The sequence below is a fragment of the Aliikangiella maris genome, assembly GCF_040719265.1.
GTDB classification, from domain to species: Bacteria; Pseudomonadota; Gammaproteobacteria; order Enterobacterales; family Kangiellaceae; genus Aliikangiella; species Aliikangiella maris.
In genome coordinates this window covers 1-57,671 of record NZ_JBFDAH010000008.1, presented here as the reverse complement: position 1 = coordinate 57,671, position 57,671 = coordinate 1, and the positions used below count along the sequence as shown (strand labels likewise).

41 protein-coding genes (1 of these 41 running past the window's edge) are annotated in these 57,671 nt (G+C 37.6%); 24 read left to right on the top strand and 17 right to left on the bottom strand.

All coding sequences use genetic code 11. The features are described 5' to 3' along the window. The 4 genes from ABVT42_RS09330 to ABVT42_RS09315 form a co-directional block, all read left to right on the top strand. Positions 1-247 carry the 3' portion of a phage tail protein gene (locus ABVT42_RS09330; protein ID WP_353874586.1) on the top strand. 287 nt of this gene lie to the left of the window's left edge, so 247 of the gene's 534 nt are visible here — the last part of the coding sequence; its start codon lies beyond the left edge, outside the window; its stop codon occupies positions 245-247. Positions 248-257: 10 nt separating this feature from the next. After that, complete coding sequence (locus ABVT42_RS09325) at positions 258-794, top strand: phage tail protein (RefSeq protein WP_353874587.1); 537 nt, start codon at positions 258-260, stop codon at positions 792-794. Positions 795-961: 167 nt separating this feature from the next. Next, entirely contained in the window at positions 962-1,948 is a 987-nt protein-coding gene (locus tag ABVT42_RS09320) for a hypothetical protein (RefSeq protein WP_353874588.1), read from the top strand. Between the two features lie 94 nt (positions 1,949-2,042). Further along, positions 2,043-3,221, top strand: a complete 1,179-nt coding sequence (locus ABVT42_RS09315; RefSeq protein WP_353874589.1) for a nucleotidyltransferase family protein — start codon at positions 2,043-2,045, stop codon at positions 3,219-3,221. A gap of 16 nt (positions 3,222-3,237) precedes the next feature. On the opposite strand, the gene ABVT42_RS09310 is transcribed toward ABVT42_RS09315, so the two are convergent. From ABVT42_RS09310 to ABVT42_RS09280, 7 genes are all read right to left on the bottom strand, one after another. Next, positions 3,238-4,476, bottom strand: a complete 1,239-nt coding sequence (locus tag ABVT42_RS09310) for a sugar-transfer associated ATP-grasp domain-containing protein (RefSeq protein ID WP_353874590.1) — start codon at positions 4,474-4,476, stop codon at positions 3,238-3,240. A 32-nt stretch (positions 4,477-4,508) separates the two neighbouring features. Further along, a complete protein-coding gene (locus tag ABVT42_RS09305) occupies positions 4,509-6,284 on the bottom strand; it encodes an ABC transporter ATP-binding protein (protein WP_353874591.1) in 1,776 nt (591 codons plus the stop codon). Positions 6,285-6,305: 21 nt separating this feature from the next. Continuing rightward, positions 6,306-6,785: a lasso peptide biosynthesis B2 protein gene (locus tag ABVT42_RS09300; protein ID WP_353874592.1), complete on the bottom strand. Its 480-nt coding sequence runs from the start codon at positions 6,783-6,785 to the stop codon at positions 6,306-6,308. 81 nt (positions 6,786-6,866) lie between these two features. After that, positions 6,867-7,157, bottom strand: coding sequence for a PqqD family peptide modification chaperone (locus tag ABVT42_RS09295; protein WP_353874593.1), 291 nt, complete (start codon positions 7,155-7,157; stop codon positions 6,867-6,869). A 101-nt stretch (positions 7,158-7,258) separates the two neighbouring features. Continuing rightward, a complete protein-coding gene (locus tag ABVT42_RS09290) occupies positions 7,259-7,795 on the bottom strand; it encodes a transglutaminase-like domain-containing protein (RefSeq protein ID WP_353874594.1) in 537 nt (178 codons plus the stop codon). Between the two features lie 95 nt (positions 7,796-7,890). Further along, positions 7,891-9,852 carry a phytase gene (locus ABVT42_RS09285; RefSeq protein ID WP_353874595.1) on the bottom strand — a complete coding sequence of 654 codons (1,962 nt, stop codon included), beginning with the start codon at positions 9,850-9,852 and terminating at the stop codon, positions 7,891-7,893. Between the two features lie 69 nt (positions 9,853-9,921). Then, the gene (locus ABVT42_RS09280) at positions 9,922-12,711 is read right to left on the bottom strand and encodes a TonB-dependent receptor (protein ID WP_353874596.1); all 2,790 of its coding nucleotides are present in this window, start codon (positions 12,709-12,711) and stop codon (positions 9,922-9,924) included. Between the two features lie 578 nt (positions 12,712-13,289). On the opposite strand from ABVT42_RS09280, the gene ABVT42_RS09275 reads away from it, so the two are divergent. The 7 genes from ABVT42_RS09275 to ABVT42_RS09245 all read left to right on the top strand — a co-directional run bounded on the left by ABVT42_RS09275 (position 13,290) and on the right by ABVT42_RS09245 (position 30,101). After that, positions 13,290-14,213, top strand: a complete 924-nt coding sequence (locus tag ABVT42_RS09275) for a GGDEF domain-containing protein (protein WP_353874597.1) — start codon at positions 13,290-13,292, stop codon at positions 14,211-14,213. Further along, entirely contained in the window at positions 14,210-15,226 is a 1,017-nt protein-coding gene (locus ABVT42_RS09270; protein WP_353874598.1) for a helix-turn-helix domain-containing protein, read from the top strand. Before ABVT42_RS09275 ends, ABVT42_RS09270 begins: the two co-directional genes overlap by 4 nt. 340 nt (positions 15,227-15,566) lie before the next feature. Next, positions 15,567-15,899 (top strand): hypothetical protein, encoded by a 333-nt coding sequence (locus ABVT42_RS09265; protein ID WP_353874599.1) that lies wholly within the window; start codon positions 15,567-15,569, stop codon positions 15,897-15,899. A gap of 127 nt (positions 15,900-16,026) precedes the next feature. Continuing rightward, positions 16,027-16,407, top strand: coding sequence for a hypothetical protein (locus ABVT42_RS09260; protein WP_353874600.1), 381 nt, complete (start codon positions 16,027-16,029; stop codon positions 16,405-16,407). 107 nt (positions 16,408-16,514) lie between these two features. Continuing rightward, positions 16,515-19,946, top strand: a complete 3,432-nt coding sequence (locus tag ABVT42_RS09255; protein ID WP_353874601.1) for a hypothetical protein — start codon at positions 16,515-16,517, stop codon at positions 19,944-19,946. Between the two features lie 11 nt (positions 19,947-19,957). Further along, the gene (locus ABVT42_RS09250; protein WP_353874602.1) at positions 19,958-21,586 is read left to right on the top strand and encodes a hypothetical protein; all 1,629 of its coding nucleotides are present in this window, start codon (positions 19,958-19,960) and stop codon (positions 21,584-21,586) included. Further along, entirely contained in the window at positions 21,576-30,101 is an 8,526-nt protein-coding gene (locus ABVT42_RS09245; protein WP_353874603.1) for a hypothetical protein, read from the top strand. The genes ABVT42_RS09250 and ABVT42_RS09245 overlap by 11 nt, the downstream gene beginning before the upstream one ends. A gap of 101 nt (positions 30,102-30,202) precedes the next feature. Here the strand turns inward: ABVT42_RS09245 and ABVT42_RS09240 are convergent, their stop codons facing one another. Further along, positions 30,203-30,655: a GFA family protein gene (locus tag ABVT42_RS09240; protein WP_353874604.1), complete on the bottom strand. Its 453-nt coding sequence runs from the start codon at positions 30,653-30,655 to the stop codon at positions 30,203-30,205. A 266-nt stretch (positions 30,656-30,921) separates the two neighbouring features. On the opposite strand from ABVT42_RS09240, the gene ABVT42_RS09235 reads away from it, so the two are divergent. The 3 genes from ABVT42_RS09235 (at position 30,922) to ABVT42_RS09225 (ending at position 34,835) form a co-directional block, all read left to right on the top strand. Beyond that, positions 30,922-31,821: a uroporphyrinogen-III synthase gene (locus ABVT42_RS09235; protein ID WP_353874605.1), complete on the top strand. Its 900-nt coding sequence runs from the start codon at positions 30,922-30,924 to the stop codon at positions 31,819-31,821. Positions 31,822-31,974: 153 nt separating this feature from the next. After that, on the top strand, positions 31,975-33,528 hold the full coding sequence (locus ABVT42_RS09230) for a uroporphyrinogen-III C-methyltransferase (protein ID WP_353874606.1): 1,554 nt from the start codon (positions 31,975-31,977) through the stop codon (positions 33,526-33,528). Next, positions 33,528-34,835, top strand: a complete 1,308-nt coding sequence (locus ABVT42_RS09225) for a heme biosynthesis HemY N-terminal domain-containing protein (protein WP_353895576.1) — start codon at positions 33,528-33,530, stop codon at positions 34,833-34,835. The genes ABVT42_RS09230 and ABVT42_RS09225 overlap by 1 nt, the downstream gene beginning before the upstream one ends. Here ABVT42_RS09225 and ABVT42_RS09220 read toward each other — a convergent pair. After that, on the bottom strand, positions 34,810-35,535 hold the full coding sequence (locus ABVT42_RS09220) for a LytR/AlgR family response regulator transcription factor (protein WP_353895577.1): 726 nt from the start codon (positions 35,533-35,535) through the stop codon (positions 34,810-34,812). The genes ABVT42_RS09225 and ABVT42_RS09220 overlap by 26 nt on opposite strands. A gap of 35 nt (positions 35,536-35,570) precedes the next feature. After that, positions 35,571-36,647 carry a sensor histidine kinase gene (locus tag ABVT42_RS09215; protein WP_353895578.1) on the bottom strand — a complete coding sequence of 359 codons (1,077 nt, stop codon included), beginning with the start codon at positions 36,645-36,647 and terminating at the stop codon, positions 35,571-35,573. Between the two features lie 246 nt (positions 36,648-36,893). Between ABVT42_RS09215 and ABVT42_RS09210 the strand changes: the two genes are divergently transcribed. From ABVT42_RS09210 to ABVT42_RS09200, 3 genes are all read left to right on the top strand, one after another. After that, positions 36,894-40,067: an amidohydrolase family protein gene (locus tag ABVT42_RS09210; RefSeq protein WP_353895579.1), complete on the top strand. Its 3,174-nt coding sequence runs from the start codon at positions 36,894-36,896 to the stop codon at positions 40,065-40,067. Between the two features lie 261 nt (positions 40,068-40,328). After that, positions 40,329-40,727, top strand: coding sequence for a hypothetical protein (locus ABVT42_RS09205; protein WP_353895580.1), 399 nt, complete (start codon positions 40,329-40,331; stop codon positions 40,725-40,727). 149 nt (positions 40,728-40,876) lie between these two features. Further along, positions 40,877-41,404, top strand: coding sequence for a GNAT family N-acetyltransferase (locus ABVT42_RS09200; protein WP_353895581.1), 528 nt, complete (start codon positions 40,877-40,879; stop codon positions 41,402-41,404). A 146-nt stretch (positions 41,405-41,550) separates the two neighbouring features. On the opposite strand, the gene ABVT42_RS09195 is transcribed toward ABVT42_RS09200, so the two are convergent. Then, positions 41,551-41,910: a VOC family protein gene (locus ABVT42_RS09195; protein WP_353895582.1), complete on the bottom strand. Its 360-nt coding sequence runs from the start codon at positions 41,908-41,910 to the stop codon at positions 41,551-41,553. 439 nt (positions 41,911-42,349) lie between these two features. On the opposite strand from ABVT42_RS09195, the gene sbcB reads away from it, so the two are divergent. From sbcB to ABVT42_RS09180, 3 genes are all read left to right on the top strand, one after another. Next, positions 42,350-43,798 carry an exodeoxyribonuclease I gene (sbcB, locus tag ABVT42_RS09190; RefSeq protein WP_353895583.1) on the top strand — a complete coding sequence of 483 codons (1,449 nt, stop codon included), beginning with the start codon at positions 42,350-42,352 and terminating at the stop codon, positions 43,796-43,798. 13 nt (positions 43,799-43,811) lie between these two features. Continuing rightward, positions 43,812-44,378: a 2-thiouracil desulfurase family protein gene (locus ABVT42_RS09185; protein WP_353895584.1), complete on the top strand. Its 567-nt coding sequence runs from the start codon at positions 43,812-43,814 to the stop codon at positions 44,376-44,378. Positions 44,379-44,490: 112 nt separating this feature from the next. After that, positions 44,491-45,417, top strand: a complete 927-nt coding sequence (locus ABVT42_RS09180; RefSeq protein ID WP_353895585.1) for a GGDEF domain-containing protein — start codon at positions 44,491-44,493, stop codon at positions 45,415-45,417. A gap of 48 nt (positions 45,418-45,465) precedes the next feature. Here ABVT42_RS09180 and ABVT42_RS09175 read toward each other — a convergent pair whose 3' ends face one another. After that, complete coding sequence (locus tag ABVT42_RS09175) at positions 45,466-47,151, bottom strand: TIGR03545 family protein (protein ID WP_353895586.1); 1,686 nt, start codon at positions 47,149-47,151, stop codon at positions 45,466-45,468. A 69-nt stretch (positions 47,152-47,220) separates the two neighbouring features. After that, positions 47,221-47,727 carry a TIGR03546 family protein gene (locus tag ABVT42_RS09170; protein WP_353895587.1) on the bottom strand — a complete coding sequence of 169 codons (507 nt, stop codon included), beginning with the start codon at positions 47,725-47,727 and terminating at the stop codon, positions 47,221-47,223. A 408-nt stretch (positions 47,728-48,135) separates the two neighbouring features. Here ABVT42_RS09170 and ABVT42_RS09165 point away from each other — a divergent pair, with 408 nt between their 5' ends. After that, positions 48,136-48,849, top strand: coding sequence for a 2OG-Fe(II) oxygenase (locus tag ABVT42_RS09165; protein ID WP_353895588.1), 714 nt, complete (start codon positions 48,136-48,138; stop codon positions 48,847-48,849). 354 nt (positions 48,850-49,203) lie between these two features. Here ABVT42_RS09165 and uvrD read toward each other — a convergent pair whose 3' ends face one another. After that, positions 49,204-51,357 (bottom strand): DNA helicase II, encoded by a 2,154-nt coding sequence (uvrD, locus tag ABVT42_RS09160; protein WP_353895589.1) that lies wholly within the window; start codon positions 51,355-51,357, stop codon positions 49,204-49,206. A gap of 68 nt (positions 51,358-51,425) precedes the next feature. Here uvrD and ABVT42_RS09155 point away from each other — a divergent pair, with 68 nt between their 5' ends. From ABVT42_RS09155 to ABVT42_RS09145, 3 genes are all read left to right on the top strand, one after another. After that, complete coding sequence (locus tag ABVT42_RS09155; protein ID WP_353895590.1) at positions 51,426-52,250, top strand: 2-keto-4-pentenoate hydratase; 825 nt, start codon at positions 51,426-51,428, stop codon at positions 52,248-52,250. Between the two features lie 34 nt (positions 52,251-52,284). Then, positions 52,285-53,790 carry a coniferyl aldehyde dehydrogenase gene (locus ABVT42_RS09150; RefSeq protein ID WP_353895591.1) on the top strand — a complete coding sequence of 502 codons (1,506 nt, stop codon included), beginning with the start codon at positions 52,285-52,287 and terminating at the stop codon, positions 53,788-53,790. 188 nt (positions 53,791-53,978) lie between these two features. Beyond that, positions 53,979-55,685 (top strand): putative bifunctional diguanylate cyclase/phosphodiesterase, encoded by a 1,707-nt coding sequence (locus ABVT42_RS09145; protein ID WP_353895592.1) that lies wholly within the window; start codon positions 53,979-53,981, stop codon positions 55,683-55,685. On the opposite strand, the gene ABVT42_RS09140 is transcribed toward ABVT42_RS09145, so the two are convergent. The 3 genes from ABVT42_RS09140 to ABVT42_RS09130 all read right to left on the bottom strand — a co-directional run bounded on the left by ABVT42_RS09140 (position 55,682) and on the right by ABVT42_RS09130 (position 57,374). Continuing rightward, a complete protein-coding gene (locus ABVT42_RS09140) occupies positions 55,682-56,200 on the bottom strand; it encodes a hypothetical protein (RefSeq protein ID WP_353895593.1) in 519 nt (172 codons plus the stop codon). The two genes, ABVT42_RS09145 and ABVT42_RS09140, sit on opposite strands and share 4 nt — an antisense overlap. Before the next feature lie 146 nt (positions 56,201-56,346). Continuing rightward, complete coding sequence (locus ABVT42_RS09135; protein ID WP_353895594.1) at positions 56,347-56,988, bottom strand: penicillin-insensitive murein endopeptidase; 642 nt, start codon at positions 56,986-56,988, stop codon at positions 56,347-56,349. 185 nt (positions 56,989-57,173) lie between these two features. Continuing rightward, complete coding sequence (locus ABVT42_RS09130) at positions 57,174-57,374, bottom strand: hypothetical protein (RefSeq protein ID WP_353895595.1); 201 nt, start codon at positions 57,372-57,374, stop codon at positions 57,174-57,176. Between the last annotated feature and the right edge of the window lie 297 nt (positions 57,375-57,671).

The following is a 57,671-nucleotide window of genomic DNA, read 5'->3' as shown; positions in this document are numbered from 1 at the left end:
TAACCATTCCATTCAGGCCAGTAAGTCATCCGCACAATCCAGCAATCCCGGGCAAGATTTACCCGCTTCGCAAATTGACGGCGATCAGCCCTATACATCTGTTCCAACTGATCCAGCACGTTTTCAAACAATGAGCAGTGAAACCGTTTCTTCATCAGGAGGTAGTCAACAACATTATAATATGATGCCCTACCAATCCATCAGCTTTATCATCTGTATAAACGGTCTTTACCCACCACGCAACTAGGAGAAAAACCATGTCCGAACCATTTATTGGCGAAATCAGAATATGGGGTTGTAATTATGCTCCAAGAAACTGGGCAATCTGCAATGGTGGCTATTTACAAATTAGCGAGTTTAGTGCGTTATTCGCAATTATTGGTACGCTATATGGCGGTGATGGTCGAACTAATTTTAGGCTACCAGATTTACGGGGTCGATCACCGATGCATTGGGGAAATGGCCCAGGTTTGACATATCGTCCCATCGCAGAGAAGGCTGGAGTCGCGACTGTGCCCTTAACCGAAAACGAAATTCCGATGCATGATCATGTTGTCCATGGTGCAGTACAATTAGGCTCATCTCCCGAGCCTTCTCCATCTTATATGCTTGGCGTTGATCCCAACGAAACGGAAATTATCAGTTTTATGTCGAAAAACGTATCAGCCAATACGACCATGTCTAATTCGATGTTTTCAACAACCGGTGAAAGTCAACCCCATGAAAATAGACAACCTTTACTGAGTTTAAACTTTTGTATTGCACTCGATGGTATTTTTCCACCAAGAAACTAATTGAAAACTTTAAATAATACTCTGATATCTTGTTTGCTCTACCATGCCTATACAGGAGAAAAATATCAATATGAGCAAATAAGATATCGTATCATAATTCTGAGAGAAAGATTTTATAAAAAATCTTTTACAAAATGAGATAAATCCGTATTAGATCTAAGAATTGAATGAAACTAGATAAACAGAAAATTTCATTTACTATAAAAGAGAAGCTAACTATTTTTCTGGCACCATCAATGTTTTGTATTTTAATTATAATATTAGTCAATATTCGTGAAAATTATCAGATAACGGCATTGCTAACATTACCTGGCACGCCACTCATTGATTCAAAAAACATATCGCTTAAAAAATTTGATCCAGCACTACGCAAATCAATTGCCAGACAATATCTTTCATCACAAAAACAGGTCACGTTCAGCCAACAACAAAAAATTGCAATGATACAAACAGATCAATTTATACTTCAATTCATCGAAAAATTTCAATTAAAACCCCTTTTATTTGCTGAGCAATGGGATTCAGAGCATCAAACTTGGCAAAAAAAACAAAGCTATGGTTTTCGCTCTTTACTACGTCGGATATTTAATCCAAACGAAGACTTGCAAATTGCAAATGAATATATACCTAAAGACTACTTAGTAGTTAAAAAATTCAAAAAATCATTATTTGTTCAATACAACAATCAAAATAATTTAATGAAAGTCACCTTGAGATGGCCGGATGCCAAACAAGGTAGTATGGTGTTATCTAATTGGATTACATTTACTAATGATTATTTTTATCAACAAAAAAAGCAAGATTTAATACTTAGAAAATCTCGACTAATTGAGCAAAAAGACATTAAAAAAAATATCAAAATCACTAAATTAATTGATATACTATTGGCTGACATTATCCAACAAGAACAATTAAACAATCCAATATTATACCCTGAATTTAAAACGTTTATTTCACCCAGAACGCCAGAAGAACAATATTTTCATTTTCCCAAAAGTGGTGTTTTAGTAGCCTATATAATTGGACTGACATTATCATTTTTGCTAGTTATTATTAGAAAGCTTAGACAAAAAAATAAAGAGAAAAATCTGTCAACACTCGAACCAAACAAGTTTGATAAAAGTGTCGCATGCTGCTCTCATCAATCACAATAATCTTCTCTCATTTTTTCCAAAAGCAATGTGACTGAACTATAATTAACTAAGTTGAAGTGCCTAATTGAAGGTTTCAATCTACATTATGATAAAAATGAATGCAAATAATATAGAAACAAATCAATATCCTCATTTATCAGAGATTACTTTACTGGCACTTCTTAACTTGCCAAAACTAAATGCCTCACAAATAGAGCAGTGCAATCAATTAATCCAACATGTCGACGACTTCGACAATTTATTAGCAAAAATTAATTATCATCGCACCTGGCCTTGTACCTACCTTAATATCAAGCAATATTTTACTCACTTATTTCCATCCTCATTCTTAGAGAGGCTGGCAGAAATCAATCGAAAAATAAACTATAAAATTCTCGACCAGACACATATCAATAGCCAAATACTCTCGGCATTAGAAAAAAACAAAATATCAGCAGTCACCTTAAAAGGCTATCCACTAGCTAAAAAACTCTTTGGAAACATCACAAAGCGTTATGCAAAAGATTTAGATTTATTGATCGATGAAAAGGACATTTTAAAGGCTTATAAAACAGTCAAAGCCTTAGGGTTTAGAGCATTACCTTATGATGATTTTGACAAATATCAAAGAGAAAAATATTTGAAGTTTATAAAAGACATCGTGCTATACAAGGGCAATCAAGTCGTCGAATTACATGTTAGGTTAAACAATGACTCTTCGTTACTTTCACAACAACTTACACCTAAACTACTCAACCAGACTAATGATGAATACGATGAATTAATCTATATCTGTGCTCATGCCAGTCATTCTATTTTCCACCGAATAAAATGGTTAACCGATATCGTTCTCTTAATTCAACTAAACACAAAAAGTCAATCATTTTGCTTACAGAAATTAATTAGTAAAGCCACTGCTTACGGTGAGCTTAATGCTTTGATCTGTAGCTGGGTGCTTGTATCAATTATTTATAGAATAGCATTACCGATAGAGATATCATCAATATTTAACCATAACAAAAAACTTCAATTAGTCATAAATCAATATTTTAGTTACTTTAATAATTTGACGAAAGAAACTGATTTGAATTCTATATTAAATCAATTAAAAATGAAATTAATCCTCACCTCAAATTTAACAGAAAAAATAAAGTACCTATCTTTTTACTTAAAGCCGACTACCGCAGACTTTATATCTTTTAGACTTCGCTCTAATAAGTTATTCTTTTTATATTACCTATTTCGTCCTTTCAGATTAATCAATCGGCATTTATTAAATAACAAAAAGCTATAGATTGTGCTAGCTATCATTAGTAGCAAAACTCATTGTTAATATCAATTGTCACCATATGCGGAACCACAGACCAATTAAAGTTTCCTTCCAATAGTTTTACGCCATCTGTGGCAACGGCAAAATCCCATCCAATATAACGAATATCTATAAACGCAGTGTGCGCTTTTCTAGCTAGTTCGACAATTGTGTTCCAGCCGGGTAGCCGCTGGCCATCAATAGAACAATCATTATCCGTTAAACAATTTGAAATGTTTTTTAACAGACCAGTCTGACAATCGATATCGTATACGGAGAAATGAGAATTTTTGGTTAGTAGTGGCACTTCAAAAACAGCAAATAGTACAACAACTTGCTCATCTAAACACTTAGTTACCACTCTTACAGTTGCAATTTCTTTGTTATTTACCAACTCAAAAATAGCTTGATGGTTATAGAGTAACGGTTGAATAAGCATTTCTTGTTGACAAGCGCTCTGATAGATTTCTTTTCCTATGAGTTCTTTTCCAATAAACTCTTTTCCTGTTAAATGAATTGCATTCGAAATTTTTCCAGTTTCGACAGTTTGGTTAGCTAACTTTGTTAGCATATATTTATCATGTGAATTTATATATTTTAATCGATAGCAATTCTCCATTCGACTTCCTATTTTAGGCTTAATGAAGAGATCGCGTTTTGAAAATAATATTTTTTCGTCAAACTGATAAGGTGCCAGTATGCTATAAGTTTTAACAGTTGGTAATTTAAGCTTGGATAAAAGCTGAGAAAATGCCGCCTTGTTGGCCAATACCGATAAAGACTGCGCTTTTCTATTCGGTGATAATAATTCATGCCAATAGGGTAGTTCATGGGTATACACAAAGCTAAGCCATTTTACCTCAGGTATTTGATAAAGTCGGTACAAATAATAAAATTTTGCAGGAATAGTATGTCCATAAACTAAGACGAATAATTGAATACATTGTCGAGTTCTGGATACTTGATGCTTCTTTGAAAGTTTTTTACCACATTTGTTTAAAAGACGAAAAATATCTAGCCATCCCGAGAACAAATACCACCGACCAAAATTAAGAAAAATAATAAGATACCAGAGAACTCCAGAACGACTTTTCCAAATAGACATAAAACACGCTTGGTGTTGTTTTACCATTTTATTCTTTTCAGTTAAGAAATAACGCCAACTTAAAATACCGTAAGGTACACGCCTAAAAGCAACTCGTTTAATTTTTTTTATTAATATTTTAGTTTTATTGCTCATTAAAGTTTGATAAGTTAGCTATGTTTAAACATTCATAAATTTATCTTAATAGATGCAACATTTACCATACTTCGCATGACTTTTTGTTCATGACTAATGAGTACGATGGTAAATTTACCGACCAGTTGCTTAATTGTACTAATGACTTGTTCCGTATTTTTATTATCAAGATGACTGGTTATCTCATCTAAAATTAATAATTCTGGTTCATGCAATAAGGCTCTTGCTAATGCCAATCGTTGGCGTTCGCCACCAGATAATAATCCGCCATTATCTCCAATGACGGTATCAAGTCCCTGCGGTAAATGTTCAACAAAAGTTGCCGCAGCAAGATGAAGTACCGAACTAATCTTGTTTTCTGATATAGTCGTATTGCATCCCCATAGCAGGTTTTCTCGAATTGTTGCATGAAACAACAAAACATCTTGAGTGACATAGGCAATTTTTTTTCGCCATAATGCCAACTGAGAAACGAGCAAAGGACAACCATCAATTTTGATTTTTCCCTGCAATGGGTATAAAAGCCCCGAGAATATATCGGCCAACGTAGATTTACCAGAGCCAGATAATCCATTAATCAACAACATTTCACCCTTGTTTAAAGTTAAACTTAAATCCTTTATCACACTTTGATTTTCGTTATATTGCCAACTGATTTGACACAGTTCAATAGAATGATTAAATTCAAGCGCTTTAATATCAACATCATCATTTTGTTGAAGTCCCACTTCTTCACCTTCATAGCAGCGATGATTAACAATAGTACTTTCTTTTTCATTGATAAACTGTGCTTCGAGAATTCGTATGTTTTGCAAGGTGGGTACATGATGAATGAGTTTTTGATAGGTTTTATAGATTGCCGTCATATGGGGAATGAGACGAGAAAAAATAATAATCAAGACAATACTGCTCGCCACAGATATTTCTAGTAAAACTAACGATATATATAAAATTAAACTAAATAAAACTACCGCAAAAACCATATATATCCATTGTGTTAAAGCATTTATTTTAGCCAGAATAATTTGCTGTTTTTCTAGTTCAACACTGGCTTGGTAAACTTGATTTGCATGAAAATTTTCATTACAAAATATCTTGATTATCTTCAAGTTTTTCAGTTGCTCACTAAGAAGTTGAAAAATTCTTTTAAAAGCATTAAGTTGTTTTTTTCCCGAATGATAAACTCGTGCATTCAATGGTCTGGATGTCAATCCAAGTAACATCATTATTAGCAAAGCAATGAAACTTAGCTGCCAGGAAAAAATCATCATGATAATCCCCATTAAAACAAACAAACAGAGTTGACTCATCAAATTTAATAGTAAATTAGCAACATTACCAATGGTTTGAATTTGTCCAATTAAAGCGCTATTAAAATCAGATAGCTTTTGTCTAACAATAAATTGCCAACGCGTTTTTAATAGTTTTTGATAGAAATCATTTCGTAAATAACTAATATAAGAATGTTGCAATTTAGCAATAGAAACTAATAACTGATAACGAATCGTTGCAATTAAGCTAATAATAACAACATATAATATCAATATATTTATTAAACTTAAGGGTATGTTTAAATTTTCAAAAATAGAACCGACTAGTTGATTTATATTTCCCGGTGTTCCGTTATGAGTAATACCAATCACATCAAGTAAGGGAACAAGCAACATTAATCCTATTCCCGCAGTTGCTGCTTGCAGAATCATGTAAGAGAGTACTTGAAAAAAATTAAGTGGTGAAAACAGATAAACCGCTTTTAATGTAAGGTATAACTCATTAAAAGAAGATAAGTGTTTAACATTAATAGACATCAAGTATAAAATTCCATCCCCTCAAGCAGCCACAATTAATGGGCTCAGATAACATCCCACAATTCGATAGGCTTTATAACCTTGCTTACCGGTAATTATCTGATTTTTTATCATTAACCAGGCATGTGCTTTTAATTTATCCTGACCACGATTTAATTTAGCGCCAAGATACAAAACATAAGGAATTTCATAATGCTTAAAAAAATATGCCGCTATAATTGCCTGTACCAGACAGTGACAATGCCAAGGTGTATAACGACATACGAGCTGTATAATTTTTTTAAATTGATTGGCGGTAACAAGCTGTTCTTCTGACACCAATGTTGAGACTTGAAAATTACGATGATAATTTCCCAAATATCTTGAAACTCGTTGAAAAGGAAAAATAACTGTTATTAAACGGATCAATCCGCTCATAAAGTATAATTTAACAAACCAGCCTTTTTCCCAACCACTCAAGTGTCTGGCGGTATTTAGCTTCTGCCGAAATTGCTTAAGCATATATTCTATTAACAAACCAAATAGTTAAAATACTATAAGTGACTATATATCATCATCTAAAGCAACGATATTTAAATTTGACTACTTAGTTGCAACAATACAAACCTTATCGATATCTAACATGTCATTTAAAAATCTAATAACATCTGACTGACATTGTTGTTCAGCAACGTCATATTCTGCCTGTAATTTGTCACAAATATGTCTGACTGATTGGGGTTGTTCAATTATTTGCCAAATGTGAGTTGCGATAGCATCCAAACCATAATAATGGCCACTTTCAACATCGAGCATGACTGTACCGTCGTCAATTTGAGCGTCAACGACATCTTCATTTTTTTGAATAATAGAATTAATAGTTAACTGGTTCATTTTTTTGTTATCTTAACGTCAGTATTAATAGGAAAGGTTATTATTAATACTAGTTGAAAAGATAAAAAATTGTTATTTTTTTCAATCCAAAAACTCTTTAACTAATCATCAATAACGGAGCTCAATGCTGTCTCTCCAACATAAGAATCGATAGCATCCAGCTTATCGATCAGATGTAGTCCGGTAATGTGGGTTTGCCTAACTTCTATCCAGGCGCACGTGATTTTTCTTTTTAAGTACAATCCTTGTGTACTCAAACTACCGCTAATCGAGCAATTAGGGTTTGATTCATCAGTTTTCAATCCCAGATAGGTTACATGCGGTATTTGATAATAACTTAGCAATATTCGTGCTAAAAGCACGCGAACAACACTATCCGTTTTCCATGGCGTGTATTTTGCCATAATATCAATAATTTGCCCGATGCGTCTGGCAAATCCAAGCTGTATAAAATTAACTACCAGCTCAGGAATTTGACACTGCTTTCTCCCAAGCATTATCGTCAAGTAGCCCAGCGGAATGATTAATGAAATTAACCGAATCAATCCACTGAGTGGAAACAAAATAAAGATCCAGACCTTCTCACAGCGCTTTAACTGCCAAAAATATTGTAATTTTTCCGCAAGGTTTGCCGTCACGATTTTTAATCGCTCATACTGACATTAAATTAATGTCTATTATATTAGGCTAACCCTTTAATAAATAAAGTGGTGATTACAGAATTCATGAGATGTTAATATTTTTTTTTGAGATTATTTAAAATAACTTTAAAGGAAACCAATTTAAAGTTTTGGCGCTCCATCGGCATAACATTCCTTCCATCCTGAACAACAAGTAGCCCATCTGGATATTTTTCTCCCAATGAAAAGCTGACGGTTTCCAAACCATCAGTTTCTGACGCACCATCTATTTCTTGTTTTAAATTTGCAACAATTTTAAACGAACCTAGATATTTCATCGTTTCATTAACATCAAAAATCGCATAACTGTCATTTCCCTGACTAGAAACAATCAACCAATTATGATTTGCAGTTTGATAGAGTGCCAGTCCCTCAATATCAGCTTTAACTAATTCATTCACGGCAAATAGTTTTTGCGGTATAACATTTGGATTCAGTTGATTTTTTGTATCTTGTTGTAGCTGATTCTGTTGTTCTAGGAAACTCTGTTGCAAACTTTCATTTTCTCTCAAATAAGCGTTAATATCTAATGACCAGATACCATGATCTTCAATTCCGATGTATAAAATTCCACGTCGATCATCAGCCACACACCCTTCTGGTTGATCAATCACACTAAATTGCCCTGCTAATCGAGCTTCTACAGATGTGGGATAAACCGCAATATGATAAATATTAAATTTTCCTTGTTTATCATTAATGATGGCGTACAGCTGTTCATCTTGGCTCTGTCGATACAGACAGATTCCATAAACATCATCAAGTCCGGTCACCACAGTATTTATCAAGGTAGTCTGACGAGTTTGTTCATCAATCAAGAAAAAAGCCATCGCGTTTTGATTACGCTCACTAGCAACAGCTACCGCGTAAGATTTATTCCCCAATTCTAGCCCCTGACGAATATCAACATTATTTAATCTTCCTGCAGCAATATATTGCTGTTCGCTGCCATCCAAATTATAGATTGATAATCCCGACTTTTTATTAGTCCCAAGAATCAAGCTTTTCTGTGGATTTTTATGATTGACCCATACCGCAGGATCATCAGCAGCATCTCCCCAGTTTACAACGGGTGTTGTTTCAGCCGTTGGTTCTACAGTAAAAAAATTACTCTCTAAATTATTGACTGTTGATTCGTTAGCTAATTGTTTTTTACTAACGGTTTTACTAAAAACTAGTCGTTCTTCATCATATGAATGAATAGTCAATCGATTATTATAACTAAAACGTGCGGTAAAATTTTCATCTATTGGCTGCTCAAATGGAATGAATATCGAAATAGGTTTACTTGCTTTATCTTGTAATAAAGTTAATACATTTCTATTTTCTTGAAAAATGACAAGTCCAATAGAATCAACAAACTCTATTTTTTTTATGGGATATTTTTCTAATTGAGCTTCACTACTATACCAAACCAAACTTTTTTTAAGTGGTGTTTCAGCGTTTGCATTAAATTGCCAGACCCCTATATTTTCTTCTGCAATATAAAGTACTTGTCCGTTAGAATTGACACTACATCGAGAATCTTTTCCGACAAATGGAATCGTTCTAACGCTTTGATTGACTACTGATTTTAAATAGCTTCGATACACTGTTTTTTGCTCGACAGGTTCTTGATCTTTCAGCAAGAAAACATCCAAGGTTGCCAACGATTGATTATAGTAAAAACAAAAGCCTTCAAGAGCGCTATTTAATTCAGATATTGTGATAAGGCGAATCAGTTGATTATTTTTCACTTCGAAAAAATCTATCCCATTGGTCAGTGAATTTAGTGCGCCTATAAATAAATTTTCATTCGCATCATCATTAATAATATAGGCATCAACCTGTTTGTAACTTCCGGGATAGTATGAAATAACTTGATTCGCTTGATCTGTTAATTTTAATCCTTCCTTGTCACTTATGATTAACCATTTCTTTTGTTTTACAGCAACCATATCTTCTATTGCCAAACAATAAGAAGGAAGTAATATAAAACAAAGTAGAAAATTTAAAAACCAGTACTTTCTTTCCATTAAAAACGCTCGCTTGATTATAGCCTAGGGGCTCAACCATCAATTGTTGAGCCTTATTTCTCAAGTTAATTAAAAGGATCGCCAAGTAAAACCAACTTCATACGAACGGCCATATTCTTCATACTGATAATTATAGAGACGCTCAGTATGATACAAATAGAAAGGTTCATCGGTTAGATTAATTGCATTCAAATAGATGTGTGATTTGTCATTCAGAAAATATTTAACACTCAGATCTACCTGATTGTGTTTATCTTCATAAACCGATAAATCATTATCATCAAATTGATATGCTTTATTTTTATGTGTTAGGGTAATTCTAGAGCTAAACTGATTCGTTTCATAACCAACAACTAAATTAGCAACCGTATCAGCCTGGTTAGGAATTTCATTATCGGCATCCGTCAAGGTTGCATTTGCACTGATCAATAAACCTGATTGAAAATTTTTCACCCAGCTAAACTCAAAACCTTGAATGTCAACTTTTCCACCATTAATAGGTTGTACGACTTCTTCATAGCCACTCCAGGGATTATTGGGTTCATCACTTTGAACTTCTGCTAATATGATATAATTATCAATTGATTTATAGAAAACACCCGCGGATAATAATCCGATTTGACCTGGGTAATATTCTACAGCCCAGTCAAAATTAGTTGACTCATATGGCTTCAGTTGTGGATTACCAGCCTCAGCTTTACGTTCAGTTACCACACTTCCCTCTTCTGCTACCGTTTCAGATTCTATTAACTGATATGCCGCTGAATCAGCAAACGTCGATCTGGCAATAGTCTGACTATAAGCGAATCGAGTGAGCCATTTGTCATTAAATTGGTAAGTTGCATTTATACTGGGTAAAAGGTAGTCATAATCTTTATTGACCTGCCATGGATTAACCGATACTGTTTCTTCATCAGTAACCTCATTGATCGCTAATTCAACTTTGTTGCCAGTAGTTGAAAACTGTGTTTTTTCATAACGTAGTCCAGAGACCAAATTCCACTGACCAATATCCATAGTCAACATAACATAAGCAGCATTAATATCTTCTTCACTAATGAATGAACTTCCCTGACTATCAATTTGACTATCCAAAGTGTTAACGTCTAAACCATCCTGTACGTCAATAAACCATTGTTTAAGTTTGCGTCTATCTAATCCTGGACCAAATTTTCCAAGATTCCAGACTGGTGTATTAGCACTAAAATCAGCAGCGTTTACATTGCCGAACCCACCGTCGTAAATGGTGATGTCAGCATGATTAAATTTCTCGCGTCGACGTAATTTCGTACCAAATTTAAATTGGCTATTAAAGTTATTCCAAACGAAGTCATGAGAAAAATCAATCTTAAAACTGGTTTCTTTATCTTCAGTTAAATTATTAACCCATTCAATTTCATCCATTTCAAAAACAGATAAATCATGCGCGTTATCAGATTGTGCGAGTTTAGGTATCGCACCATCAGCTTGATAAACAAGGCTTAATGATTCGCCAGCAAAAGCCACATCGAGTCGGTCAGGCTCTTTTTCACTCGATTTGGAATAGCCAAAGCTGTACTCAATTAACCAGTTGTGCCAACTATTCAAACCGCCAGCGACAATCGAGGTAATGGTTTGTTCTTCAAAACGATCTTTAGTATCCCGATCCATTTCTGCATCAAAGAAATTCGCTGTAACCGCATTCCAGGTTTCAGGCTCAATCAGTCCTTTATCAAATTTATATTCATTTCTTAATCGATACTCATCATCAGAAAATTCACTCTGTAAAATTCGAAGATAGTAACTGTTATCATCAATTCGATAATCCAGATTAAGAGCCAGCCCAAGTCGTTCTCTTACAATCTGATAATTTCGTTGTTCGATTTCTTCGGTAGCAAAACCACTTACATCATCACCACTATTAACATCTTCAAACTCAAATTCTCCCCAGCCGCCATCTGTTTCTATATTAAATGAACCAAACTTTCTCTCAAAATAGCTAATTGCCGTTGCAATACCAATACGATGACCATTAGATAAATCTACTATGTCAGAGTAGCTCGCCGATATTTTAGGACTGTTTTCGTCTACCAACTCATTGTAACTATTTTGTACAGTAATACTGTATCCGCCTTCTTGACGATCGAAGGCACTTAAGCTTTTTACTTCAATCGAACCACCGACAGCATCAGCATCCATATCTGGCGACACAGTTTTACTGACTTCAAGACTACCAATTAATTCACTTGGAATAACATCCATCGCCACACTACGTACTCCACTTTCTGGAGAAGGAATATGACTGCCATTAATCGTTAAATTATTCAAATTTGGATCAATTCCCCGAATGCCAACAAAGCGACCTTCACCCTGATCTCGTTGAATAAACATTCCGGGCAGTCGTTGTAAAGATTCTGCAATATTTTGATCGGGAAATTCACCAACGGCATCTGACGAAACGATAGTTTTAATTTGATGTGCATTTTTTTGTCGATTTAAAGCGCTTGCTTGACTGGCACTTTGCCCCAAGACAATAACTTCTTCTAATCCATTATCAACCGGTTCAATTGAATATATATCTCGAATAACACTATCTTTGCCGAGATTAATTTGGTATTCAGCTTCTTTGGCGCCAAGATAGTGAATAACTAATGTATATAGACCAGACGGTATGTTTTTAAAACGAAAACTTCCATCGCGTTGACTTACCTGAGTTAAATCCAACTCTTTAATTTTGATTAAAGCACCTTGAAAGTATATTCTTTCACTTTTATCAGACACTTTACCAACTATTTCACTTTCTGCCAAAACAGATGTCGATAAGGCTAATGCCAAGGCTGCGACAACTGCGTTAACCCGTATACTTTTACCACCTAACATTAAATTCTCCAGCGCGCTTATATTGGTACTACTTTTATTAACTTTAAAATGTACGAAATCATATTTTCGCTACAAATTAAGGGCCAAAGATGACACACATATTTCAGTTAGTGGTAGGCGAGGTAAAATTACTGAGCAATTAGATTATTCCGATATCAAAATCATTTAAATTGAGCTAATTAGACTCTGCTAAATTGATTAATTAATCGATTGTTGCGGTATTTTTAATAATATCTTCAGCTATTTTTAAAATTCTTGTCAATCTCTTGAGCTAATATAACCCTGTTAAAAAATGTACGGCTCATATACACTCAGTTATCATTTTATTAAAGACTGTCGAAACCTTTTTTAATCTATGATTAACAACAACCAAACTACGCAATGTCATCATGCAATGGTTAGTTTAAGGTATCGCTTTTATTGTGATTAGATTAGAACTAAATAAAGTCACAGTAACTATGTTGTTATTAGATTAAGAAGGCTTGATGTTATTAATTAGCTCAATAATCATTTTTATCTAAATTAACTGACATTTTGTAAATTACATAATAATACAAAACTCACCAAGGCTTACCAATATGAGTTTTCAATTAATCAAACTACATCGCCAATTATTGATTAATACTTGTGGTTTTATATTGCTGACCCTCATTCTTACATTTTCAATTGGCTCGTTTAAGTCGACATCACAGATAGAAATTTCGGATATTCTTGGCGAAGGTGGTATTGCCTTAATTAGTCTCATATGGATCATAGCTATTTTAATCAGTCGACCGGCTGGGCGAGTTACTCGCCTATTGGTTTACGGACTACTGTTTTTACATATTTCGTTACTGCTTGATTTACTCGATGAATTTTTAATTTATCCTGCTAACCACACTTGGCTTACAGCGTATGAATCAATTCCAGCACCTATCGGTATGATTTTAATGAGTATTGCACTTTATCATTGGCATAATGAACAAATCATGCTCAATCAACAGTTACAAAATCGCGAACGATATTATCGTGAACATGCATTAAGCGATTATGTAACCGGACTTTATAGTGCACAGTACATGCATACTCAAATTCAAATGGAGCTGGCTCGGTCAAATAATAGCAGTCGATTTTGTTTGCTCATGGTTGATGTAGATAATTTTGATTATTTTGTACGTCAATTTGGTGATACTAAAGCAGATAGATTACTACGAGAAATTGCTAACTTGATTTTAATGAATTTGAGAACAACCGATCTAGCCTGTCGCTACTCGGGAGACCGATTTATTATCTTACTACCAGACACTCATTATGGCGAGGCCATACAAATCAGTTATCAATTAGAAACCGCCATAAACGCTTTGGCATTTAAACCTGAGAAAAATGCTCAAGCCTTTTATCATCGAGCAAGCATAAGTCTGGCAGACAGTAAAAACGTTGAAAATTTAAATGATTTATATCATGTACTAAATTCACAGATGGCCATCATAAAGCAAGACAAATCACAAGGTCGAGTAGCATGAATAAACACTGGTTTGATATTAACGAAAAAATAATTGATAGCCACCACATGGCTATCATCATGACTGATCTGGCAAAAAATCGTGGCGTTGAACCGAATAAGTTACTTAAAGGTAGTCAAATTTTTTATGAGGATTTAAATCAAAAAAATATTAAAATCAGTAGCAAGCAAATTTTTCAAATTATTACAAATGCACAAAAAATGGTACCAGGAAACGATTTGAGCTTTTTAATTGGTCGTCGGCTTTTTCCTGGAAATCGACATCACTTAAATCAATTACTTATGAACACTTGTCATTTTGCAGAGATGATTCGATTACTTCGTTATTTTCAACTTAGTCTTTTCCCTTATTTATACTTCAATATCGAACATCATCTACAAAAAACTTACTTTATTATATCACCTGCTATTTCACAAAATATCCATATTCAATTTTTTCAAGAGGTTTTATCTACAGCAATTCATAACAGTTGCAAATGGCGTATGAATAAAACGTTGCCTTTCCATTTCTATTTTCCCTTTGAGCGACCAACCAATATATTTGATTATGAAGAAAATCTTGGACAACAGCTTCATTTTAATCAACCTCTTATGATGATAGTTATCGACAGTCATTGGCTCAGCCGACCACTGGACGATAGCAGTCGTCTGCTTAAAATGCAAAATCTAAAAGTCTGTCGAGATTTGTTTCACCAATCATCCTCAGTAGGGCTTTTGCAGTTCATTGCTTATCAGCTTTGCCAAAACTATCAACTGAAACAAGACCAAGTTGCTGAAATTTTAGAGCTCAGTGAAGCGACGTTGAAAAGAAAACTCAAACAACATGGTACAACCTATCAAAAGTTAATCGATCAAGTTCATTCACACCAGGCTATTTTTCAAGTTTTCGTTAAAGGTGATATTAATGAATCCATTGCCAGAAAGTTACAGTTTAGTGATCTGACCAATTTTAGAAGAGCATTTAAGCGCTGGACCGGAACGACGCCCAGTCAACTGAAACGAATAGCTGGCTAGCTTAATCCGGTTTTCTTCTTAACATTAGATTAAACAGATGAGTTTAATCGTTAGTTAATCCCACTCTGCCTCTACATCCACTTATTCTCATTTAAATCTATTGTCAAAAATGATCAGAATTAAAAATCGAGTCAATTTTAAAATATTCAAAACTAGAATACTTTTTAAAATACTCATTGACAATATTCTATTACAAACTATACCTAAAGACTCGGATCCGCAGTTTCAAGAGAAATGTTCTGTTTTGAAAATCAGATTAGCAAATGCCATAGTTACCATTTTGCTGTGCTGTTTTTCAAAGCTTTTAATGTCCACTAACTTACCAATTAAGGATAGCACCATGTCTTACCCAGTCAATTGTGATAATGTTCTATTAGTAAACAGTGTTACTGCAAGTACTACAGTGAATCTGGTCGATAATATGCAAGTCGCAACGGTAAAAATAAATACAGCAGCGGGTTTATTAGGCACAATAACATTAAGTCCAGTACAACCAACGGCAACCAATATTGAATATAAAGCTGGCGAACAAGTTGTACAAATTTCTTCAATTACTTTTCACGCCGCTTTTGGCTTAACTGAAGGACAGGTTTCTATTGTGGGTAATGCCACTAATCAACAAGGTGCTGATACTGCACCATATAGCAAACAGATCTGTTCTTGGAGTAATTAAAAAAAATTAAGCTGAATCCATTTTAATTGGCAGTTTACTTTTAGGTAAACTGCTGTGCTTTTAACTGCTAACTCGAATTCTGCCTCTGAAAGCTTTTCTTTTATCATTGCTGGTCGTTGGACAACTGTTGATCAGCGTCAACAGCATAGCAGACCAGGCTGCCAATGAGCCTCAGGCACTGGTTTATTTAAAGCCTGGTGAAAGCAGTGAAAGATATTTTGGTGATTTAAAAGTAACGTACAAAATTGATGCTAATGGAAAACTGGTAACTTGCACTTTATACCTGGCAACCCAATTAGTCGGCGTTCACACTTTAGTAAAGGATGATACAGTATATAATTTTGATGTTCAGTTAGCTAATACCAATGCAAAAGGAAAACTCACCTTAAATCTGGCTGTTTATCCAGAAGTCTCTACATTATCAGGCAATTTTCATTACTCGGTATCAGCTAATAACGAATCATTTACTTTTATTGGAGACTTGGTAGGCTGGTATGTTTCACCCTAACTACAAATTAAAATGCCATAAAACATAAAAGTAGAATTCTTTTTTAACTCAAAATTAAGCTGTATTACATCATAACCAAATCAATAACTTGAGAAAATGGTGTTATTATGGCTGAATTAATATTTACCCAAAGTTCAGATTCAAACCAAATCTATTTGGCTCCAGAAGGTCAATTCTGGTGTGCATTTCTATTACCCGAAACACTACCCGATAAGACACCGAAACCTGGTAGCACGATAAAATTTTCGGAAACTGTACAATATCAGGGTTATTATCTATTTGCAGCATCAATACCCAATAATATTAGTCAATTTATTACTAATGCCTATCAATACTTAAACTCAATCAAAAAGAATTATCAAGCTGGGGCAATAGTGTGGTTTCAGCAACCAGATAATCCATTTTCAAATCAAAATATTCAATTGATCTATTTACAGGCCAAAAGCAGCTCTTCATTTACTTTATTAACCAGCTATAACTTTAACTTTGGCAATAACTTTATAACTTTATCACTTGCATCAGGAACGGGCGTTGAAGTCGATCTAGATACGGTGAATAATCGATTTATTATTTCAGGCCCCCCAATGCCTGAATTTATTAATCTTAGTGCCAATAATATTGCTTCTAATACCGAACCTCAAAGCAATGTAGAAATTCCTTTAACGGGCTGTGTGATGGGTGCAATTCGCTTTATAGTGGGTCTGAATCATGGCACAGATTTAGAAGCTTTCGATGTTTCGCAAAAATATTTTTTCTCTAATAACAATAGCCTTAATGAAATAAATTATCTTTGTTTTCAAGATGGAAGCCAAAATGATTTGATACTAACTCAAGCCAGTATTAACCCATTAGATTTATTAAATCAATCAGCGATCAATACTTATCTGGCATTAATCGGTTTAAATCAAAATAAAAACACGAATCAAACTTATCCAACCAATTTGGCAACAAACTTTCGTTCTGATTATGGTATACCAATTAGCTTTATCCCGAATATTGATCTCAGCTCAGCCAATGGTAGTGCAAATATTCCATCGGTATCGAGTGCGATATTAACATTCTCTGAGCGTTCACCAGATGACCATCAGGATAATTGGTACACTATTCCAACCGGCTATTTTATACCTGCGGTAAGTAATGACGATGAAAAACATCTAGACAAAAAAAATCAATTTAGATTGATTTGTGGGCTGTCTGGCACTGAGTCTATTTCAATTACAGCACAAACAAGCAATTCTAACGGAGATTTCATCTGCTTTTCGGGGAATCGCGCCGCTTATATTAATCAGTATCCAATTAGCAACAATACATTTAATATTGGTGCGAATAAGCAGCAAACACCGCTATCAAAAAATTACTTAACCGCTTGGATTGGAGTATTATCAGCCAATAGCAACGTGCCCATAATTTATCATTCCCAACCACAAGGCAGCTCACTATATACCAATAGTAGCAGCGATAACTTTTTAAGTTATTTTATTGCAAATTCAGGAACACTTAGCGGACATAAAAATATTATTTATTTTCCGATGGTTAGTTATGGAAAGAATACACAGTTTCCCACCAAGTTTAACGCGGCCCAATTTGAACAACAAATATTATCCCCCAATCGAAAAATTACCATTGCTGATGCTCTGATTAACGCACAAAATAGCCATCAGTCACAACCTTCTTCAACTAATCAAGACACAACACCACCAATACAATCTACCAGCCCGCAAGGATTTTATCTTGAAGTTAATCCAGCAACAGCACAATGGGAGAAAATGCAGTTAGCCAGTAATCAGTTTTTACAAAGTCAAGGGACACTATCGCCAATTTATAACTTATATTTCAGTATGCTGACTCCCGAACTGCAATCTGCATTTCAAACCAATCAACTATTTTTAGTTGTCACTTATAATAATGATGGAATTCTCGGTGATTTTTACAACTTAATGGAAATAGAAGAGTGGCCATTTGAATTTAAAGTGCCGCAAAGTAACACCTATGGACAATACAACAATATTTTAATTTTTAAATTTTGTGATCAATCACTTCAAGAAAGAGTGAACAACATTCAATACTGGACACAACCAGATAAGTTTAACAATACCACAGAAAATGGACTACCCAACATTTCTTCCTGGCTAAATGAGTATATTCAGCAAGGTATTAATAAATATGAACAGCAACATGATAATGACTATTATAAATTTTCTCAAATAGTCACCGATCCAAACTGGCAAGGTATGCTGGCATTAAAAGTTAATATTTCTCTCACCAACTTTCCTAAAGAACTACAAGGGCTATTAGCAGGTATCGACTTATCACGCTTTAATGCACACCATTTTGGTATTGATATGAGTGTTGTCAAAAGTGACAGTAAGTCACTGACCATGCAACCTACCAGTTCACTGTTTGGTCTAATTAATTATGAAGATACAACATTTCAATCCTATAACAGCGACATAGAGCGCTATCAAAGCAGTGCTCCCATCAATACATCAGCCAATTATATTTATCGCGTACTACAACTCAAAGTGGCTTTTGAAAATTCGAGAATTATTAACTTTAACAGCTATATTGCTTTAACAATTAATCAACTGTTTGGCGAAAGTGTCGACACTAGCAACCGTGCGAATCTACAGATTTTAAAAGGGACTTATGAAAATCATAATGGTATACCCGCTTATACATTTGATGCTACCAGCGATAATGTTATTAAGCTAAATAGTCATATTATTCAAGACGTTGAAATTTTAAAATCGAACTTTGTAACATTAGTTTCACAAGATACACAAAAAGCTGGCCAAGTAGAATCACGCTTTTCTTTTTTTGGTTATATTAATTTTTATGCACTAAGTGGAATGGACTTGCTATCATTTGGCAATGAAGATAATACACCGCTTAATAATAAAGGCGTTGCTTTTTCTAATCTTTATATAGATTTATCATTTCCACTCGACACACCAACTAACCAAGTGTTCACTTTTGATATTGAAAGTATTTCATTTGATTTGGGCAGTAGTTATTCCCGTTCGTCAAGTTTATATCGACATTTTCCATTACAACTAAATGGTCTAATTTCGGGAACAAAAGATAATTCACCTGATGCACAAGGTTACTTGAATTTATCACTTCCATCACTTGAACAGCAACAGGCAGTCAACGGCAATTGGTATGCGCTAACCTTTAAACTCAATATGGGTACACTCGGTTCATTGGCCAGCTCAGCAGGATTCAATACAACCTTTATGATTGCCTGGAATGTTGGAGGTAATGGTGTTTCGGCGGGATTAAAACTACCCGGCGTAAATCCACAAGCACCCGCACTTAGTCTACAAGGTGTATTAAAACTTGATATCGGTTCTTTAAGTCTCAGTGTCGCTGATGATAATAAATCTTATCTGATGAAACTCAATAATATCGCACTTAAGGTACTAGGATTAAGCTTTCCTCCTGGAGGCAATATTGGTTTCTTTTTGTTTGGCAATCCCGCAACAACTGCACCACCAGAAAGTCTAGGCTGGTATGGCGCCTATGTGAAAAATGGTTAGGAGATTTTGTGATGTCAAATTTTGTTCAGCTCTTTGTAAAAAATTTAGTCGATAGCGCTATCGAGCGAGCAACGACAAACTTTTATGACAATGTTGATTTATTCTGTAATAAGCTTTATGCATTTGGTGAATTTCGCGTATTTGTTTCGGCTTCACCAGGGCGAGGTCATCAGGCAAGCACCGTTAATTTCATGATGCGCTTAATGGAGAAAATATTAGTTGTCACTAAAAAGCCTATTGCAAATGTTATCGTTACCTATGATCCTGGCACACAAGGTAATTTAACGGTTGATAAACTCGCCGTTCTTATACCGGGCTTTAATCCAAGTAAGCCAACTGATCCGGTGACAATTAATGGAACAAAAATCAGCTTTATTGCATTAAAACCAGCAACTAATGGATTTCAGAAAATTTCTTTGGCAAAAACTTCCTTTGGTATCAGTGGTGGAACGGATCAAGGTTCAATTAATTATGCTTATCCCTTAAATGTTTCACAATTTTTAATGGTACAACCTTTCCAGTGGCCAACCACAAATGGTATATGGAGTTTTCCTGCTGACGAATCAAAACCGAATGATTTAGTAAATCTGGAAAGCTTTTTAGAATCGACTAATCCACTAGTTGATGGCTTAACTTTTTGTGCACTACGTGGACTGTATACTAATTTTCCCCAGGTAAATGACGCTTTTTGGGAAAGTTTTAGTCAGTCTCCACAAAAGGCAAGTCTTGATACCTACCGCAATATTCTAACATTAATTAGTGCCAACAAATGTAACTTTTCACCATTTTACGGTATTAGCACTAACGATATCGCCGCGTTTAGTTTAAATATTTTGTTTAACTATATTACCAGTCTTTTTATTGCCAAAGAACTCAACCCAGAAAACAGCCGTTTAAAATTGCCAGTAGTCATTGCGGTAATGGATAATCCAACCAATGTTAGTTACCAAAAATTAGAAAGCTATTTTTCTGGTGAAGATACAACAACCTTTAATGAAACTCAAAATGCATTTATCAAAAAACATTTAACCGGCAAAGTTGTAATTGCAGACATTACCAACTTTACCACTGAATATGCAAAAATTAGTGCACAAGGCGGCTGTCTTATTTTAAAAATGGGATCATTGCCGGTCGATGCTTTTAATTATTTTTACTCTATCGCTTCAATTCCGTCAATTCTAGAGGGAAAAGGAACATTAAATTATGCAATTAATGTTGGTACACCCTATTTACAAATGAATACAGCATCAGGCGCCAAAAAACCTATTAACTTTCGAGGTAAAGGAAAGGAAAAAAAGCTTTTCAGTACACCGATTTATCCCAACTTTCCTTTAACTACAGATAAAATACTTGTCGAACAGTCTTCCTTTATGTGGTCATGCACCAATAGTTTAAAAACCGATATAAAAACTATGATTGATGGTCAGGCAAAAGTTCTGGGAGATATGATTGAACTCATGGTACAAACTATCAATGGCAATACACCATTGACCGATTACTTTACCCAACTAAGTTTATTTTTTCATGACGAAGTGAATGACAAAGCATTTCGTGCTATGGCTTACACCTTCATTAAACACTTTCCGGCTTCTATGGATATCGATTCTCATTTATTGGAGAAAGCATCCCATGACAACTAAATCTGTAAAACCCATAGCACCTTCTAAAAAGGGAACAACCACTATTGGTGGTGATGGTTTAATCAAGCAACTTTATGACAAACTGCTGGCCAATGTTACCGGAACGACTCTGAATTTAATTCCAGGTGCGATCAGCAATGGCAATATTGTTACTTACCTAAATATGTTGGTGGCTAATAGTTTAAAAATCGATAATGTTGTCATTGTACTGGCTAAAGATGAGTCAAAAATTTCCATCGCGGGTACCAGCAGTGCATTTGGATTTGAAAGCAAGATCAATTCATTATGCTTTACTCTGCAAAACAATCAATATTTAATGGATCTTGATGCCTCAATTTCGAGTGGAACCTGGGAGCTGGACGGTGTCAATTGGTTTGCCATTTCGCAGCCCGGCTTTACAATTCAAGCCAGTGATGATGGTACTGTGAATAGTGCATCCATGAATGGAATTATTGACGCAGGAAAAACGCTGGCGGTAACGGCAAGTTTTCCAGGTAGTGGGCAACAATTTATACTCACCGGCAGTTTTGCAGAGAATTACCCTAATATAGCAAATTTTTTCAGTTTACTAGGTGGTGTCAATATCGTTGGAACGATGCCTGCACCATTTAATACGTTTGATGATATCGGCCTGCAAAATATCGGTATTATTTATGATCTTCAAAATAAAAACCTATCACAAATTAATGTAACGCTCGCAGCCGATCCAGATAAAACATGGAATCCAATTCCTCAGCTAACAGTTACCGGATTAGAATTTTTTGCGACGGTTAACAACCCAGGAAATACACAATCGCGTTCAACCGCTATTGTTATTACTGGTAATTTTTCTATTGGTAAAGCTTCGCAAAATAATTTACAAATCAGTGTTTACCTACCTACATTTAGTGCAACTGCGACACTTTCCGAAGGCACCGTTCAGTTAACCGATTTAGTCAATGTATTTTTACCGGGCTTTTCAATTGATTTAAAATCTGAAATATCGGCGTTAAATATTGATATTGCCCCGGCGGAAAAAAATTATGATTTAAGCTGTCAAATCGAAACAGACTGGCAGTTTATTAATATCAATAATTCACTGATATTTACTTTAACCCAAATTAAAATGGCGGCCAGTAGGCAACAAGGTTTAAATAAAGCCACTCTTGCCGGTCTTTTTCACATTGGTCCTCAATCGGGTGGGCTCGACTTAAGTTGCGGTGTTAACTACCAAGGCACCGAGGAAGGCTGGCAATTTGGTGCAAGTACCTTGCCGGACCAGCAAATAGAATTAATCCCGCTACTCAACTCGGTATTTAAGGCACTAACGGTTCCTTTACCTTCCTTTGTCAGTAACGGGGGTAGCGCCCTTTCAATATCAAATATTTTATTTCAAGCAACTATTCCACCATCGATTTCAAGTGTAAAAAAATCTTATCGTGTAATCGGTACAACCGACTGGCAACTGGTTTATCAAAGCTTTAGTGCGTCTCTGCAAGCAACCGTCGATGTGACCTATCAAAATGAAACTTTCAATGGAAAAATTTCAGGAGTAGTCGATTTATTAGGTTTAACCTTTCAGGCCGGATATGTCTTCGATACAGCCGCAGGTAGCAAAGAATTATATTTACAATGGAAGCAAATTCGAGCTGACTATACTGAAGATAGCAAACAAAGTGTCATTACCTTAACGATTCAAAATGAAACTTTAGGTGGAATGCTGAGTTCTTTAATTCAAAGTATTGATAGAAACTTTAAATTATCATCACCCTGGAGTTTGCTCAACAGTATTCATCTCGATAATTTATCACTAAAATACATCAAGCAAAAGTCTGACAGCAGTGTTAAATTTGAATTAGTTTATGCTGGAAAAATCGATCTCGGCTTTCTAAATATTGATAATATCACATTAACCAAAGATAGCGGCGGTGTCTTTCTTGGTTTTGAAGGCCAGTTTTTAGGTCTGACGATTACCGCAGATGATCCAACAACTCAAGCATTGGCAGGTAAAGGCAGTAATGTTCAACAAATGCCTGCTGTACCGGGCATGGGTAGTCAGTTTTTTGATCTCAAGTTTCTGGGCATGGGACAACATATACAACTGGCAAGTAGCCAGAATATTGATTCCATCAGTCAAGCAATTGATGATATGTCAGGTGCTTTTAAAGATACTAATAATCAACCCAATACGATTCCCGTTAAAGCCAGTGGCGGCGCCTTAATTTTTAATCAAAACAGTAACTGGCTAATTGGTGCTAATTTTGTTGTTGCCAAGTTTTATAATCTGGCTTTTGTATTTAATGATCCTAATCTTTATGGTTTATTAATTAGTATCAGTAAAGATGCAAAATTTCTGGCGAATCTTCAATTTGAAATTTTGTATAAAAAAATTAATGATTCCATTGGCGTTTATCAAATAGAACTGCAATTACCCGAGGCTTATCGTCAACTTGAGTTTGGCGAAGTTTCCATCACACTACCTAACATTGGATTTAAAATTTATACCAATGGAAATTTTTATATCGATATTGGCTGGCCTAAAAGTATTAGCGACTTTTCTCGCTCATTTACCGTTCAAGTTTTTCCTTTTCTTGGTTCAGGTGGGTTTTATTTTGGTTATCTTAGTGGCGCAACAGCAACTAACTTACCGGCAACGGGCAATAGAGGCGTGTTTAACCCAGTTATCGAAGCCGGTATTGCACTTAATCTTGGTGTCGGAAAAACCATTAACAAAGGGATACTTAGTGCCGGTCTTTCATTAACTGCAGTTGGTATATTTCAAGGAACCTTTGCAACTTATACACCTAACCCAAATTTACCAGCCCCATTAAATAAAGAGATCGATCATTATTATAAATTTCAGGGCACATTGGCGTTGGTTGGTCGAATTTATGGACAAGTTAACTTTGCCATCATATCGGCCAGTTTTGACATCACGGCTTATATTTCCGCCACTCTGGTTGTCGAATCTTATATGTCGATTCCTATTTCTTTTGAAGCAGGTGTCAGCGTCAGTTTAAGCGTCCGCATAAATCTTGGCCTCTTTAAAATTACGATTCATTTAAGCTTTCATACAACAATTCAGGCAGCGTTTACCATTGGACACGATCATCCACAAGATTCTCTTTGGTATAAGGCCAGCCATTTGTCATCAAAAGCATTTTTAATGAATTTTGCTGAGCCGGATTTAGCCAGTGAGCCAGTCATGTTAAATTGGCAACCAATTACAATTGATGATTCAAATATCAGCTATGGATTAGATCTTTATTTTTCACCCCATTTAACTATTTCGGGTGAATCTTATAATGGTCTCAATAAGGGAGCACAATATGTTGGTATGTTGTATTTAAATACCGGTAGTAATGTGTTTAACAATACTGAATATGGCATGACGGCCATTGCCAAGGGGGTACTTTATTGGGTCATTAATGCGGTCATTGGTGCTCAACAAGCAAATACCACATTAAGTTGGATACAAAGCCAAACCATCACTGATGACCAATTAAAACTGCTTTTAACTTACTTCGAAACTCGCCCCGACAATGAGGCACCATTTAATTATTTAAATCAGAATAATCATGATATTCAGAATTTCTTGAAGCAATTCTTTAGCATTTCAATAACATCAGTAAATGATGCTCAATCTCAAGATTTATCGGCCAGCGTATTTCCAATTTTTCCTGAACTACAAATGCAAACGGAATTTAATCAAACCAAAGGGCCTTTAATTAATTTTGCGACACAATCAATGACAGGTAATACCGGCTATATCGCTACTTTGAGCAATATTCTAGCTAATCTGGCCGTCGATTATGAAAGTCAGCTTACTGCCAATTATTATGCTAACAGCGGTGATATTCCGATTAAAAATCCAGACTATCAGCAGCAACCCGATCTTTCTATGCCAACAGTAATACTGACTGATTTTGTTGCTTTAATTGCAAAGCAGGTTTTACAAACTGCTATTGATTATCTGACAGCAAAAGGTGAGGCAACATCGACGGTTAAAGCATTGGTTGACGGTGCAATAACGACCGAAAATAGTCAACAGCTAAGCGGTATGGCTTCGAGATTTATGCTACATGGAATGCGCTTACCAGTACCGCCCGATGCCAATACTGGTGAACTACAACCACTTTATGTATTAACAGGACAACAGATTGCAATACCCGATAGTATTAAAACCAGCGATCAATACCAGCTCAATTTAATCAATTCACAAGCAGACTGGATAAAACTCACTAATGCGACAAATAACCAATTATCAGTCACGATTGACAGTAACGAAATTCAGCGAATAATTGATACAGCAACAATCAAATTAGCACCATCTATTCAAGCCAGTTATCCCAAAGCAATTAATAATTGCAATATTACCCCTCAAAATTTTTCACTTGGTGGGGAAGCTATTTGGAACTATCCGGGAGAGCTGGTTAGTGGTTCAAACAACTCTCCGATAATTTGGAAAATGCCGCCTAATTTTATTGATGCCATGAATGAAAATATGGGACAAGCCATTCAGGTTGATTTACAAACACTAACTCGACAAGGTGATAAAACCATTAGAGGAAAAGTGACGAACTTGCTCTGGTCAACGAATATTAGTGTTAATGTGAGACGTTTAAGTGCCCAAGATTTAACGAATACGCCATTATCTGCCAATATTTATGATTTAATTGGTGCCAACGATGCCAGCATTGATCTGCTGGAAAAAATGCTCAGTTATATTAATTTGTTAACCGCTCGCGGCACCAATGTTAATCAGCGTTTTTTTAAGCAAATACAATTTTTAATGAAACCCGATCCAACACAAGGTCAAGCGGGTTATGTTTCTTCTGAAAATGGTCAGTTGAGTAGTGCAATTATTAAAGCAAACTTGTCAACAGAAACCAATCCACCGCCACCGTCAATGCTATTACTAGCGGTGAGTGAAGAATCCAGTGAACCACAATTTAATACATTAAATTCACCCGCAGAATTTATTACCCAACTTTGGGAATGTAGTATCGTTCGGTCGGGCGGTTTTTATTTTTATTATGAAACCGATGATAATAAAGGTTTACCTGATTACTTATTTAATGAAAACGGTATAGCAGAAGTTCAAATTGTTATCACCCTGCAAGACTTTGTGGCACAACCTTTTATCAACAGCGTTGTTACGCTCGACAAGCTCGACCCTTCTAAAACAGCGGTATTTGCTCAATCACCTGAAATAACAATTCCTGTGCCAACTATTCCTACAGGCAGTGTTGGTTATGAGTTAGTGCGCGAAAATCCGGGAGACTATAATCCTCAGTCACTGCCGCCGAGTAAAGAGGAAGATCAAATATATTTACAAAATCAATTTAATTTACTCGGTATTAGTTTGCCTTCGGTTGAAGTCTATAAAAATTACTTACCTGATGGCCCAACTAATCCAATGACAGATGAAGAAATTGCTAAAAGTCAGGCTGGCGAAGAACCAACCGGCGATCCACAAGGTCCTTGGAATTATTCAGCAGTTATTCCTTATTATAAGTTTATCCAAACGGAGCAGAGTTATAGTGGATTTCCAAATCCATATTTGGGGATTGGTAAAACAGTTGAAATGCAGCTCAACTGGCAAGATATGTTTGGGAATATTCCAGATAATGATGTTGCATATGTTCCGGTCAGTATGGATATTTTATATACCGATCAATTGATTGCGTTATCCCAATGGCCGTCATTATCCAGCTATTATTTATTTGAAACCAATCCAACAACGAATTTACCTCAGGTTGTTATCAATTTTTATTTTACAACCTCTCGGTATGACACAGGTGATGCTGGCGCAATTAATCAGGCAAAAATTGATTTACAAACCTACATTCAACTCGCTTATCAATTACAAAGCAGCAGCATCAATATGTATTTTCAAAGTTCAATTGATGGTTCACAAAAATCGCCAGAAGGCAGCCAACGTCAAATTGATATTAATCAACTGTTAACTCAGCTAATAAAACCCATTATTACCTATTTACAGACGATCGCAGACGGACAGGCAGCTCCCAATCCCAGCGGTATACCTTCACCTTACCAGATTACTGATGATGTAACACCAACCAGTATTGCTAGCTATGCCGACTCTATTCCGCTAAATGTCAGTCTGTCATTACAACGTACTGACAACATTGATCCACAATTTGCCGATGCGCCAGGCGTCAGTAGCGCACAAACACTTTTAAAACCACAGTCGCAGTCAAAGCCTGCATCAAATGGTGCAAATCAGGCACAAACAGCAAATCAATTATCACTCACTGCATTTGCATCCGAGTTTGAAAATGCATTTAAAGATCAACCGACTGCTGGCATTCAACTCAAAGTGGCAACTGCCAGTGATTTATCCAGTAACGGCAGTCAAAACACGCATCCTTTGTGGTTTGTACGTTTTGATTCACAAGGACAATCCGGTATTCGTTACACCTTTGATAACAGCCAGGTTTATTTTTGCTCACCCATTCCACTTGCGACCAGCCTGATTTCACTGACTACAACCGTACAAAGTTATCAAACCGGACAACCGTTTCCCGTTGATGGTGCTGAAGTTAAAAAATCATTTTCTAATATTGATTTAGAGAACTGGGGAAAACAATTTTTAGAAGCGGTCGATAATTTACTAGCGCCAGGTTTTGCCGTTCCATTGTTTTTATTAAATAATGGAGAGCAGTTAAAACAAATTTTAAATGATAAAGAAGCCCTGGCCGAAGCAATAGAAGGCACCATTGATTTCATTATAACACCAGCACAATCAACAGCGGCCAATATTGAAAATGCGCAAGAGAAATGGAAACAGCAAATGCTGATTCAATTGTCGAATGCTTATCGGTATACCACTTCAGTGCAAACACCAACAACCATATGCTCCTCGTGGCAGGGTTCAAATAATGAGCCGCCACAAAGTCCTTACATACCCAGGTTGTATGGCAATATGATGGGGGAAGATCCTGCAGTGTCGCAAAGTGATGCCAGTACCGAATATTCACTGTCAACGGCTAAGCTGCCAATGGCGCAAGGTGACTCTTGGCTTACCTATTTATTTGAAGCGAAGGATACACCCGAATATCGAAAATTTGATTTTAGTAATATGCAGTATCAAGTCAGTCACCTTGAACAGCAAATTGAAACGGTAGCGGGAATTGAAGGTTATCTGGCTTCAACTTGGCTAACCTTTGTTATACCTTTGGCGCCATCGATGGGGAATGTGGGGAAAGTTTCTATTCCGGTCCCGCTGCGCTCTTATCCAACACCACCATCAGTCACTGCACAAAATGCCATTTACCCAACAGTCTCTCCCATCACAACACTGACCGAAGCTCGCCAATGGAACTTTGGATATAATTATGTCAACTCCGTTGCCGCTCAGGATTCAATCGAACTAAAAGTTGAGCTGAATGTCCCAGAGAATTATCAATCGCCTCATCAGAAATCGGTATCATCATTGAGCGCTCTCGATCAACAACTGGCTCAATTTGTCAGTGTTTATCCAGCGATTGAAAAAGACTTACAAATTTATCTGACTCAGCTGACTGCAAAAGATGTGAAAGACCAAACCACCATTTATACCAACGCACGCTTTGCGGTCGAAGCATTTAGCAGTATCATCAGCAGTGTCGCAACGGCTTGGGGTCAATGGAACCAGGTCAATCCAAGGAAAAAGTCGATGCTTGCAGAAGGACTTCAAATGCAAGCCAATGAAGGGCCTGTAGAATTAAACTATCAGGTGAGCGAAGTACAATCTGCCACTAGTCCAAATCTACAAATTCAAGTTACGCCCATTGGTAATAACCCAATGAGCATCATGCCACAGGTTCAAATTAATGGTTATCAAACGAAGCCTGTCTCTGACTTAGCCAACACCTGGCAATACTTTAATCCTCAAACACAGCGCTACTTAACTTACGCTGACCGGAATAAAAATCCAAATCGCCAAGTGATTTTTGAAGATTTCGATATTTTAAATCTGCAAAATGCCTGGGGTGGCGCCTTAATCACACGTAATCTCGAATTACTACCGGCAACCAGTGGTAGCGGCTGGCAACCAACCAATAAACATTTTATTTATCAGACACCATTGGTTAAGTTTTACACTAAATTGTTAACATTACTCAACAGTAATACCACCTTGAACATCGCCGAAATTGGTACTAAAAATTATCCGGCTAAATCTGGTCGTTCATTGCAAGATAACATGAGTGCATTATTCGATGCATTAAGTGAAACAGTAGACTTTTCGACGCTGATGATTAAGCTGCATTGCGAATATACCTACTTGATTCCAGATACATCCTTACCGATTACGGTTCCGGTATTGTTAGTCACACCAACTGATTTGACTATTTCAGACAGAGGACAAAGTTTTGCCAGCGAGGTCAGTTCGACACTGACCGATTGGCTAAGCAGCAATATTCCGGGTCATCCAAATGGCAGGTTTAATTTTGGGCTAGATGTATTTTCTAATTTAGATGAAAATCGCGTAATATTTCAGCAAAAATTCCAGCTAGAATGTGATTTTTAAACAATAAGCATTGTCATTAACTGCATCAAATTGACGGGGTTCTGGATAAACCAGAACCTCTTTTAATCATAATCGTCTCGAAACAAACAATTATTTAATCATTAACTGCGTGCGTGTGGATATTTATCGAGCGCATCATCAATCACTAACCAGTCTGGCTGGCTGGCAGTATGAATATGATATTTAGGTGCCACCCGATTTGGATCATCTAAAGTGGCGCTGGCAATTGTGGTGAACTGAGGATAATCCTTATGTCGATAGGTTAAACTAGTACCACAATTTTCACAAAACCCTCTAAAAATATTATCTGACGATTGGTACTCCTTCACTTTACCTTCAAGCCATTGACAGTTTTCAGATTTAAAATCACACCAGGTTACAGCGACCGCGCCCACTGATTTTTGACAATCATGACAATGGCAATAATCACTATCGATTGCTTCTCCGGTAACAATATAGCGAATCGCACCGCAATGGCATCCACCACTCAAAATTTTATTCATTAGCTTATTGTGAGTTAAAGTATTTTCATTCGTTTGCGCTTTTTCAATCATCACTTACTCCTTATTCAACTCAATTACCGCTCAGAAGGTAAAACACCATCTCATTTATTTGAAGCTTTTATTATGAACTTTTAACCAGGATTTTTAAATATTAAGTAATTATTGTCATTTGTGCGCACAGAGTATTCATCGGTAAACTCACGCTTTAACCAGCCTCTGGTACACTTAATCATACAAGCTATGCTTAATATCGTTTATTATGTTGGCTTTAAAAAATCAAACTTATTCAAATAACTTCGTTGAACAAAGGTGATTGTGTGAGCGACTCCCGTCAAACGGCACAAATTCAACTGTCGAGCAAAGTAAATCAGCATATTTGGGTAGTGACACGCCCACTCGGCCAAGCCGATGCGCTTATTACGGCGCTCCAACAAGTAGGTCAACAATTGGGCATTGAACTTATCGTCTCTCACCAGCCTTTACTACAAATTGAAGCCTGTTCTTTTCAACTGCCCGATCTATCCAATATTGATGGCGTCATTGCCATTAGCCCCAATGCGGTAGCCCATTTTTTTAATTCGCCACTAGTCGATGGTAACTTCACGCCTCATACTGCCGACCAAGAGGTTTACGCCACGAGCAATACCGCCAAAGATAGCAAATCAATACCACTAGAAATCGCATACGAGTCATGCCAGCATGTCAAATACTGGCTAGCCGTTGGAGAAAAAACAGCAAGTTCGCTACAACAACATATTAGTCAATCAGTTATTTCTCCTTTACAAATGAATAGTGAGGGCTTACTTAATCTTCCTGAATTACAAGCGGTAGCCGGGCAATCCTGGTTAATTATTAAGGGTGTTGGTGGACGCAACACCCTGTCGCAAACCTTGCAACAAAGAGGCGCCAAAGTTCTTACGCTAGATGTCTATCAGCGAAAACTTCCCGACTTTACTTCTCAAAAAGCGATTATCGAACAACAAAAGCAACATCCTATCTGGATAGTGACAAGTTACGAAGCGCTGGAGAATCTTTATCGTATACTTGGACTATCCAGTGATTACCTGCATCGCACACCGATTGTGGTCAGTAGCGAGCGCCTAAAACAATTGGCGTTACAAAAAGGATTTACAATAGTTGCCGTATCTGCGGGCGCATCACACACACAATTGGTACAATGCGTAAAAGAATACCTTGAGTCGTACCTTGGAGAATAAGGTTTGGTTCAGAAACATAAAACAGATACAGCTAAACGATAATTTAGCGAATCTCGCCGCAATTGAATAACAACTTGGCGATAGAAACCCCAGCAGCAAACAGCTAACAAAGGGGGCGCAATTAATGCAATGAGTATTGAGGAAACAGGTTAAATGAACGACGATAAAAATAACCGAAACGACAAAAAGCCAGACAGCAAAAATGGTAACTCCAAGTCGTCCGACAAATCGAGAAAAAACGTCAGCAGTATTACTTTGCCGGAATCAAGTGATAGCCCAGCGACTACAACAACGGTTAAGCCAACTCAATCCAATCAATCGAATGTAACCGCAAAGCCAAATACATCTTCCGATAGTAAAGCCAGTATTCAGGCAAGTTCTCGAGAAAGTTCACAAGAAAGAGCTGAATCGGCCACCAAATCAACAACGCCATCAAATTCACAGACGACCACAACCCAAAGCAAAAATTCGCTATTTTCTGCCAAACCCGTACCCAAAATGACCACTAGTCGCCAATCCACCAGACGAGTCAAATTATTACCGGTTGCAGCCATCATATTGTCACTCCTGGCTTTACTCGGTATTGCTTGGTCAGCCTATCAACAATACTTTGTACAACAACAATGGGATGACATGCAAAGTCATGTAAAACAGCAACTAGACCTGCAACTTCAAAGCACGCAGCAGAGCCGATTGACGGCTCAAAAAAGCGCTAGACAAGCAACCAGCAATCAACGCCTGATTCAGCAACAAGCGCAATTAATTACCCAATTGACCGAATCATTAACAGCAACGCAAGAGAAAATCCGAGAACTATCTGGCCGTCGCCAACAAGATTGGTTATTAGCCGAAGCCGAATACTTCATTAAATTAGCAGAGCACAAAATTACGCTAGAAAAAGACAAAAGTACGGCTATTGCCCTATTAAAGACCGCAGATGATAAAATAAAGCAAATTGGTGATAACCGCTTACTTGAACTCAGACAACAACTAGCTGATGATATCGCCAATTTACAATTAATCATTGCTCCCGATTTTACTGGTATTGCAGCACAACTAGATGCCATTAGCGATAAAATCCCAGAACTTGCCATTACTGCTTTAGAGTATGCACCTATTAAGGATAAGTTGAGTCCTTCACAACCAACGGTTGAAAGTGATTTTTCATGGCAAAAACTCTACGATAAAATCAAACATGACTTTATTGAAATCAAAGAGCACGGACAACCTGTCATTCCTCTAATGACCCCTAAACAGCGTGCCAATTTGAATGCCAATATTCAGCTAGCACTGCAACAAGCGCAAATTTATATGCTACGCGGTGAACAAAAGCTCTATGAGCAACACTTGCAAAACGCCCAACAATGGATTAAAACTTATTTTGTCGATAGTCCAACAGCACCCTCTGAAAACTTGAGTATTTCACAACTCCTAGACACCTTAAGTCAGTTACAACAAACGCCCATTAACATCGACTTGCCGCGAGCCTTAAGTTCGCGCCAGACCATCCAAAATATTAATCAATCGAGACTCTATCAGTGGCTTGAACAAAATGGTGTTAATACATCGATCAAAGCAAATACCTCTACAACCTTGCCAGATACCAATATTCAAAATGCTGATGAAAAACAGACGACACAGCCAAAAACAGCCCCTGAAAATTCAGCGCAGACAGCTGAGCAAACGCTAACACAGGAGCAACAGTAATGAGACGAATATTACTCTTGTTAGCAACCGTATTAATTGGCGGAGTCGCAGGGTCATGGATAAAAAATCTGCCAGGTTTTGTGATTGTTGCTTATCAAACCACGACTTATGAAATGCGATTATGGGTCGCTGTTGCAATTAATTTTTTATTTATTCTGGTGCTGGCTCTTATTATTTATTTCGCCTATAAATTACTTAAAAATACGCGCAGATTTAAAGATTGGCGCGGTAATCGACATATTAAACGGGCAAGAAAATTAACGGTACAAGGCATGTTGGCCTTTAGCGAAGGTCGCTGGAAAGATGCCGAAGAAGCTATGGTCAATGCTGCTAAAACAGCCAATACCAAACTCATTAACTATTTGATTGCTGCGCAGGCAGCGCAACATCAAAATGCTGAAACCCGCCGTGATTATTATTTAAAGCAGGCTTCACAGGTTGAGCCCAATGCCAAAATAGCCATTGGTTTAACTCAGGCACAGCTACAAATTCAACACAACCAATACGAGCAAGCGCTCGCCAGTTTAACTCAGTTAAAAAGCAAAAACCCTAACCATCCCTATGTCTTAAAATTGCTATGCCAGCTATTTCGTAAATTACAGGAATGGGAGCAGTTGGTTAAGTTATTACCACAGTTAAAGAAACAGCAAATCTTGGATAACGAACAACTTGCCGCTATTGAAGAACAAGCCATTAACGGTTTATTATTTGCCAAAAGCCAAGCAGGTCAACTAGAAGAAATTCGTGATATCTGGCAAAACCTGCCTGCTTATTTACGAAAAAATAAAACCAACCAAATTAACTATGCGCGCTTATTAATCGACTTTCAACAAATGGAAGAAGCAGAAGCACTGTTGAAGCCAATTATCAAAAAATACGGTGACAACAATACAATTCACCTTTATGGTCAACTCAATACCATTGAGCCTGCCAGACAACTTAACTTTTTAGAAAGCTGGTATCAGGCAAACCATAATCCACCGGAAGTTATCTATCTGGCAATGGCAAAACTGGCTTATCGCGCTAATCTTTGGGGCAAGGCCCGTCAGTTTTTAGACAGAGCAATTGTTGCCCAGCCCACGCCTGAGGTCTACTTGTTCATGGCAAAAACGCTGACCAAGCTCAATGATCAAGTCAATGCACAGCAATACTATCAACAAGGATTAGAACTGAGCATTTTACCGCGCGAAGCAACCAACCAGTTAACACTTGAAAAAGGCAGTGATGATTTAATCAATGCGGGTTTATTGCCTCGCTTTAAACAACCTGACTCAATTTCAGTTACAGGCTCATCACCAGTTTCTTGATCGCCGACAAGTGTCGGCGACTGATTTCAACCAGCTCATCACATCCTTGTATAGTGACATAGGTGTGGCCGTCGGCATTTTTTTGAATGCCGGTAATATATTTTCTGGCAACCAAAGCGTTTCGATGTACACGAGCAAACTTATCTTCAAATTCATGTTGCAAATCTTTCAGTGTATCTTCAATAATTGTTTCGCCTTGGGTGTATTTAACCGTGACATACTTTTGGTCTGCACGAAAAAAATAAATATCGTTAATAGGTATTAATTTAATATTGCCACTAATTTTTGCTGTTATATTTTTTCGCTGTTGTGGCTGTGCCTTGATTGCCATCATTTGCACTTGGTTTAACTGGTTTGCGCGTAATAATGAAGATTCCAGTTTTTCGGCACGAACCGGTTTTAGTAAATAATCAACCGCATGAACTTTGAACGCTTCGAGTGCGTATTCATCATATGCCGTAGTAAAAATTATGGCGGGCACTTTATCTAACTGACTTAGATGTTGTGCGGTTTCTAATCCGTCAATGCCCGGCATTCTAATATCGAGCAACACCACATCGGGTGAGTTCTTTTCACATTGTTGTATGGCCTGTTCACCATTGTTGGCCAGTTCAACATCTGTCACCAAATCAATTTGCTTGAGCAATTGTTGTAAACGCTGTTGAGCCAGAGGTTCATCATCAACAACTAAAACTTTCATGTTATTCCTCTTATGTAACACACTTGTGTTTAACTTTAGCTTATCGCTCGCCGATTAACCGGAATTTGCATCACAACCCGATAATCATGTGCTGAAACTTCATGCTTTAATTGTGCCCGCTTTGCATAAATCACTTCCAGACGTTGTTGAATATTTTTTAGTGCTATTCCATGTCCTTGTTGATTCTGTTGCACAGCTTTCGGATTAATAATTTCAATATTCAAGAGAGCATTTGTCTGTCCCATATTTTGACAGGTTGCATTGATTGTGACTGTTCCACCTTCAGGCAACATTTGAATACCATGATAAACAGCATTTTCTAATAAGGGTTGAACAACCAGCGGAGGCAATAGAATATCGGCCGTATCAGTCTGGATATTTTTAACCACTTTTAATCGCTCACCCAAACGTAACTGCTCAATGGCCAAATAACGTTCAGCGTTTTTCATTTCTTCTGCAAAAGGTATCAACTCATCTCTGGTTTCTAGAGTAGCCCGAAATAAGTCGCTTAAATCTTCAATCGCAGCCTCCGCTTTAGCAGGATCAATTCGCGTTAAACTAGCAATAATATTCATACTGTTAAATAAAAAGTGTGGACGAATACGGGCTTGCAGGGCTGCCAGCTTTGCCGAAGACTCAATCACCAAATGTTGTCGATAGCGCTGCAACAAGTAAAAGTATCGGAGCGCAACAGCACCAATTAAACCCGCAATAAACAGATTGCGAATAATAAAATGAGCCTGATAGATTTGTGTCACTTCAATCGCTTCATTCCAATAGCCGCGAATGACGAGCAGGCTAAAAACAAAAGTTGTCACTAAAATTATCAATAAACTGATGCCGCCTGAAATCCAGTCTGAAAAGCGCGCCAGAACTGCACGCAATAAACACAAAAACCCCACAGAAATTAAACTAATAATTTGAATTGAGAGAGAATACAACCCCAACAACCGCCATAAGGACATCTTCGGTTCAAAGTTTAATAAAGTAAAAATAACGGCTAGCAATTCACCTATGAGTAATACCAGAAACAACGATTGTATCTGACAAAAATCGGGTAAAAAGAATTCATTTTCCGGCAGTGCTTTACTTTGTTTTTCTCGTGGAGACATTCAGATAATCGTTCGGCGTAAAATAATTGGGCACAAATAACAAGCCCAGGGTAACGCTAACCATAGCATAATCATCATTAAGGTGACATTTTAAACCTGTTAAACCAGACCTGTTGCACATTTCCATGACTCAACGGGAGTCAGCCGTAAACTTTACATACAATTTGATAGGCCAATTGATTAGATATCTCCACTAAAATGAATTAAAGTCATAACAATTTTCTAATAAAACCAAAGGGGCCATCAATGAAAAAGCTAATGCTTTTGACTTGTGCACTGCTCAGCAGTCAACTGAGCATCGCGCAAGAATCTCAGGATAAGAAACCACAATGGGATGTCAATAATCCTCCTGGCGTAGCTTATGAAGCAACCATCGATGTGACAGAAGGTACTTGGATGAATGTTACCATTAGTCCAGACGGCAAAACGCTGGTTTTCGACTTATTGGGTGATTTATATCGACTCCCTATTAAAGGGGGGCAGGCAGTCGCGTTAACGCATTCAATCGCTTGGGAAATGCAACCACAATTTAGCCCCGATGGTAAACACATCGCCTTTACTTCCGATGCGGGTGGTGGCGACAATATTTGGGTTATGGATAGTGATGGCACCAACTTAAAACAAATTACCAAAGAATCATTTCGACTGCTCAATAGCCCAACCTGGAGTCCAGATGGTCAATATATTGCAGCACGCAAACACTTTACTTCAAGACGCTCACTCGGTGCTGGCGAAATCTGGTTATATCACTTGTCTGGCGGTAAAGGTTTACAGTTAAACAGTCGTCCGAATGATCAAAAAGATTTGGGTGAACCGGTTTTTTCGCCAAAGGGCGACAAAGTTTATTTTTCACGCGACTCAACCCCTGGCAAAGTATTTGAGTACAGCAAAGATTCCAACGATATTATTTATGAGATATTTTCGGTAGATCGCCAATCAGGCAAAATTGCTAAAGAAGTTTCGGGATTTGGTGGTAGTGTTCGTCCAACGCCCTCACCCAATGGTAAATACCTGGCCTTTGTTCGCCGCATTCGCAATCAGTCTAGTATATTTTTAAAAGATTTATCAACTGGTCAAGAGTTTCCAATTTATCAAAAACTAGACCGCGATATGCAAGAAACCTGGGCAATTCACGGCGTTTACCCTACATTAGCCTGGACACCAGACAGTCAAAACTTGATTTTTTGGGCGGGAGGCAAAATTCAGCAGTTAAATACCACCACTCAAGTTGCCAAAGAAATCCCGTTTTCGGTTAAAACCACCAAATCAATGCGCAAAGCAGTCACCCGCAAAGTCGATCCCGCCCCCGAAAAATTCGACACCCAAATGCTACGCTGGGTTCAGGTTAGTCCCGATGGCGATCAGGTTATTTTTCAGGCTCTCGGTCAGCTATATAGCAAAAGCCTCCCCAATGGCAAACCCAAACGCTTAACCAAAGCCAAAGATGAGTTTGAGTTCTATCCTGCATTTTCTGCTGACGGTAAATGGATTGTATATAGCACCTGGAACGACCAAAATCAGGGGCACATTAAAAAAGTCAGAGCTCGCGGCGGCAGCGGTGACAAACTAACTCAGCAGCCTGGCAAATATATTTCACCACAGTTCTCATCAGATGGTAAAAGTATCGTCTATGAAAAAATCAACGGGGGCAGTCTTTTAAAACCCGAATACAATCAAGATCCTGGCATATACCTGCTTGATATGAAGCGTGAAAAAACCTATCGCGTGACAGATTATGGCTCTTCACCATTTTTTGCAAAAGATGGCCAGCGAATTTATGTGTCGCGAACAGTCAATGACAAATCTGAACTGGTCAGTATTGATCTCAATGGCCAAGACCCAATCAGCCATGTCAGTACGCAATTTGCCACTGAATTCAGCCTGTCTCCCAAGCAAGACTATCTGGCTTTTCGTGAAAGATACCAGCTTTATATTGCTCCTTTTACCTTTGCAGCAAAAGCGATTGATCTTTCACCCAAAGCAACCAACTTACCAGTCCTCCCAATCAGCGGTGATGGCGGCCAATATATTTCCTGGAGCAACGAGGGTAGCCAGGTTCACTGGTCACTTGGCGCATCATTGCATAGTCTGCAATTACCATCACCACTAAAATGGCAGTCATTAAAAGATGAAATCTCACCCAAAGTGACTCAACTTGGCTTTAATGTCAGTAGTGATATACCTCGCGGTAATACCCTGCTAACAGGCGCACAAATTATTACCATGCATGGCGATGAAGTCATTTCACAAGGCGATATACTGATCAGTGGTAATCGTATTAAAGCGGTAGGCAAAACCGGCACATTATCAGTTCCTGACAATACCAAGCGAATTGATGTGCGTGGCAAAACCATTATGCCGGGCATTGTCGATGCACATTGGCATGGGCGCCAGGGACGCAGTCAATTAACGCCGCAGCAAAACTGGTATAATCTGGCAACACTTGCGTTTGGTGTAACCACCATTCACGACCCATCCAATAATACAGCAGAAATTTTTTCTGCCGCAGAAATGGCCAGAGCAGGAAAGCTGGTTGCCCCAAGAATATTTTCAACCGGTACGATTCTTTATGGTGCCAAACACTATATTACTGCTGAAGTCGACAATTTGAATGATGCGACCAAACACCTGAAACGACTGAAATCACAAGGTGCATTTTCGGTGAAAAGCTATAATCAACCACGCCGTGATCAGCGTCAGCAAATTCTCGAAGCCGCCAGACAAAATGAAATGTTGGTTATGCCAGAAGGAGGCTCTACACTACAACATAATTTAACCATGATAGTTGATGGACATACCGGCATAGAACATGCCATCCCGCCGGCCAATGTATATGCAGATATCAAACAACTCTGGTCACAGAGTCAAACCGCCTATACTCCAACACTTGTGGTCGCTTACGGCGGAATTTGGGGTGAACATTACTGGTATCAACATCAAGAAGTCTGGAAACACCCTATTTTGTCAAAGTATGTGCCTAAGTCTGTGCTTTATCCGCGCTCGATTCGCCGTCGTTTGGCACCCGAAGCAGACTACAACCACTTTAATACAGCGCGAGTTGCTGCTGAACTACAAGATTTAGGTGTGAATGTTCAACTGGGCGCACATGGACAACGAGAAGGCTTGGGCGCTCATTGGGAAATGTGGATGTTCGCTCAAGGTGGAATGACACCACTGGAAGTTATTAGAGCCGCGACGTTAGACAGCGCGCGCTATCTGGGCATGGAGCAACAAATTGGTTCTCTCGAAGTAGATAAACTAGCCGATTTAGTCATTCTCGATAGTGACCCGCTAACCGATATTTATCAAACCGACAAGGTCAATATGGTTATGCTTAATGGACGCTTATATGATAGTCAAACAATGAATGAAATTGGCAATCATCCTAAATCACGCAAAAAATTATATTTCGAAGAATAAGCTAATTACCTAGTTTACTCTTGCAGACAATCAGCTAAATATTCGGCGGTAATCTAATAAAAGTTTACCGCCACTTATGCAATGACTAGTAGAGGATTCACTTGGTCATTGCTTTTTTAACCGGTGCAAACCCAAATTTAAAAGCACAGCATACTTTTAAAAAATTCAAGATTTCCTAGTTTGCTTAAGTCTGGTTTCATCCATTAATTCAATGTATTCTACAGATTAATTCAATATTCTAATCTGTCAGGATTAATTGGTTTGTATCGTAATTGCTCACATTTAGACCACCCATTTTTAACTCGCCTGATTTTGGTTTGCAGCGCTTGTCTGCTGCTCTCTAACTGTCAATTAAAACACACTCAACCTGCCCCCTACACCAGTGCTAACTGCCCTGCTTTTGTTAATAATCAATGGCAAGTAACGCAATCCCCAGCAGTCAATACGCAAGAATTAATTGATAAACAAAAATTTGCCGTACAAGATTCACAGCAAACTTTTTGGTTTCATAACGATGATAAACAATTAGGGTTATGTATTCCTCCCCCACGAACCAGTAAACAGTTTGTTTATGATTGCGGTACAATTTATGTTATTTACGAACAGATAGCGCACAATTGGCAAATACTGGAACAGAAAGTGACAATTTGCCCAGGGTAGTGATTACCTGGTAATAGCGCTAATTTGAAATATTTCATAATTTCACATTGCTGCCATTTTAAACAAATTTATTTTCAATTAAATTATTTTGAATTATAGTCATTTCTTTGAATTATAGTCATTTCGTTCATTAAATTGAGTACTTTACTATGATTATTCGATCTGCCACTTTGGATGATACCGCTCCAATCACTTTATTAATTGAGAAGTCAGCTCGAGGTCTTGCAACACAAGACTATTCGCTTCAACAAGTTGAAAGCGCATTGAAATCTGCCTGGGGACTAGACACACAATTGATTAAAGATAAGAGCTATTTTGTTATCGAAAATCAACAGCAAATTGTTGCCTGTGGTGGCTGGAGTTATCGACAAACATTATTTGGTAATGACAGTGAGCAAAGTCGAGATAGTGGCATTCTTGACCCCAAAAAATCAGCCGCCAAAATCAGAGCATTTTTTGTCAGCCCGCAATTTTCGCGACAAGGGCTGGGGTCACAACTTATGTCGCATTGCGAAAACGCTGCACGCCAAATGGGTTTTACAAAACTTGAACTCATGGCAACGTTACCTGGAAAAAAACTGTATGAAAAGCATGGATTTATTGCAGGAGAATCGAATGAATACGCTCTTAACACACACTTAACAATACAGTTTGTTCCAATGTATAAAACGCTTTAATTTTTATTAAGGCAGTCCAAGAAGAAAACCTAAAGAACGTCGCTCAATAATAAATAGCGATTGATTTAAAAATCGTTACTTATATTACTAGGTAATACACTGTTACAGCTGAAAATTTTATTTAACCCAATATTTCATACCACAGTTCATGAAGCAAAAAACTCACGAATCTGTATATGATTACCATCACAATCAGCAATATTAGAAACTTTAAAAATAGGATTGCTCCATTCACCTTCAAATATTTTACCGCCAAGCTCTACGGCTTTTTCTCTTGTAACTTTCATATCAGCAACCGTTAAGAATAATTTGATCGGACTAAAACTGATTTCGAGCATTTCAAATGGGGGCGTATGTATAATAAGATTAAAACCGTCTTTATTTAAACTAATCATTTCACTGGTTTTTCTAATAACCTTCATATCGAAGAGTTGCTCATAGAATTTAGACAATTCATCTATATGGGTTGAATAAATCAGTACTCCATTTTTAGCTGGGCCAGACATTTTATATTTAACCTTATTATTAATGATAAACTATTCAGTAAAAGCGACTATAACATATCAATGATATTTTTCTATTAGTACTAACAGTTTTCACGACGCCAAATTAACTGTAAGAATGACAAAAGCAACGCTAAACGCAAGCTAATAAATAGAGGTCACTTAATACCAAACAAGCTATCAAATAAATAATTATGACACAAAATTATCATTTTTTTTGTTCAGTTTAAAATGTATGACTATAGTCTCTTATACCAAATAAACATTATTTTTAACTCAATAGCCTAATATTTATATTCCAAAGTAATAATCGTCAAAAATAATGAGAGAGACTTTTTATAATTAACCTGCTTCGTTAAATATCAACTAACACGCTCTAGTTGATTTTGATTGAATTTTCATTCAACATCCGTATTAGAATATCGCTTACAAAAACAGATAAATGCACACATTTTATTGGTTTGACTTTGAAACATTTGGTGCTAACCCAGCCAAAGATCGACCTGCCCAATTTGCAGGAATCAGAACAAATCTCGATTTTGAAATTATCGAGGAACCATTAAATATTTATTGCAAACCAGCCAATGACTTTATTCCTCACCCCCAAGCCTGCCTGATTACTAAAATCACACCACAACAAGCGAAGGAAAAAGGTATTTGTGAACGAGATTTTTTTCGGCTCATTCACCTAGAACTATCCACCGCCAATACCTGTGCTGTGGGTTACAACAGTATTCGATTCGACGATGAAGTAGTCAGGTTTGGGCTTTATCGAAATTTTTATGATGCCTACGCGCGTGAATGGCAAGATGGAAACTCTCGCTGGGACATTATTGATTTATTGAGAATGACTCAAGCGCTACGTCCCGAGGGAATTGAGTGGCCAATAAACGAAATGGGAGCGCCCAGTTTCAAATTAGAAATACTCAGTGAGGCCAATCATATTCAACACCACAATGCTCACGATGCATTAGCAGACGTTTATGCCACCATAGCAATGGCAAAGTTGGTTAAACAAAAACAACCGCGATTATTTGACTACCTCTTTGAATTACGAGACAAAAGAAAAGTTATGAGTGAAATTGATCTCATTAAATTAACACCTTTTGTTCACTGTTCTGGGATGCTCGGTCCAACTCACCAATATTGTGCCGTTATGCTCCCATTGGTTGCCCACCCAATCAATAAAAACAGCGTTATTTGTCTGGACCTTACCAAACCTTTTGAAGATTTTAGCCAATTAGATGTTGAGCAACTGGAATATTTAATTTTTACTCGCGAAGCCAATCTGCCTGAGTCAACCTCGCGTATCCCCATTAAAGAGATTCACTACAACAAATGTCCAGCTGTTGCACCGCTTAGTGTATTAAACATAAAAACTCAAAAACGCTTAGGCATTAATCTCGATGAATGTCTGGCTAAAGCAGAGAAGATTAAACGACAAATTGCCTTAATTCAGGGAAAACTTATCACGTTGTATCAAAAGAACAGCTTTGAAGACATTACCAATCCTGACTTTGCTCTGTATTCTGGCGGCTTTTTCAAACCAATGGATAAAAGTAAAATGCAGCAAATCAGGCAAATGGACTGGCCTGCTCTGGTAGAGCAGCCTTTTCAGTTCGAAGATAACCGCCTGCCCGAAATGCTGTTTCGCTACCGCGCCCGTAATGCTATTGATACTTTATCAGCAGAAGAAAGACAAAGATGGGATAGTTTTAGGCGAGCAAACTTTTTTGATGCCAATTCGGGCTCGACACTGTTATATGCAGAATATTGTCAGCAATTTGAAGCCCTAATGCAAACTCCACAAACTGATCAGACAATTCTGACTGCCGTGAATGACTATGTAAATCAACTGGTTACTGAAGTTCAATCAAAGAACAATAAATAATGGATAGATAGCCATGACAACCACTAAAAACCTTAATAATTCATCCTCAAGTTTAACCAGCCAAGCCACCCGTCTAAAGATTAAAATAGGTGTCAGTAGTTGTCTACTGGGATATAAAGTCCGGTATGATGGCGAACATCAATTTAACCCATCAGTTAAACAACTCAGTGACCTGGATTTTAAATTAATTCCTTTTTGTCCCGAAGTTGATATTGGTTTAGGCGTGCCGCGCCCAAAGATTCAATTAGTTAAGCGAGGTACACAAATTATCTGTCTCGATAAAGCAACTTACCAGATCGATTATACTCAACAATTGATCGATGCCTGCAATCAGCAGAAAAAATGGCTATCTCAAGTCAGCGGATATATTTTTAAGAGCAAATCACCTAGTTGCGGGCTATCCCGAGTAAAAACGGATGATAATGGATCACTGATACCCTCTGGCGAAGGCATATTTGCCAATCAAGTTAAATACTTGTTCCCAGATTTACCGATAATTGAAGAAGACTCACTCGCACATGAGGACTTAGCAAGGCAATTTATAGATTCTGTAATTAAATATCATCAAATAACGCATTAATTAATAATTTTAATGATTACAAACAACAAAATGGTTTATTTTTGAAAAGTGCTTGCCAGCAGCGAAAATTCTGTAATACTTAAAGCTTGGACAATAACAATTTACATTATGCGTGAAGAGCAACTACCTGTTTAATATTCCTCAATTATTATCGCTTTTTGTCGCGCAAAGTAATGATGGATATGCAATATATGATGAAAACGATATGATGATATATTGCAATCATAACTACGCTCAATTGCTGTTTGATTGCTCTCCAATAGATGTTCAAACCAAAACTTTCGCTCAATCAATTCGCCTCGCCCATACCCAAAATCAGGGAATCAAGATAAATTGCAAAAATGTAGAGCAATGGATTTTGATGGCACAAAATAAGCGCTGGCAAAAGCAATATCGATCATTTGAAATTGATTTACTCGATGGTCGCTGGTTGCGAATGAGTGAACAAGTCATTGGCGGCAAGTTTTTATATGCACATATTACAGAAATCACTCAAAATAAAGAACTTGAAAATGAATTGCGCAAAACTAAAGACAAGCTTTTTGAAAAAGCCTATCACGATGAATTAACCGGCATCCCTAATCGTCGTGCATTTATTGAGCGCATGAATAAAGAAATGAACAAGTCACTGCGTAATGACTCTCCCCTAATTTTCTTTTTATTTGATATTGATCATTTCAAAGTCATTAATGATAAATATGGACATTTAGCTGGCGACTCTGTTTTACAATCTATGTGCAGCCTAGTGCTATTACAACTTCGTGATTATGATTTTGTTGCTCGAATTGGGGGAGAAGAATTTGCAATTGTATTTACCGATGGTAGTCAACAAAATATTTTAGCAACCATTGAGCGAATTCGAATTTTAATTGAAGAAGCCTATTTTCAATATGAAGATGAGGTGATTCAGTGTACCGCCAGCTTTGGCGGTACAACGTTACATAAAGAAGATAAATTAGAAACATTAATGAGTCGTGCCGATATCAATCTGTATAGTGCGAAACAACAAGGCCGAAATCGGATAGAATTTTCAGAATAAAAAATATCTGAACATTTACTGAGTATTTCTTATTTTATTCTATTCATTTTAAATCTTAATTTTTCCTAATATATCTTTGAGTAATTCATCTTTATTATTAATTTCTGCTTGCCACTTTTCAAAGTTGCTATTGAAGTTTTCCAGCCCAGAAATATCGCCAACTTTTTCACTGATAATAGTTTTTGCTTTGTCCTTTAATTTTTCAGCTTTTTGTTTTAATTGAGCACCCATAACATTTTGAAAGAGTTTTTCCATATTAGACTTCAAACGAATTTTCGGGCTTTCCAGAGCGCCAGTTGCCGAAAGATTAAAATCCAGTTGAGATTGCCCGCTAATACTTTGTGCCAGTGCAAGTTGCCAATCTGGTAATGATTCTGGATGCTGTAACTTGGGAGAGGCAATGCTAAAGCTGGCATTCAGATCGATTGTTTGTAATGTCAATTCACCTTTCAATGACATTTTAAAATCTCCTGAAGTAAGCATCCACGGACCTTTTTCGGTTTGCATAATCGACATTGATTCAACCGGCCAACGATTAACACTGATATCTACCGTTGATTGCATTGTTTGAGGATTTTTCCAATCACTTTGCAAATCAATTTTGGCATCCTTTGCTCCGTTAAACTTTAGATTTAATTTGGCTGGGTTTCCGGTTAACCAAGGCAAATACCCGAGGTTCATACCATTTCCATTCAGCTGCCACTGTTGATCGCTCCCACTGATCAGCACTTTCTTAACCAAAATTTCCGGGAATATCTGCTCATCTTTAAAGTAAACCTTTTTACCAACCTGAACATAAGCTTCCTCTTCAGCTTGCGTTGTTTTATCTTCAACCGGCTTAACCTCTTTTACCATTTGAATTATACGCTTTACCCACGGGGTATATTGAGGACCTAAATATTTATCAACCAATCCATCTAATCCATTACCCAGGCCAAGCTTTTGCATAATGGCATCCAAATCATCGCCCGGACCATTTTTGACCAGCTTTAATTGTTCTGCTAATTGTTTTTTATCGGCTTTTAATTGATCGGACAAACTGGCAATTTGCTGTCGCTCTTCATCAATCTGTTTTTTCAGCTTTTTCCAGTCATCGCGATCTTTAAGCAGATTGAGCTTATTTTTCTTAGCCCGTTCAGCAAGCCTGTCATACTCAGCTTTAATATCATTTACCCGCTTTTCAAAAGCTTTTTTATCCAGTGCAGTTTGCCACTGTTGTTGCATTTGACCTTGAGAACTCTTCAATTGATTAATACGCTTTATAGTGATCAAATCGGCTTTTTCTACCATTGATTTAACATCAACTTGGCCAATATCTGGAATTGCCAGCTCTACCATTTGATTAACTGCTTGAGCCGATTTACGCCCCCCCGGCAACTCACCACTTGTTTGTCGCTGTGTGCCACTTTTAACACCATCAATAGTCAGCTCATCAATAATGACTTTCTTCCAAAGCAACATGGAGCTATCAACCGCAAAAGTAATTTTTTGAGCGTCAAAAAGGTTACTCATTGGTGCGTTCGGATCGGCCGCCACCAGATGATTTAAACTGACACCTAAAGGAAATAATGACAAGTCAACACTTTCCAGTTCAACTTTTGCCCCTAATGCTTCACTCCCCATCTCTTCGATTGAGCCCTTAATCAAAAATGGCGCCAATAAATACCATGCAGCAACAATCAGCAATATGAGTACGAAAAAAACAGCAATTCCCCACCAACGTATTAATTTCATTTTATTTTCCTATCTCAAACTTTTTGCATTGGTTTGACAATTCGATAAACCGATAAATTCAGGAAACAGCTAATTCGACAGACTTTGATAAACTTGCCAAAACTTAGATGCTTTTAATAACTTCACAATTCGATATTGCTCTACTTTTTCTAACCATTTATCCCGATACAGCGATACTGCCCGATTACTGATGGGGAAAAGAACAATTGCCAACCCCAGAGCAATAACCAATGAGCCAATTACGCCGGCGTGATAAAAATTACTCCAACGACCAACAACCGTATTATAAAAGCTTTCCCACATTGGCACTAAAGACTGGGCCTGTAATATCGTTAAACCTATCGATTCAGCAGGTTGGCTAAGTATTAATCCGAGAACAGTAAATAGAGGCCAGGCAACAATAAACATAGTGAGATTCACTCTAAACCACAATACCAAAAGAATCACCAGCACATTATGTAGTGAGAGTAAAGGCGTAACCCCGATTATGGCGGCTAATGAAACCGCGCCCGCTAATTGACCAGGGGACTGCTCAGAATTCAACGCTTTAAATAATTTAACGAGTATGGTTAGCATGACAAATGAATCCTTTAAAATTCAACCACTATTTTGATTTCGCTCACAAGCTCAGCTAGTTAGCCAAGTAGTTAATAGACCTAATATTATTGGTTTAATTCTTTTATACGAAAAATAAAAAATTGACCAGTGCCTTACATAGTAAAATTATTATCAACTTGGTACTAAATAGACAAACAGTGATATTTTAACGAATATAATTAATTTATAAACCGATTAATCAAATGTTACTGACACTTATTTATAACAAACAATTGCCATAAATAACAGCCATACCCATTTCATGGTATTTGCCTACCAACATTCAGCCAAGTTTATCTTGAGCCCGTTCAGGTAATATGACGGTTGGCATTTTAAGCCCTCTGGTATAATCTAATTGCCTGTCTAACTTATAAAAAACCAATCGATATGCACAGTTTTATTGTTGAATTTAAAAATGCTTTTTCAGCTGAGTATTGCCAAAAACTCATCAACAAATTTGAAAAGAGCCCACATAAAAGTGCAGGCACCACCGGCGGTGGTGTCGATAAAAGCAAAAAAGACAGTATCGATTTATTTATTTCCGAGCATCAAGATTGGCAAGAAGATTGTCGAATAATCAATCAAACCTTATTAAATGCCATTATTGAATATGCCAAACAATATCCTTTTATTTTAACCGGCTCGATATCACCCAGTATTCTTGATCCCAAGACTCAGCAATCACGTACAATTTTATATGATGATTTAGCAACCTTGCCAAATGAGCAAATTGCCAATTTGATTATGACGATTTATCAACTCGACAATATAAATTTGCAAAAATACATTAAAGGACAGGGCGGCTACCATCATTGGCACGCAGAACACTTTCCACACCCCAAAGATCCAGCGCAAAAAACGCTACATCGTGTTTTATTATGGCTGGTTTATTTGAATGATGTTGAAGAAGGTGGCGAAACTGAATTTTTTTACCAGCAGGCAAAAATAAAACCAACACAAGGTAGTCTGGTGTTAGCGCCGTGCACTTTTACCCACACACATCGCGGTTGTGTTCCAACATCTAATGATAAATATGTTCTGGCTTCGTGGATGATGTATAACTCTGCTCAGCAACTTTATGCATTACCCCCAAATAAATAATTATCGCAAAATAGTTCGAGGATGAATGTTATATTTTAATTTGAAAAATAAGCTTTAAATTAAAAAGTTATTTATAAAAATCTATTAATAACATTAACAAAATTTTACATTTAGCCGCATAATTTTTTGCAACTATTCTCAGGATATTTCGTCTTAGTATACAGATGCGACAGGCATCTCCCGCAACCCCTCCTAAAGATGCGGGACAGGATCTGGAATCCCCAAGCCAGCTCCTTATCCTCAGCCTCAAATTTTTTTGAGGCTGTTTTTTTTATCTGTCAGAAAACCAGTTTTACCTTGCTCCGGTAATGCCTTTAAATACTGCCTGCAGATGATTTTGGCCAACCGAATAACTCAGGTTAATCGCGCATAAGCCATCATCAACCACTTTGTACCAACAGTTTCAAAGTTAACCTGAACCCGTAGTTGATCACCTTCACCTTCAAAATTTAATAGCACGCCGCTGCCATATTTAGGATGTTCAACAATCTGGCCAAGTTTGAATCCGTTAATATCTGTGGTTGTGTCTTTATGTTCGAAGGCGTTAAACATAGGTTGCGAGATTTGTGAATTTAAGCGAACTTCCTCTTTCAGTTCAGCAGGAATCTCACGGATAAAACGTGATATCGCAGGATAGGTATCTTTGCCCCAAAGTCGGCGTTTTTCGGCATAGAGTAAAAACAGTTTTTTCATAGCGCGGGTAATACCAACGTAAGCCAATCGGCGCTCTTCTTCCAGCTTTTCTGGCTCGTCCATCGACATCATGTGTGGAAATAGCTTTTCCTCCATTCCCGCAATAAATACCATCGGAAATTCTAAACCTTTAGCCGAATGTAAGGTCATTAATTGCACACAATCCTCATATTGATCGGCCTGAGTCTCACCCGCCTCAAGGGATGCATGAGCAAGGAAAGCAGTCATCGGTGACAAGTCAGGATAGTCATCGCCATCAAATTCTCTGGCAGCACCAGCAAGCTCGGCGAGGTTTTCTTTTCTGGCCAATGCTTTTTCACCTTTCTCTTTAGCATACATTTCCATCAGATTACTCGATTCAATGGTCAGTTGAATTTGCTCTGAAAGCGGCAAATCATGAAAATCTTCATAACCGTTTTTAATGAGATCCAAAAAGCCTTGTAAGGACTTGCTGGCTTTTGGTGATAACGCTTTTATCTCAATTGCATGCCAGGCAGACTCCCACAGCGAAACACTTTTTTCACGCGCTAATTCGCGGATTTTTTCTATAGATTTTTGCCCCAATCCTCTAGGAGGGGTATTAACAGCTCTCTCAAACGCAGCATCATCTTGTGAGTTATACATCAAGCGTAAATACGCCATCGTATCTTTAACCTCAGCGCGCTCGAAGAATTTAAACCCCCCATAAATGCGATAAGGAATTTGCTTTTGCAGCAAAAATTCTTCGAGCACACGCGATTGCGCATTTGAACGATATAAAATGGCACAATCTCTATAACTATTACCTTGTTCGTACCAATCTTTAATTCTGGCGGCAATAAAGCGTGCCTCTTCTTGCTCATTAAATGCGGCATAAACAGAAATAGGTTCACCATCGCCACCTTCAGTCCACAAGTTTTTCCCCATGCGATCCTGGTTGTTAGCAATCACCGCATTAGCCGCTTTGAGTATGGCACCAGTGGACCGATAATTTTGCTCCAGACGAATCGTCTTTACATCGTCATATTCTTGGGCGAAACGGCGTATATTTTCAATTTGCGCACCACGCCAGCCATAAATTGACTGATCATCATCGCCAACAATACTGATTGCACAATCACTTGCAGAAATCAGCTTGAGCCAAGCGTACTGAATGCTGTTGGTATCTTGAAATTCATCCACCAGTAAATGCTGAAAACGTTGTTGATAATGCTCTCGTAAGTGTTGGTTATCTCTGAGCAGCTCATAGGCGCGCAGTAATAATTCGGCAAAATCAACCAACCCACCAATTTTGCATGCATCCTGATATTGCTGATAGACATTGCAATGTACACTGGTAAACAAATCGCCATAATGTTGAATATCGGCAGGTCTGCGACCATCATCCTTTTGTTTATTAATGAACCACTGTGCTTGTTTGGCAGGCCATTCGTTTTCATCAAGATTCATTTCTTTCATCACCCGCTTAATAACACGGAGCTGGTCATCAGAATCCAAAATTTGAAAAGTATCGGGCAATTCGGCATCCATCGCATGAGCACGTAACAAACGATGAGCCAAACCATGAAATGTGCCTATCCACATGCTAGAGGCCGAACGCCCTAGCAATGATTCCACCCGCGATTTCATTTCATGGGCTGCTTTGTTGGTAAAGGTCACTGCAATAATTGAATGTGGCGACAGGTTCTGCATTGCAATAATCCAGGCAATACGATGAACCAGTACCCGAGTCTTGCCAGAACCCGCGCCCGCAAGTACCAGCAGCGCGCGATTTTGTGCAGTAACTGCGTCACGTTGTGCTTTATTTAAACCGTCTAGAATTGATGTGACATCCATAATGCGTTTCGGTATATTGAGGAGCTTGTACTTTCAACCTGATTTAAAAACAAGTGTCCAGACAACTAGTGCTCAAACAAGTAATACTGCTATTCTACCTACTTTTTCTGGTTTCGCCAGTTACTGCAACAGAAAACTTCGCGCAACAACTACTAACAGCCAATTTAAATCGACAGCCGTTACCTCATTATTCGCAACATTTTCCTCAAATAACAGAACAGCAAGCCTATATGGTGCAGCGCGATTATGTCACTTTGCGCAAAACCAATGATCCAATTGCCGGTTATAAAGCAGGCTTGACTTCCACCGCAGGACAGAAAAAATTCAATGTGTCACAAGCACTCAGCGGCGTTCTGTTTTCGAGTGGATTTGTGAGCGATGCCCAGAAAATTCAATTGGATTCAGTTAAAAAGCTAATGATTGAAACTGAGATTGGTTTTATTTTGTCCAAAAATATTACGCAACCGATAACGGATGTCGAGACACTCAAGCAAATGATAGATTCAGTGGTTGCGGTGATTGAATTACCTAACTTGGGATATGCAAAACCAAGTCAACTAAATGGCGTTGATTTAATTGCTTCAAATTTAGCCTCACATCAGTTTTTGTTGGGCAACCCAATAAAATTAAGCAAGATTAACGCAATTGATGCCATTGAAACTCGGCTATTGCTAGCAGACAAAGTCATCAACAATGGAAAGGCAACCGATGCGTTAAGCAGCCAATGGCATGCATTAACCTGGTTAATCAATCATCTTTTAGCCAGTGGCTTTACTTTATCGGAGGGTAATTTATTAATTACCGGGGCTTTAGGTAAGATGATTCCTGCCCAAAAAGGCATTTATCAGGCCAATTTTGGCCAATTGGGTCAACTCAGTTTTTCGATTAATTAATCACTTATAACTTTTTAGGATAGATAATTGTCCAATGAAATTGCCGCCATTGAACGCTGTCAAATTTGACGCGCTGGATAACCATAGTAAACAACAAATTCATCTCGCCAGAGAAACCTTGGTTAATCAGCGAAAAGCGTTTAATGCCCAACCCTACCCATCTGAAAAACTGCGTAAGCAACAAATTAAGGCCCTCCATCGGGCTTTAATCAAACACAAGGATAAATTAGTCAAAGCGATAGAAGCAGATTTTGGTCATCGCTCGACCGACGAAACTTTGTTAACCGATATTCTGCTCAGTGTGCTGGATATTAAATACAATCTCAAACATTTGCGCCAATGGATGCGTCCCCAAAAATGTGGCGTCAACTGGCTGTTTCAACCGGCCTTGGCGCGTATTATGTACCAGCCTCTTGGCGTAGTTGGAATAATATCGCCTTGGAACTTTCCGGTATATTTGCTGATCTCTCCCCTGGTTGCAGCAATTGCTGCCGGTAATCGCGTTATCTTGAAACCATCTGAAAAATCCCCTTACTGTAATCGTGTACTCCAAGAAATAATCAGTGAAGCCTTTCTTAAAGATGAAGTCACCATGATTGAGGGTGGCCCAGAGGTTTCCCAGGCTTTCAGTGAATTACCTTTTGATCATCTAATGTTTACCGGTTCTCCTAAAGTCGGTAGAAAAATAATGCAAACAGCTGCCCGTAACCTGACGCCAGTTACCTTGGAGTTAGGCGGTAAATCACCGGTCATTATTGCCCCAGATATGCCTATTAATTCAGCGGTAGAGCGGATTATTTTTGGTAAATGTGTCAACAGCGGACAACATTGTGTAGCGCCCGATTATGTTTACTGCCCAGAAAATAAACTCGATGAACTGATTAGCGAGTTTAAGCGGCAGTTCACTCAGCTATATCCCGATATCTATAATGGAGACTACACAGGCATAGTCAGCGATGAACATTTTGGGCGATTAAAACACTTGCTAAAGGACGCAAAAGACAAAGGTGCCACAGCAATACCCTTGGCACCAACAGAGCCCAAGTCGACCACAGCTCGAAATCTCACCACAGTCGATACACCAAAGACCACAATTCAGCAACGAATTATGCCATTAACGCTGCTCACCCACATACAAACCAATATGTCGGTTATGAAAGAAGAGATTTTTGGCCCTATATTACCAATAATTATATACAAAAACTTGCACCAGATTATCGATTCTATTCAGGCCTCTCCTCGCCCTTTAGCTATGTATATTTTGAGTAAAAAGAATGCGTTTGCACAACAAATTATGTATGCCACACACTCAGGAGGAGTCTCAATAAATGATGCTGGCTGGCAAGTTGCGCAAAATGACTTGCCCTTTGGAGGCATTGGAAACTCTGGGATGGGGAGCTATCATGGACATCAAGGATTTTTAACTTTTTCACATGGCAAATCCATCTATCGGCGCGGATGGTTTAATACCGCCAAGCTAATGTTCCCACCTTATCGTAACTTTATTCACCGATTTCTCTATCGCTGGTATTTAAAATAACTGTTTAAAAAATTAGCAAAAGTGTCTGAAATCAATGATATAGGAAAATATATTAATTTTCTTTCTAACAATTACGCCTATACTTAGGAAACTCAAAAATATCCTCGCAATGTTTTGTAAAATCGAATTTTTATAAAATTTGGCAAAAATAGTAGAGGCTCAAATCGTAGTAGGAAACGGCTCTTGCAATGATAAGAGTGCTAATAATTGAAAACGATCAACCCGTGCAACAGGCAATTAAGCACACTTTTCAACAGATCGCTTCTGTCGATTATCAGATCGAGTGGCAAAATGCGCTTTTTCTTAAATCGCTCACCCGTACCGATTTCGATATCCTGATTTTAGCCACTCCCATCGACTGGCAAACGGCTCACCAGCAATTACATCAAGTGTTAAAGCTAGAACTGTCACAACCCGTTGTTCTGCTAACTACCAACTACGATGTTGAGTTTGAGCAGCAAGCCATTGCCCAAGGCGCAGATGATTGTATTTCAATTTCAGAAATCACCCCTGTTTTTTTAAATCATGCCATCAGACATGCGATTCAGCGCAAAGCCACCGAAGCCAAAATGGCTCACATAGCTACCCATGATCGCCTTACAGGTATGGCCAATCGTTATTTGTTGTATCAATATTTAGAACATGCCATCAACCTGGCAAAACGTTCAGCCAGCCAATTTGCGGTACTTTTTATTGATTTAGATAAATTCAAATTTATTAATGACTCACTAGGCCATGAAATTGGCGATATGCTACTGAAACTGGTGTCTCAAAAATTAAAAGCCTGTGTTCGTGAAACTGACATTGTCGCCCGGTTTGGTAACGATGAGTTTGCAATACTGCTGGAAAATGGGGGAACTTGTCGAAATGTAGCACTGGTTGCTGAGAAAATACAAGATGCCCTGCAACCGGCTATCAAAATTAGAGAACATGAGCTATTTATTACCACAAGCATAGGCATTGCAAGTTTTCCTGAGTGTGGCATTGAGCCCGAATCATTGATGAAAAGTGCTGAAATGGCGCTCCACAAAGCAAAAGAAACTGGGCGTAATCAATATCATTTTTTCACTCAGGAACTGAATAAACAGGCCCGACTAAAACTTGAACTCGAACGAAACTTACGCCGAGCGTTAATCAATCGCGAATTTGAAATCCACCTTCAACCACAAATTTTTTCTAAAACCAATAGCATTGCTGGCGCAGAGGCGCTCCTGCGTTGGAATCATCCGAAATATGGTTTTATTTCACCAGAAATATTTATTCCGCTCCTCGATGAGCTTGGATTATTAGTTGGCGTTGAAGCCTGGGTATTAAATAGCGTTTGTTCATTAGCCAAAAAATTAACCGATCAATATGGTAGGCTGCGCTTTTCGGTTAATATTTCGGGCTCTCATTTTAAAACCGGTAATCTCAAAGAAAATATTTATCTGGCATTACAGGCAAGCTCACTTGAAGCGAATTTTTTAGAAGTTGAGTTAACCGAAGATATTATGATTGAGCATGTTGAACACAATAGTGAAATGCTAAAAGAATTAAAAGATATAGGTGTTTCCATTGCCCTGGATGACTTTGGGAAGGGTTATTCATCTTTAAGTTATTTAAAAAACTTTCCTGCCGATATTTTAAAAATTGATAAAGCCTTTATTGATCAACTGGTCAACGATCAGCGTAACTCAGCAATTGTTGAAGCCATGATCGATCTGTCTCATAAACTGGGCATTAAAGTGGTAGCAGAAGGGGTTGAAGTAGCAAGCCAGTTAAAGCATCTTAAAACCATTGGCTGTGATTACATTCAAGGCTATTATTTTGCGAAACCCATGCCTATTGGTGATTTTGAAAATTTTTTATCACATTCCGATAAATTATTACGTGTTATAAACAATGAGTTAAATTAGACATTTTTATATCGGATTTTATAAATCACTTGAGTAACACCTTTATTTCCAATAATTAGCAAAACGCCAATCACAACTTCAGCCAAAGTTGCTACAAAAGCTGCATGATCGGTTGGTTGCAATACGATCCCTTCACCAAATTGACTAATCATTTCTTTCTTTAACGCAAAGAAATAAATTAAATCGGCTAGACCAAAAGCAATAATATACACGCCCACGGCAGAGATTAGTGCCGAATTTAAATTCTCAAAATATTCTGGATCACTTTTATTCTTTGTCGCATCAGGAATAATTGTAGCTATCAGTTTATCTGGGAATAACCAAAGTAGAGCGGCAAGTAGCAACGAAATGGCATTAGGCATTATCACCGCCAATATCAAGTAAGATGGTGTTCTATATTCGTCTCCCAAATTAAGAAATCCAATAAATTGCTGTGGAAAATTCTCTAAAACACGAATCGCTAAAAAAACGGCTGCTAACCTTAAAACGATCACTAAAATATTTCTATGTGTCAAAATTGTTTCTTCCTTTTAATACAAATCTAACTTTTGTTTATTCTTTTTATACTAGGTTTCAGCATATTGTGATAATAGCAGTCAACAAGGACTATCCCTTGAGTGTAACTCGACACAGCTATATGTCAGATATTACACTCACCACACTACTTGCATGGGATATCAAAATCGACATGATAATGATCATCGTGACGAACCCATGAAGGCTTTTTAGAAAATTGTACATTGGCTTTTAAATAATCACCATATTTTGTTTTAAATAAGTTTAGTTGCAATTTAGGATCAAAAATAACACGCCATAAATCATGGCCGTGCTTTTTAGCTTGCTTATGTATGGCAACAATATGTGCCGCCATAGCCTCATAGTCAATAGACAGGCTATCGTATCGGCTGCTTGCATCAAACTCTATGTTATAACCGAACTTGTTTAACGGAGTAGTTGGCAAGTGGACAGACTTACCATTTTTGTCTACCACTGGTGTGGTAAAATCTACCGACAGACCATTTCGATGCGTTTTATGGGGTTTGAACTCACCGCCCTCTTCAAAACCCGTTTCAGCATATTTGTAAACTTTATCAGGCTGTTCCACCTCTAGGTCTTTATATGCAGCGACAATAATATTTTTTACTTCTGAGTGCACATAAGTTCGTCCAGAGAGCTGAGCCAGAGTACTGTAGGTAACAAAATTTTTTCCCTTTGAAGGTAACTCAACACCATGAGAAAGCCTGCCATTCGAAGTTGTTCCATAGCATATACTAACTTCAGAAATAGCCTTCAAAGGTATCATTAAGATGATAATAAACAGATATTTAATTTTCATATTGTATTAATATTTCGTTAAGTTTCTTCAAAAATTCATATCATCGATACCTGACGGCGAACACGCTTATCAACGGCCCAAAAAGTGACTGTAATATTCTAACTCACTATGCATCTTTAATCTTACATCCTCATTATAAAATCAATTAAAAACTAAGCTAGTCGCAAGGAAATAGTGGCATCCTTTTTTGATTCTTCAATGTACTGCTTGGCTAGCTTGTTAAGCGTTAGCTCATAGCGGTAATTAATTTCTTCGTAGTCATCCTTATCAACTGTTTCTGACTGCGAAAGAAATTCATTGTACTCAAGTGCCTGAAGACAAATTATAAGATTTCCATTATCGATTATTTGCATATTTTTTATCTTTGATTTTTATACCGGCGTTAAAAGCTAGCCTATCCAATGCCTTTAAATATTCTTTTTCGGGCATATCATAAAATGCTTGATGCCTTGGAATTTTCTACCGCACCAATAGTCAAGTGTGTCTATCTGCAGACGTTTACGACCCACGAGCATAGACTAAAGACAGGCACCACGACGAAATAAGTAGTCGTCCCTGAAAAAAGAAAAACTCATCAATTTTCTCTCAAGGAAATGCACGTTGAAGCGCTTTTATCATTGAGTTTAACGCAACAAATCTCGTCAGGCGAT

What these genes read in the sequence shown, in the direction of transcription:
- ABVT42_RS09130 (WP_353895595.1), bottom strand. Translation starts at nt 57,374, where the DNA reads ATGCAAATAATCGATAATGGAAATCTTATAATTTGTCTTCAGGCACTT.
- ABVT42_RS09305 (WP_353874591.1), bottom strand. Translation starts at nt 6,284, where the DNA reads ATGTCTATTAATGTTAAACACTTATCTTCTTTTAATGAGTTATACCTT.
- ABVT42_RS09285 (WP_353874595.1), bottom strand. Translation starts at nt 9,852, where the DNA reads ATGGAAAGAAAGTACTGGTTTTTAAATTTTCTACTTTGTTTTATATTA.
- ABVT42_RS09230 (WP_353874606.1), top strand. Translation starts at nt 31,975, where the DNA reads ATGAACGACGATAAAAATAACCGAAACGACAAAAAGCCAGACAGCAAA.
- ABVT42_RS09280 (WP_353874596.1), bottom strand. Translation starts at nt 12,711, where the DNA reads ATGTTAGGTGGTAAAAGTATACGGGTTAACGCAGTTGTCGCAGCCTTG.
- ABVT42_RS09255 (WP_353874601.1), top strand. Translation starts at nt 16,515, where the DNA reads ATGGCTGAATTAATATTTACCCAAAGTTCAGATTCAAACCAAATCTAT.
- ABVT42_RS09185 (WP_353895584.1), top strand. Translation starts at nt 43,812, where the DNA reads ATGACAACCACTAAAAACCTTAATAATTCATCCTCAAGTTTAACCAGC.
- ABVT42_RS09135 (WP_353895594.1), bottom strand. Translation starts at nt 56,988, where the DNA reads ATGATACCTTTGAAGGCTATTTCTGAAGTTAGTATATGCTATGGAACA.
- ABVT42_RS09275 (WP_353874597.1), top strand. Translation starts at nt 13,290, where the DNA reads ATGAGTTTTCAATTAATCAAACTACATCGCCAATTATTGATTAATACT.
- ABVT42_RS09240 (WP_353874604.1), bottom strand. Translation starts at nt 30,655, where the DNA reads ATGATTGAAAAAGCGCAAACGAATGAAAATACTTTAACTCACAATAAG.
- ABVT42_RS09150 (WP_353895591.1), top strand. Translation starts at nt 52,285, where the DNA reads ATGAAATTGCCGCCATTGAACGCTGTCAAATTTGACGCGCTGGATAAC.
- ABVT42_RS09315 (WP_353874589.1), top strand. Translation starts at nt 2,043, where the DNA reads ATGAATGCAAATAATATAGAAACAAATCAATATCCTCATTTATCAGAG.
- ABVT42_RS09145 (WP_353895592.1), top strand. Translation starts at nt 53,979, where the DNA reads ATGATAAGAGTGCTAATAATTGAAAACGATCAACCCGTGCAACAGGCA.
- ABVT42_RS09215 (WP_353895578.1), bottom strand. Translation starts at nt 36,647, where the DNA reads ATGTCTCCACGAGAAAAACAAAGTAAAGCACTGCCGGAAAATGAATTC.
- ABVT42_RS09265 (WP_353874599.1), top strand. Translation starts at nt 15,567, where the DNA reads ATGTCTTACCCAGTCAATTGTGATAATGTTCTATTAGTAAACAGTGTT.
- ABVT42_RS09250 (WP_353874602.1), top strand. Translation starts at nt 19,958, where the DNA reads ATGTCAAATTTTGTTCAGCTCTTTGTAAAAAATTTAGTCGATAGCGCT.
- ABVT42_RS09195 (WP_353895582.1), bottom strand. Translation starts at nt 41,910, where the DNA reads ATGTCTGGCCCAGCTAAAAATGGAGTACTGATTTATTCAACCCATATA.
- sbcB (WP_353895583.1), top strand. Translation starts at nt 42,350, where the DNA reads ATGCACACATTTTATTGGTTTGACTTTGAAACATTTGGTGCTAACCCA.
- ABVT42_RS09175 (WP_353895586.1), bottom strand. Translation starts at nt 47,151, where the DNA reads ATGAAATTAATACGTTGGTGGGGAATTGCTGTTTTTTTCGTACTCATA.
- ABVT42_RS09220 (WP_353895577.1), bottom strand. Translation starts at nt 35,535, where the DNA reads ATGAAAGTTTTAGTTGTTGATGATGAACCTCTGGCTCAACAGCGTTTA.
- ABVT42_RS09200 (WP_353895581.1), top strand. Translation starts at nt 40,877, where the DNA reads ATGATTATTCGATCTGCCACTTTGGATGATACCGCTCCAATCACTTTA.
- ABVT42_RS09270 (WP_353874598.1), top strand. Translation starts at nt 14,210, where the DNA reads ATGAATAAACACTGGTTTGATATTAACGAAAAAATAATTGATAGCCAC.
- ABVT42_RS09165 (WP_353895588.1), top strand. Translation starts at nt 48,136, where the DNA reads ATGCACAGTTTTATTGTTGAATTTAAAAATGCTTTTTCAGCTGAGTAT.
- ABVT42_RS09300 (WP_353874592.1), bottom strand. Translation starts at nt 6,785, where the DNA reads ATGCTTAAGCAATTTCGGCAGAAGCTAAATACCGCCAGACACTTGAGT.
- uvrD (WP_353895589.1), bottom strand. Translation starts at nt 51,357, where the DNA reads ATGGATGTCACATCAATTCTAGACGGTTTAAATAAAGCACAACGTGAC.
- ABVT42_RS09310 (WP_353874590.1), bottom strand. Translation starts at nt 4,476, where the DNA reads ATGAGCAATAAAACTAAAATATTAATAAAAAAAATTAAACGAGTTGCT.
- ABVT42_RS09210 (WP_353895579.1), top strand. Translation starts at nt 36,894, where the DNA reads ATGAAAAAGCTAATGCTTTTGACTTGTGCACTGCTCAGCAGTCAACTG.
- ABVT42_RS09170 (WP_353895587.1), bottom strand. Translation starts at nt 47,727, where the DNA reads ATGCTAACCATACTCGTTAAATTATTTAAAGCGTTGAATTCTGAGCAG.
- ABVT42_RS09245 (WP_353874603.1), top strand. Translation starts at nt 21,576, where the DNA reads ATGACAACTAAATCTGTAAAACCCATAGCACCTTCTAAAAAGGGAACA.
- ABVT42_RS09225 (WP_353895576.1), top strand. Translation starts at nt 33,528, where the DNA reads ATGAGACGAATATTACTCTTGTTAGCAACCGTATTAATTGGCGGAGTC.
- ABVT42_RS09295 (WP_353874593.1), bottom strand. Translation starts at nt 7,157, where the DNA reads ATGAACCAGTTAACTATTAATTCTATTATTCAAAAAAATGAAGATGTC.
- ABVT42_RS09320 (WP_353874588.1), top strand. Translation starts at nt 962, where the DNA reads ATGAAACTAGATAAACAGAAAATTTCATTTACTATAAAAGAGAAGCTA.
- ABVT42_RS09325 (WP_353874587.1), top strand. Translation starts at nt 258, where the DNA reads ATGTCCGAACCATTTATTGGCGAAATCAGAATATGGGGTTGTAATTAT.